55 protein-coding genes, 1 tRNA gene and 3 pseudogenes (1 of these 59 cut by a window edge) are annotated in these 54,089 nt (G+C 60.6%); 14 read left to right on the forward strand and 45 right to left on the reverse strand.

From position 1 onward, the window contains the following. From MHZ97_RS09475 to yfbR, 3 genes are all read left to right on the forward strand, one after another. Positions 1-69 carry the final stretch of a hypothetical protein gene (locus MHZ97_RS09475; protein ID WP_158253380.1) on the forward strand. It extends 108 nt beyond the left edge of the window, so only the last 69 of its 177 coding nucleotides appear in the window; its start codon lies beyond the left edge, outside the window; its stop codon occupies positions 67-69. Positions 70-98: 29 nt separating this feature from the next. Continuing rightward, the gene (locus MHZ97_RS09480; protein ID WP_103794158.1) at positions 99-1,316 is read left to right on the forward strand and encodes a pyridoxal phosphate-dependent aminotransferase; all 1,218 of its coding nucleotides are present in this window, start codon (positions 99-101) and stop codon (positions 1,314-1,316) included. Positions 1,317-1,384: 68 nt separating this feature from the next. Beyond that, positions 1,385-1,984 carry a 5'-deoxynucleotidase gene (yfbR, locus tag MHZ97_RS09485; protein ID WP_103794159.1) on the forward strand — a complete coding sequence of 200 codons (600 nt, stop codon included), beginning with the start codon at positions 1,385-1,387 and terminating at the stop codon, positions 1,982-1,984. Positions 1,985-1,996: 12 nt separating this feature from the next. On the opposite strand, the gene MHZ97_RS09490 is transcribed toward yfbR, so the two are convergent. The 3 genes from MHZ97_RS09490 to yfbV all read right to left on the reverse strand — a co-directional run bounded on the left by MHZ97_RS09490 (position 1,997) and on the right by yfbV (position 3,760). Continuing rightward, entirely contained in the window at positions 1,997-2,656 is a 660-nt protein-coding gene (locus MHZ97_RS09490; protein WP_239314395.1) for a sugar phosphatase, read from the reverse strand. Between the two features lie 11 nt (positions 2,657-2,667). Beyond that, entirely contained in the window at positions 2,668-3,162 is a 495-nt protein-coding gene (locus MHZ97_RS09495; protein ID WP_239314394.1) for a YfbU family protein, read from the reverse strand. 145 nt (positions 3,163-3,307) lie between these two features. Next, a complete protein-coding gene (gene yfbV, locus MHZ97_RS09500; RefSeq protein ID WP_033750506.1) occupies positions 3,308-3,760 on the reverse strand; it encodes a terminus macrodomain insulation protein YfbV in 453 nt (150 codons plus the stop codon). Between the two features lie 341 nt (positions 3,761-4,101). Between yfbV and ackA the strand changes: the two genes are divergently transcribed. Then, positions 4,102-5,304 (forward strand): acetate kinase, encoded by a 1,203-nt coding sequence (gene ackA, locus MHZ97_RS09505; protein ID WP_048780908.1) that lies wholly within the window; start codon positions 4,102-4,104, stop codon positions 5,302-5,304. Between the two features lie 66 nt (positions 5,305-5,370). Continuing rightward, on the forward strand, positions 5,371-7,515 hold the full coding sequence (gene pta / locus MHZ97_RS09510; RefSeq protein ID WP_103794162.1) for a phosphate acetyltransferase: 2,145 nt from the start codon (positions 5,371-5,373) through the stop codon (positions 7,513-7,515). A gap of 287 nt (positions 7,516-7,802) precedes the next feature. Here pta and yfcD read toward each other — a convergent pair whose 3' ends face one another. Next, a complete protein-coding gene (yfcD, locus tag MHZ97_RS09515) occupies positions 7,803-8,321 on the reverse strand; it encodes an NUDIX hydrolase YfcD (RefSeq protein WP_033750514.1) in 519 nt (172 codons plus the stop codon). A 113-nt stretch (positions 8,322-8,434) separates the two neighbouring features. Then, a complete protein-coding gene (gene yfcF / locus MHZ97_RS09520; RefSeq protein ID WP_239314393.1) occupies positions 8,435-9,076 on the reverse strand; it encodes a glutathione transferase in 642 nt (213 codons plus the stop codon). Positions 9,077-9,248: 172 nt separating this feature from the next. Here yfcF and MHZ97_RS09525 point away from each other — a divergent pair, with 172 nt between their 5' ends. Then, positions 9,249-10,169 carry a TIGR01777 family oxidoreductase gene (locus tag MHZ97_RS09525; RefSeq protein WP_103794164.1) on the forward strand — a complete coding sequence of 307 codons (921 nt, stop codon included), beginning with the start codon at positions 9,249-9,251 and terminating at the stop codon, positions 10,167-10,169. Positions 10,170-10,215: 46 nt separating this feature from the next. On the opposite strand, the gene hisP is transcribed toward MHZ97_RS09525, so the two are convergent. The 15 genes and pseudogenes from hisP to MHZ97_RS09600 form a co-directional block, all read right to left on the reverse strand. After that, positions 10,216-10,989, reverse strand: a complete 774-nt coding sequence (gene hisP, locus MHZ97_RS09530) for a histidine ABC transporter ATP-binding protein HisP (RefSeq protein WP_103794165.1) — start codon at positions 10,987-10,989, stop codon at positions 10,216-10,218. Positions 10,990-10,997: 8 nt separating this feature from the next. Beyond that, positions 10,998-11,714, reverse strand: coding sequence for an ABC transporter permease (locus MHZ97_RS09535; protein ID WP_103794166.1), 717 nt, complete (start codon positions 11,712-11,714; stop codon positions 10,998-11,000). Continuing rightward, the gene (locus tag MHZ97_RS09540; protein WP_033750538.1) at positions 11,711-12,397 is read right to left on the reverse strand and encodes a histidine ABC transporter permease HisQ; all 687 of its coding nucleotides are present in this window, start codon (positions 12,395-12,397) and stop codon (positions 11,711-11,713) included. Before MHZ97_RS09540 ends, MHZ97_RS09535 begins: the two co-directional genes overlap by 4 nt. Positions 12,398-12,524: 127 nt before the next feature. After that, positions 12,525-13,307, reverse strand: a complete 783-nt coding sequence (gene argT, locus MHZ97_RS09545; RefSeq protein WP_103794167.1) for a lysine/arginine/ornithine ABC transporter substrate-binding protein ArgT — start codon at positions 13,305-13,307, stop codon at positions 12,525-12,527. Positions 13,308-13,575: 268 nt separating this feature from the next. After that, positions 13,576-14,145, reverse strand: a complete 570-nt coding sequence (locus MHZ97_RS09550) for a UbiX family flavin prenyltransferase (RefSeq protein WP_103794168.1) — start codon at positions 14,143-14,145, stop codon at positions 13,576-13,578. Between the two features lie 112 nt (positions 14,146-14,257). After that, positions 14,258-15,775 (reverse strand): amidophosphoribosyltransferase, encoded by a 1,518-nt coding sequence (purF, locus tag MHZ97_RS09555; protein ID WP_103794169.1) that lies wholly within the window; start codon positions 15,773-15,775, stop codon positions 14,258-14,260. A gap of 36 nt (positions 15,776-15,811) precedes the next feature. Continuing rightward, the gene (gene cvpA, locus MHZ97_RS09560; RefSeq protein WP_103794170.1) at positions 15,812-16,297 is read right to left on the reverse strand and encodes a colicin V production protein; all 486 of its coding nucleotides are present in this window, start codon (positions 16,295-16,297) and stop codon (positions 15,812-15,814) included. A gap of 252 nt (positions 16,298-16,549) precedes the next feature. Then, entirely contained in the window at positions 16,550-17,329 is a 780-nt protein-coding gene (gene dedD, locus MHZ97_RS09565) for a cell division protein DedD (protein ID WP_239314392.1), read from the reverse strand. Next, positions 17,319-18,593: a bifunctional tetrahydrofolate synthase/dihydrofolate synthase gene (gene folC / locus MHZ97_RS09570; protein ID WP_239314391.1), complete on the reverse strand. Its 1,275-nt coding sequence runs from the start codon at positions 18,591-18,593 to the stop codon at positions 17,319-17,321. Before folC ends, dedD begins: the two co-directional genes overlap by 11 nt. Before the next feature lie 86 nt (positions 18,594-18,679). Continuing rightward, on the reverse strand, positions 18,680-19,591 hold the full coding sequence (accD, locus tag MHZ97_RS09575) for an acetyl-CoA carboxylase, carboxyltransferase subunit beta (RefSeq protein WP_103794173.1): 912 nt from the start codon (positions 19,589-19,591) through the stop codon (positions 18,680-18,682). 150 nt (positions 19,592-19,741) lie between these two features. Further along, a complete protein-coding gene (locus tag MHZ97_RS09580; protein ID WP_239314390.1) occupies positions 19,742-20,404 on the reverse strand; it encodes a DedA family protein in 663 nt (220 codons plus the stop codon). Between the two features lie 27 nt (positions 20,405-20,431). Then, positions 20,432-21,238: a tRNA pseudouridine(38-40) synthase TruA gene (gene truA, locus MHZ97_RS09585; protein ID WP_103794175.1), complete on the reverse strand. Its 807-nt coding sequence runs from the start codon at positions 21,236-21,238 to the stop codon at positions 20,432-20,434. Next, positions 21,238-22,248, reverse strand: a complete 1,011-nt coding sequence (locus tag MHZ97_RS09590) for an aspartate-semialdehyde dehydrogenase (protein WP_103794176.1) — start codon at positions 22,246-22,248, stop codon at positions 21,238-21,240. Before MHZ97_RS09590 ends, truA begins: the two co-directional genes overlap by 1 nt. Positions 22,249-22,352: 104 nt before the next feature. Then, entirely contained in the window at positions 22,353-23,486 is a 1,134-nt protein-coding gene (gene pdxB / locus MHZ97_RS09595) for a 4-phosphoerythronate dehydrogenase PdxB (RefSeq protein WP_239314389.1), read from the reverse strand. A 58-nt stretch (positions 23,487-23,544) separates the two neighbouring features. Continuing rightward, positions 23,545-24,324 (reverse strand): annotated as a pseudogene (locus MHZ97_RS09600) (helix-turn-helix transcriptional regulator). A 94-nt stretch (positions 24,325-24,418) separates the two neighbouring features. Here MHZ97_RS09600 and MHZ97_RS09605 point away from each other — a divergent pair. Both MHZ97_RS09605 and flk read left to right on the forward strand, forming a co-directional pair. Continuing rightward, a complete protein-coding gene (locus tag MHZ97_RS09605) occupies positions 24,419-25,315 on the forward strand; it encodes a DMT family transporter (RefSeq protein ID WP_239314388.1) in 897 nt (298 codons plus the stop codon). Between the two features lie 100 nt (positions 25,316-25,415). Then, complete coding sequence (gene flk / locus MHZ97_RS09610; RefSeq protein WP_239314387.1) at positions 25,416-26,447, forward strand: flagella biosynthesis regulator Flk; 1,032 nt, start codon at positions 25,416-25,418, stop codon at positions 26,445-26,447. 17 nt (positions 26,448-26,464) lie between these two features. Here flk and MHZ97_RS09615 read toward each other — a convergent pair whose 3' ends face one another. Both MHZ97_RS09615 and fabB read right to left on the reverse strand, forming a co-directional pair. Next, positions 26,465-27,649, reverse strand: a complete 1,185-nt coding sequence (locus MHZ97_RS09615; protein ID WP_375337767.1) for an MFS transporter — start codon at positions 27,647-27,649, stop codon at positions 26,465-26,467. An 87-nt stretch (positions 27,650-27,736) separates the two neighbouring features. Then, positions 27,737-28,957, reverse strand: a complete 1,221-nt coding sequence (gene fabB / locus MHZ97_RS09620) for a beta-ketoacyl-ACP synthase I (RefSeq protein WP_103794181.1) — start codon at positions 28,955-28,957, stop codon at positions 27,737-27,739. Between the two features lie 155 nt (positions 28,958-29,112). Here fabB and mnmC point away from each other — a divergent pair, with 155 nt between their 5' ends. Beyond that, positions 29,113-31,125 (forward strand): bifunctional tRNA (5-methylaminomethyl-2-thiouridine)(34)-methyltransferase MnmD/FAD-dependent 5-carboxymethylaminomethyl-2-thiouridine(34) oxidoreductase MnmC, encoded by a 2,013-nt coding sequence (gene mnmC, locus MHZ97_RS09625; RefSeq protein ID WP_239314385.1) that lies wholly within the window; start codon positions 29,113-29,115, stop codon positions 31,123-31,125. Between the two features lie 30 nt (positions 31,126-31,155). Here mnmC and MHZ97_RS09630 read toward each other — a convergent pair whose 3' ends face one another. Genes MHZ97_RS09630 through prmB form a run of 6 tightly spaced genes read right to left on the reverse strand, consistent with a single transcriptional unit; the run spans position 31,156 to position 35,746 of the window. Then, complete coding sequence (locus MHZ97_RS09630; RefSeq protein WP_033750596.1) at positions 31,156-31,437, reverse strand: YfcL family protein; 282 nt, start codon at positions 31,435-31,437, stop codon at positions 31,156-31,158. Positions 31,438-31,468: 31 nt separating this feature from the next. After that, positions 31,469-32,014: an elongation factor P hydroxylase gene (locus MHZ97_RS09635; RefSeq protein ID WP_103794183.1), complete on the reverse strand. Its 546-nt coding sequence runs from the start codon at positions 32,012-32,014 to the stop codon at positions 31,469-31,471. Between the two features lie 50 nt (positions 32,015-32,064). After that, positions 32,065-32,862: a sulfite exporter TauE/SafE family protein gene (locus MHZ97_RS09640; RefSeq protein ID WP_239314384.1), complete on the reverse strand. Its 798-nt coding sequence runs from the start codon at positions 32,860-32,862 to the stop codon at positions 32,065-32,067. A gap of 9 nt (positions 32,863-32,871) precedes the next feature. Next, entirely contained in the window at positions 32,872-33,696 is an 825-nt protein-coding gene (mepA, locus tag MHZ97_RS09645; protein ID WP_103794185.1) for a penicillin-insensitive murein endopeptidase, read from the reverse strand. A 4-nt stretch (positions 33,697-33,700) separates the two neighbouring features. Then, positions 33,701-34,786 carry a chorismate synthase gene (gene aroC / locus MHZ97_RS09650; RefSeq protein ID WP_103794186.1) on the reverse strand — a complete coding sequence of 362 codons (1,086 nt, stop codon included), beginning with the start codon at positions 34,784-34,786 and terminating at the stop codon, positions 33,701-33,703. 27 nt (positions 34,787-34,813) lie between these two features. Then, a complete protein-coding gene (gene prmB, locus MHZ97_RS09655) occupies positions 34,814-35,746 on the reverse strand; it encodes a 50S ribosomal protein L3 N(5)-glutamine methyltransferase (protein WP_103794187.1) in 933 nt (310 codons plus the stop codon). Positions 35,747-35,906: 160 nt separating this feature from the next. Between prmB and smrB the strand changes: the two genes are divergently transcribed. After that, positions 35,907-36,455 carry an endonuclease SmrB gene (smrB, locus tag MHZ97_RS09660; protein WP_103794188.1) on the forward strand — a complete coding sequence of 183 codons (549 nt, stop codon included), beginning with the start codon at positions 35,907-35,909 and terminating at the stop codon, positions 36,453-36,455. Positions 36,456-36,487: 32 nt separating this feature from the next. Here the strand turns inward: smrB and sixA are convergent, their stop codons facing one another. From sixA to MHZ97_RS09680, 4 genes are all read right to left on the reverse strand, one after another. Further along, the gene (sixA, locus tag MHZ97_RS09665; protein ID WP_103794189.1) at positions 36,488-36,970 is read right to left on the reverse strand and encodes a phosphohistidine phosphatase SixA; all 483 of its coding nucleotides are present in this window, start codon (positions 36,968-36,970) and stop codon (positions 36,488-36,490) included. 204 nt (positions 36,971-37,174) lie between these two features. Continuing rightward, on the reverse strand, positions 37,175-39,292 hold the full coding sequence (gene fadJ / locus MHZ97_RS09670; RefSeq protein WP_239314383.1) for a fatty acid oxidation complex subunit alpha FadJ: 2,118 nt from the start codon (positions 39,290-39,292) through the stop codon (positions 37,175-37,177). Next, positions 39,292-40,602, reverse strand: a complete 1,311-nt coding sequence (gene fadI / locus MHZ97_RS09675; protein WP_103794191.1) for an acetyl-CoA C-acyltransferase FadI — start codon at positions 40,600-40,602, stop codon at positions 39,292-39,294. Before fadI ends, fadJ begins: the two co-directional genes overlap by 1 nt. Positions 40,603-40,763: 161 nt before the next feature. Further along, the gene (locus tag MHZ97_RS09680; protein ID WP_103794192.1) at positions 40,764-41,060 is read right to left on the reverse strand and encodes a YfcZ/YiiS family protein; all 297 of its coding nucleotides are present in this window, start codon (positions 41,058-41,060) and stop codon (positions 40,764-40,766) included. Between the two features lie 361 nt (positions 41,061-41,421). Here MHZ97_RS09680 and fadL point away from each other — a divergent pair, with 361 nt between their 5' ends. Further along, on the forward strand, positions 41,422-42,705 hold the full coding sequence (gene fadL, locus MHZ97_RS09685; protein WP_239314382.1) for a long-chain fatty acid transporter FadL: 1,284 nt from the start codon (positions 41,422-41,424) through the stop codon (positions 42,703-42,705). Between the two features lie 236 nt (positions 42,706-42,941). Here fadL and mlaA read toward each other — a convergent pair whose 3' ends face one another. From mlaA to ccmA, 10 genes are read right to left on the reverse strand one after another with little or no spacing between them, the layout of a single operon-like run. Continuing rightward, on the reverse strand, positions 42,942-43,706 hold the full coding sequence (mlaA, locus tag MHZ97_RS09690; RefSeq protein WP_239314381.1) for a phospholipid-binding lipoprotein MlaA: 765 nt from the start codon (positions 43,704-43,706) through the stop codon (positions 42,942-42,944). 35 nt (positions 43,707-43,741) lie between these two features. Next, a complete protein-coding gene (gene ccmI, locus MHZ97_RS09695; RefSeq protein WP_239314380.1) occupies positions 43,742-44,953 on the reverse strand; it encodes a c-type cytochrome biogenesis protein CcmI in 1,212 nt (403 codons plus the stop codon). Next, a complete protein-coding gene (locus MHZ97_RS09700) occupies positions 44,950-45,408 on the reverse strand; it encodes a cytochrome c-type biogenesis protein (RefSeq protein ID WP_239314379.1) in 459 nt (152 codons plus the stop codon). Before MHZ97_RS09700 ends, ccmI begins: the two co-directional genes overlap by 4 nt. Beyond that, positions 45,405-45,959, reverse strand: coding sequence for a DsbE family thiol:disulfide interchange protein (locus MHZ97_RS09705; protein ID WP_103794197.1), 555 nt, complete (start codon positions 45,957-45,959; stop codon positions 45,405-45,407). Before MHZ97_RS09705 ends, MHZ97_RS09700 begins: the two co-directional genes overlap by 4 nt. Further along, positions 45,956-47,914 carry a heme lyase CcmF/NrfE family subunit gene (locus tag MHZ97_RS09710; protein ID WP_239314378.1) on the reverse strand — a complete coding sequence of 653 codons (1,959 nt, stop codon included), beginning with the start codon at positions 47,912-47,914 and terminating at the stop codon, positions 45,956-45,958. The genes MHZ97_RS09705 and MHZ97_RS09710 overlap by 4 nt, the downstream gene beginning before the upstream one ends. After that, positions 47,911-48,396 (reverse strand): cytochrome c maturation protein CcmE, encoded by a 486-nt coding sequence (gene ccmE / locus MHZ97_RS09715; protein ID WP_239314377.1) that lies wholly within the window; start codon positions 48,394-48,396, stop codon positions 47,911-47,913. The genes MHZ97_RS09710 and ccmE overlap by 4 nt, the downstream gene beginning before the upstream one ends. After that, complete coding sequence (gene ccmD / locus MHZ97_RS09720) at positions 48,393-48,626, reverse strand: heme exporter protein CcmD (RefSeq protein ID WP_103794200.1); 234 nt, start codon at positions 48,624-48,626, stop codon at positions 48,393-48,395. The genes ccmE and ccmD overlap by 4 nt, the downstream gene beginning before the upstream one ends. Continuing rightward, a complete protein-coding gene (locus MHZ97_RS09725; RefSeq protein ID WP_239314376.1) occupies positions 48,623-49,363 on the reverse strand; it encodes a heme ABC transporter permease in 741 nt (246 codons plus the stop codon). The genes ccmD and MHZ97_RS09725 overlap by 4 nt, the downstream gene beginning before the upstream one ends. A 56-nt stretch (positions 49,364-49,419) precedes the next feature. Beyond that, positions 49,420-50,079, reverse strand: a complete 660-nt coding sequence (ccmB, locus tag MHZ97_RS09730) for a heme exporter protein CcmB (protein ID WP_103794202.1) — start codon at positions 50,077-50,079, stop codon at positions 49,420-49,422. Further along, the gene (gene ccmA, locus MHZ97_RS09735) at positions 50,079-50,696 is read right to left on the reverse strand and encodes a cytochrome c biogenesis heme-transporting ATPase CcmA (protein WP_239314375.1); all 618 of its coding nucleotides are present in this window, start codon (positions 50,694-50,696) and stop codon (positions 50,079-50,081) included. Before ccmA ends, ccmB begins: the two co-directional genes overlap by 1 nt. A gap of 244 nt (positions 50,697-50,940) precedes the next feature. Here ccmA and MHZ97_RS09740 point away from each other — a divergent pair, with 244 nt between their 5' ends. Together MHZ97_RS09740 and MHZ97_RS09745 are read left to right on the forward strand one after the other, a co-directional pair. Continuing rightward, positions 50,941-51,858 carry a formate/nitrite transporter family protein gene (locus MHZ97_RS09740; RefSeq protein WP_103794204.1) on the forward strand — a complete coding sequence of 306 codons (918 nt, stop codon included), beginning with the start codon at positions 50,941-50,943 and terminating at the stop codon, positions 51,856-51,858. Positions 51,859-51,933: 75 nt separating this feature from the next. After that, positions 51,934-52,008, forward strand: a tRNA-Arg gene (locus tag MHZ97_RS09745). A 155-nt stretch (positions 52,009-52,163) separates the two neighbouring features. Here the strand turns inward: MHZ97_RS09745 and MHZ97_RS09750 are convergent. Further along, positions 52,164-52,528: pseudogene (locus MHZ97_RS09750) on the reverse strand (phage terminase large subunit family protein); the annotation flags it as partial. After that, complete coding sequence (locus MHZ97_RS09755) at positions 52,506-53,036, reverse strand: DUF1441 family protein (RefSeq protein WP_239314374.1); 531 nt, start codon at positions 53,034-53,036, stop codon at positions 52,506-52,508. The pseudogene MHZ97_RS09750 and the gene MHZ97_RS09755, both read right to left, overlap by 23 nt. A gap of 382 nt (positions 53,037-53,418) precedes the next feature. Between MHZ97_RS09755 and MHZ97_RS09760 the strand changes: the two genes are divergently transcribed. Beyond that, positions 53,419-53,865: a hypothetical protein gene (locus MHZ97_RS09760; RefSeq protein WP_239314373.1), complete on the forward strand. Its 447-nt coding sequence runs from the start codon at positions 53,419-53,421 to the stop codon at positions 53,863-53,865. Between the two features lie 96 nt (positions 53,866-53,961). Here MHZ97_RS09760 and MHZ97_RS09765 read toward each other — a convergent pair. Next, positions 53,962-54,089: pseudogene (locus MHZ97_RS09765) on the reverse strand (IS3 family transposase); the annotation flags it as partial.

Here is a 54,089-nt window from a genome sequence, read left to right on the forward strand (position 1 = left end):
ACCTGCCGCTGCCCTTCTTTTGTCGCATTGAGGAGAGTACATTGTGCTGGTTTGATTCTGCGGCAGTAAAAGGATTCTGCCCATAAAGGCGATTAATAATGACTTTTCAAATTGATAAATCCGGCAAGCTGGAAAACGTCTGTTACGACATTCGCGGGCCGGTACTTAAAGAGGCTAAACGTCTCGAAGAAGAAGGCAACAAAGTTCTCAAGCTCAATATCGGCAACCCGGCGCCTTTCGGTTTTGAAGCGCCTGACGAGATTCTGGTCGATGTAATCCGTAACCTGCCGAGCGCGCAGGGCTACTGCGACTCCAAAGGGCTCTACTCGGCGCGTAAAGCCATTATGCAGCACTACCAGGCGCGCGATATGCGCGACGTCACGGTGGAAGATATCTATATCGGCAACGGCGTTTCCGAGCTGATCGTGCAGGCGATGCAGGCGCTGCTGAACAGCGGCGACGAAATGCTGGTGCCCGCGCCCGACTATCCGCTCTGGACGGCGGCGGTGTCGCTTTCCAGCGGCAAGGCGGTGCACTATCTGTGCGACGAGTCGTCTGACTGGTTCCCGGATCTTGACGATATTCGCAGCAAAATCACGCCGCGCACCCGCGGCATCGTGATCATTAACCCGAACAATCCCACCGGTGCGGTCTACAGTAAAGCGCTGCTGCTGGAGATCGTCGAGATCGCGCGTCAGCATAACCTGATCATTTTCGCCGACGAAATCTACGACAAGATCCTTTATGACGCGTCGCAGCACCACTCGATCGCCGCGCTGGCGCCCGATCTGCTGACCGTTACCTTTAACGGCCTCTCCAAAACCTACCGCGTGGCGGGCTTCCGTCAGGGCTGGATGGTGCTTAACGGGCCGAAGAAACACGCGAAAGGCTATATCGAAGGGCTGGAGATGCTGGCCTCGATGCGTCTGTGCGCCAACGTGCCGGCGCAGCACGCTATTCAGACCGCGCTGGGTGGCTATCAGAGCATCAGCGAATTTATCGCGCCGGGCGGCCGTCTCTATGAGCAGCGCCAGCGCGCATGGGAGCTGATCAACGATATTCCCGGCGTCAGCTGCGTGAAGCCGAACGGCGCGCTCTATATGTTCCCGCGTATCGACGCGAAGAAGTTCAACATTCACGACGACCAGAAGATGGTGCTGGACTTTCTGCTGCAGGAGAAGGTGCTGCTGGTTCAGGGCTCCGCCTTTAACTGGCCGTGGCCGGACCATGTGCGCATCGTAACGCTGCCGCGCGTCGACGATCTGGAGATGGCGATCGGCAAGTTCGACCGTTTCCTGCAAGGCTATCGTCAGTAAAACCTGCCGCGTATACTGACAGCATTTGGGGAGGCGTGACGCTTCCCCCGTTGCTGACAGGATAACGCATGACCCGAAGCCACTTTTTCGCCCATCTCTCCCGTCTTAAACTGATCAACCGCTGGCCGCTGATGCGTAACGTGCGGACCGAAAACGTGTCGGAGCATAGCCTGCAGGTCGCAATGGTGGCGCATGCGCTCGCCGTAATTAAAAACAAAAAATTCAGCGGCACGCTCAACGCCGATCGCATTGCGATGCTGGCGCTCTACCATGACGCCAGCGAAGTCCTCACCGGCGATCTACCGACGCCGGTGAAGTATTACAATGCGCAAATTGCCCACGAGTATAAAAAGATCGAAAAAATCGCCCAGCAGAAGCTGATCGAGATGCTGCCGGAGGAGCTGCAGGAGGTTTACCGCCCGCTGCTTGACGAACATCAGCACAGCGAAGAGGAGCAGTCGGTGGTGAAGCAGGCGGACGCGCTCTGCGCCTACCTGAAATGCCTTGAAGAGTTATCTGCAGGCAACAATGAGTTCCTGCTGGCCAAGGCGCGTCTGGAGAAAACCCTGCAGCAGCGCCGTTCGCCGGAGATGGACTACTTCGTCGAGGTATTTATTCCCAGCTTTAGCCTGTCGCTGGATGAGATCTCACAGGAGTCGCCGCTGTAACGCGGCGGCGCCTCACTCTTCCCGCTGCAGAGAAAAGCCGCCTTCAGCCTGCGGCGTCACCCGCAGCGACGCCAGCGAGCGAAGCTGCATCAGGGTTTCCCCCAGACGCGGCGTATCGGCGGGCGCGTTAAGCGCAATGACCGCGCAGCGGGCGTTCAGGCCAGAGAGAATGCCGGCAGGCGCGTCCTCGACCACCACGCAGCTTTCCGCCGCCAGCCCCAGTTTCTCCGCGCCAAGGAGATAGGGATCGGGCGCCGGCTTGCCCTGCTCTACCTGTTCAGCGGTGATAAAGACCGACGGCAGCGGCAGTCCGGCGGCCTTGTGACGCGCGTGCGCCACCGGCACCGAGCCGGAGGTCACGATAGCCCAGGGGATCTGCAGCGCGTCCAGCCGCGTCAGCAGCGCGTGCGCGCCCGGCAGCGCCCGTACGCCGTCGGTATCCTGCGCTTCATTTTGCTCCAGCGCGCGAAACTCCGCCTGAATGTCCGCTTCCGGCTGACCCGCCATAAAATGGCGCAGCGAGGCGATCGCCTGCTTGCCGTGAATAAAACTCAGGATCTCTTCAGCGGCGATGCCGTGCCGCGCTCCCCAGTTGCTCCACGCGCGCTCTACCGCAGGCAGCGAATCCACCAGCGTGCCATCCAGATCAAATAAAAAACCGCTATAGGTCACAGGCACTCCCGTCAGGCATTGATAATCTGCGCGATTTCCGTCGCGCTAAGGTGATATTGACGTGGACAAGTGTGCCACACCGCCAGCATGCGTCGATACTTTTCCCACATTGGCGTCTGCGCATTAAAGCCGTGCGTGCCGGAGTCGAAGTGAGTATAGCGACCTTCGGTATTGACCATAAAGCGCACGTAGCCGAGGAAGCGCGCTTCGGTGGCCGCATCAAAGCCGAGAAAAGCGAGGCGACGCTCGTCCAGCGAGCCTTTGTCGCCAAGATTCGACCAGGAGACATGCAGCGCATGGTGCATCTCCATAATGTCGATAATGGTGCGGCAGGTCTCTTCCGTCAGTTCGCCAAACTCTTTATCCAGCTCGCGCATCTGCAGCCCATAGCCGCGCTCGATAATGGTCTGGTAACGGCGATAGCGTTCGGCGTTGTCAGGCTCCAGCATAGCCATCATTTTGTACTGGTTAGAGAGAATCAGACGCTGTGCGTGGGTCATTTCCATCATAGGCTCCTGGGCCGACAGGCCGCTCAAGTATTAGACGGAAAATAGTGGCATAAGGCGAATGATGCGGGTATGCCCGCACCACTTTTCTTTGATTTAGACCCGGTTGAGCAACAAATTCTCTCTGCGGGAAAAGGGTGGTCGATCAAAGATCGTCGAGGAAGGTGCGATCCAGCTGTTTAAATGCCCGCTTCAGCAGGTCAGCCAGCGCCTGATAGGTCGGCTTGCCCTCAACCGGCGCAATGGCCTGGCCCGCCTCTTCCAGACGGGCGCGCACCTCGTGAAACCAGTGCAGCAGCGTCGGCGGCAGCGGCGTCACCGAGCGTTTGCCCAGCCACCATAACCCCTGCATCGGCAGACTGCAGGCAAAGAGCGCGGTGGCGACCGCCGGACCCAGCTGTCCGCCCAGGGCGATTTGCCAGCTCAGCGTGAACACCGCCAGCGGCGGCATAAAGCGGATGGCGAACCGGGTCACGCTCGATACGCGATTTTCAGGAAAGATCGGCGCGAGGCGTTTGTCATTCGGCCAGGTCTTCATATAGTGCTGGCCGTTTTGAAAAATACGGAACCAGCCAGTATTGCCAGAATCATTCGCCATGGCGGACCTCAACTAAACCTGCAAAAAATAAAATTAATTTATAACTACACAACTTTACGTGACGTCCTTCAAAACTTTTTGTCTTTAAAGGGCACTCTCGCTATCCTGACCCAGCCTCTCAATAACCTACTGGAAGCGGGCAAAAACGTAAATCACAAACGTAGCGGCTAGCTTCCGCTAAGCAAATTTCAAAAATTTTTGTAAAATTACCGAAATTTTTTTGCGGAGAAGCAACATTTTGACTACCGCAACGGCGTTATGATTAAGCATCCCGCTTTCATGGGCTACGCTGATAGTCTGATTGCCTTTTTTTTAGCCACTTTTAACAAATAGGTACTTCCATGTCGAGTAAGTTAGTACTGGTTCTGAACTGCGGCAGCTCTTCACTGAAGTTCGCCATCCTGAATGCCGCCAGCGGAGAGGAATATCTGTCCGGCCTGGCTGAATGTTTCCACCTGCCGGAAGCGCGCATTAAGTGGAAACTTGACGGAGAAAAACATGAAGCCCCTCTGGGCGCTGGCGCCGCACACAGCGAAGCGCTAAATTTCATTGTTAAAACTATTCTGGCACAAAAACCAGAGCTGTCGGCACAAATTGCTGCAATTGGTCATCGCATTGTGCATGGCGGTGAGCAGCTGACGGAATCGGTCATTATTACCGACGCCGTGGTGCAGGGGATCAAAGACAACGCCTCTTTCGCGCCGCTGCATAACCCGGCGCATCTGATCGGCATTGAAGAGGCAATGAAAAACTTCCCGCATCTCTCCGACAAGAATGTGGCAGTTTTCGACACGGCGTTCCATCAGACGATGCCGGAAGAGTCCTATCTCTACGCCCTGCCCTACCGCCTCTATAAAGAGCACGGCGTTCGCCGCTACGGCGCGCACGGCACCAGCCACTACTATGTGACGCACGAAGCGGCAAAAATCCTTAACAAACCGGTCGACGAGCTGAACATCATTACCTGCCACCTCGGCAACGGCGCCTCGGTGGCGGCGGTGCGTAACGGCAAGTGCGTCGATACCTCAATGGGTCTGACGCCGCTGGAAGGTCTGGTCATGGGCACCCGCAGCGGTGACATCGATCCGGCGATTATCTTCTATCTGCACGATACGCTGGGCATGAGCGTCGACGCCATCAACAAGCTGCTGACCAAAGAGTCTGGCCTGCTGGGCCTGACCGACGTCACCAGCGACTGCCGCTACGTCGAAGACAACTACGAAACCAAAGAGGACGCGAAACGCGCCATGGATGTTTTCTGCCATCGTCTGGCAAAATACATCGGCAGCTATAGCGCTATGATGGATGGCCGCCTGGACGCGGTGATCTTTACCGGCGGCATCGGCGAAAACGCGGCGATGGTGCGCGAACTGTCGCTGAAAAAGCTGGGCCTGCTCGGCTTTGAGGTCGATCATGAGCGCAACCTGGCGGCGCGCTTCGGCAAATCCGGCTTTATTAATAAAGAGGGCACCCGCCCGGCAATTGTCATCCCGACCAATGAAGAGCTGGTGATTGCCCAGGATGCGGCGCGTCTGACCGCCTGATGTTCCCTCCCCGTCAGCCTCGGCTGACGGTGTTGTTTTTGACACTACCTAAAGCGAGGTTCAAACGTGTCGCGTACAATTATGCTTATTCCTACTGGCACCAGCGTCGGCCTGACCAGCGTCAGCCTCGGCGTTATTCGTGCCATGGAGCGTAAAGGCGTTCGTCTCAGCGTCTTTAAACCTATCGCGCAGCCGCGCGCTGGCGGCGACAAGCCCGACCAGACCACCATGATCATCCGCAAGAACTCGTCAATTCCCGCCGCCGACCCGCTGAAAATGTCGCGCGTGGAGTCGCTGCTGGGCGCTAACCAGCAGGACGTGCTGATGGAAGAGATCATTGCGCGCTACCATGAAAACACCAAAGATGCGGAAGTGGTGCTGGTTGAAGGCCTGGTGCCGACGCGTAAGCATCAGTTCGCCAATGCGCTCAACTATGAGATCGCCAGGACGCTTAACGCCGAGATCGTGTTTGTTATGGCGCTGGGCAACGACTCTCCCGCCCAGCTGAAAGAGCGTATCGAACTGACGCAAAGCAGCTTTGGCGGCAGCAAGAACAAAAATATCACCGGCGTTATCATCAACAAGCTGAACGCCCCGGTGGATGAACAGGGCCGCACGCGCCCGGATCTGTCAGAGATTTTCGACGACTCCACCAAAGCAAGCGTCGCTAACATCGATCCGAAACAGCTGTTCGCCGACAGCCCGCTGCCGGTGCTGGGCTGCGTGCCCTGGAGTTTCGATCTTATTGCCACGCGCGCCATCGATATGTGCCGCCACCTCAATGCCGACGTGATCAACGAAGGCGAGATCGCTACGCGCCGCGTCAAGTCTGTTACCTTCTGCGCGCGCAGCCTGCCGCATATGCTGGAGCATTTCCGTCCCGGCTCACTGCTGGTGACCTCAGCGGACCGTCCCGACGTGCTGGTGGCCGCCTGCCTCGCCGCGATGAACGGCGTAGAGATTGGTGCCATCCTGCTGACCGGCGGCTACGAGATCGACAGCCGCATCGCGAAGCTGTGCGAACGCGCCTTCCAGACCGGCCTGCCGGTCTTTATGGTGAAAACCAACACCTGGCAGACGTCGCTCAGCCTGCAGAGCTTCAATCTGGAAGTACCGAGCGACGATACTCAGCGCGTGGAGAAAGTGCAGGAGTATGTCGCCAACTATATCAACGCCGACTGGATCGAATCGCTGACCGCGACCTCCGAGCGCAGCCGCCGCCTGTCACCGCCGGCCTTCCGCTATCAGCTCACCGAGCTGGCGCGCAAAGCGGGCAAACGCATCGTGCTGCCGGAAGGCGATGAGCCGCGCACCGTCAAGGCTGCCGCCATCTGCGCCGATCGCGGCATCGCAACCTGCGTGCTGCTGGGCAACCCGGATGAGATCCAGCGCGTCGCCGCAGCACAGGGCGTCGAACTGGGCAAAGGCATCGAAATCGTCGATCCTGAAGTGGTTCGCAACAACTATGTGCCACGCCTGGTGGAGCTGCGTAAGAACAAAGGCATGACCGAAGTGGTGGCGCAGGAGCAGCTGGAAGATAACGTCGTGCTCGGCACCATGATGCTGGAGAGCGGCGAAGTAGACGGTCTGGTGTCAGGCGCGGTACACACCACCGCCAACACCATTCGTCCGCCGCTGCAGCTGATTAAAACCGCGCCGAACAGCTCGCTGGTCTCCTCGGTGTTCTTTATGCTGCTGCCGGAACAGGTGCTGGTCTATGGCGACTGCGCCATCAACCCGGATCCAACCGCAGAACAGCTGGCGGAAATCGCTATTCAGTCTGCCGACTCCGCCCATGCTTTCGGCATCGAACCGCGCGTGGCGATGATCTCCTACTCAACCGGCACCTCCGGTGCGGGCAGCGACGTGGAAAAAGTGCGAGAAGCGACGCGTATCGCCCAGGAGAAACGCCCGGATCTGGTGATCGACGGTCCGCTGCAGTATGACGCGGCAATTATGGAAGATGTGGCCAAATCCAAAGCGCCGAACTCGGCGGTTGCAGGTCGCGCCACGGTGTTTATCTTCCCGGATCTCAACACCGGCAATACCACCTACAAAGCGGTGCAGCGCTCAGCGGATCTGATCTCTATCGGGCCGATGCTGCAGGGCATGCGCAAGCCGGTTAACGATCTGTCGCGCGGCGCGCTGGTGGACGATATCGTCTACACCATCGCCCTGACCGCGATTCAGTCGCAGCAGGCGGAAGGCTAAGCCTTCCGGGTTCACATCCTGACGAACAAGAGCATGCCCACGCATGCTCTTTTTTTTATCGCATCGCCTGGTGCCGAATCTTGCTCGCTACGCCACGTTCGGAGACAACCAGGGACGCGAACAGACTGACTTTGCTGCGGCATCCTGGTGCATCCCGGCGGCGCATTAACAGAGCTCGCACAATGCCCCATAAAGGCGCGGGCAACAGCCGGTGAAGGGAAGCGGCGGCCTCACAGGCCGCAAAAACAAAAAAACGCCCAGACGGGCGTTTTTTCAATCACCTGTTTTTAAGCGTCGCCGTTACGCGTCAGCCATAGCGACAGCGCCTTGAGCGAATCATCGGTGAACTCGTCGCAGCGCGCGGTAATCTCATCCGGGGTCATCCAGAACACCTCGTCCACCTCCTCTTCCTGCATGGCGAACGGGCCGTGATAGACGCAGCTGAACAGCCCGCCCCAGACGCGGACATGCTCATCTTCGAAGTAGAACTTGCCGTGCTCGGCGAAAGGCACATCGGCGATGCCCAGCTCCTCTTCAGCCTCGCGGCGTGCCGACTCCAGCAGATCTTCGCCGCTCTGCACCACGCCGCCCGCCGTGGCGTCCAGCATGCCGGGCATGAAGTCTTTGGTCTCGGTGCGGCGCTGCACCAGAATCTTGCCTGCGCCGTCATGCACCACGATATAGGTGGCGCGATGGCGCATACGCTGCGCACGCATCTGTGCGCGCGTCGCCTGCGCAATCACTTCATTCTCTTCATTAACGATATCGACCCACTCGATAGCGTCGCCCGCGGTTTGATCCACCATCCGGTAACCCTTTTCTGTTCTGGCGTGCCGTGCGACACGCACCTGATTGCCACGTCGTTGTTATAGTGTGCTGTAAGGTAATCACTTCCGCTCGCCTGAGCAAGCGGCGCAATCTATCGTTGTTTGCCGCTTTCAGCCAGCCAGAGCTGTACCGAGGCGCGCTGCCACTGAAATTCAGCATATTCCCTGAGTTTATCCGGCAGCGCGTCGCCGTGCAGCGCCAGACGATTCAGCATCACCGCCAGATCGGTATCGGCCACGGACCACTCGCCAAACAGGTTCTGCTGCCGATCCGGCAGCAGGCGCAAACTCGCCGCAATCAGCTTTTCTGCCGCCTGAGCCGCCGCCGCGCTCAACGGCGGAAAACGCTCGCCGGCGAATAACACCTCTGTCGGCCGCTCCTGACGGATAGGTAAAAAGTCGCTGCGCAGCCACGCCTGCACTTCACGCGCTCGCGCGCGCTTCTCGCGATCGCGCGGATAGAGGCGCTCGAACGCCGGCGCGGGAAAACGCTCTTCCAGATATTCAGCGATAGCGGAGGATTCGCTCAGCACAAACTCGTCGATCTGCAGCGTTGGCACGCGGCAGGTCAGCGACAGCGCGCGATAGTCATTAGTGAACTGCTGATTTTGTGCAAGATCGATACGTTTCAGCGAAAAAGGGACGCCTTTTTCGGTAAGCGCGACGTAAACAGACATGGCGTAAGGACTAAAAAACGATGAATCAGACCACAGGGTGATGGAGGGGTAATTCATCTGTTACCTCAACTGTCTTATCCGGGTAGCCTGATATTTACCCATTTTCTTTCCGCAAAGCAATGTCCTGCTGGTCCGATGTTCTTAAAGCGCGACGCAGCGCTGCAGCGTGCGGCCACGCTTCTTCTATGCTGAAACTGTGCGTATCAGAAAAATGATAAGGAGACGCGAGATGCACATACTTGTAACCGGCGGAACCGGGCTAATCGGCCGCCATCTTATTCCCCGCCTGCTGACGCTGGGACATCAGGTTAGCGTCGTCACGCGCGATGTCGCCGCCGCGCGCGAAAAGCTCGACGCGCGCGTCGCGCTCTGGTCAGGCCTGGCGCAGCAGCAAAACCTTGACGGAGTTGACGCGGTCATCAATCTTGCTGGCGAACCCATCGCCGACAAGCGCTGGACCGAGCAGCAGAAGCAGCGGCTGTGCGAAAGCCGCTGGCAAATCACCGAACGCATCGCCTCGCTGATCAACGCCAGCCATACGCCGCCGCGCGTGCTGCTCTCCGGCTCGGCGACCGGCTACTACGGCGATACCGGCGAGCTGGTGATGACGGAGGAGGATCAGGGTCAGGAGGAGTTTACCCACAGCCTCTGCGCGCGCTGGGAGCAGCTGGCGCTGAGCGCCCAGAGCGAGCGCACCCGCGTCTGCCTGCTGCGCACCGGCGTGGTGCTGGCCAGCGAAGGCGGCGCGTTAAGCAAAATGAAGCTGCCGTTTAAGCTCGGCGTTGGTGGCCCTATCGGCAGCGGCAAACAGTATCTGCCCTGGATCCATATCGACGATATGGTCAACGCCATTCTCTGGCTGCTGGATCGCGACGACCTCAGCGGCCCGTTCAATATGGTGGCGCCCTACGCGGTGCGCAACGAGCAGTTCGCCGCCACGCTTGGTCACGTTATGCACCGCCCGGCCTTTATGCGCACTCCCGCCAGCGCCATCAAAATGATGATGGGCGAATCGGCGGTGCTGGTGCTGGGCGGGCAGCATGTGCTGCCGAAGCGGCTGGAGGCCTCCGGCTTCGGCTTTCGCTGGTACGATCTGCAGGAAGCGCTGCAGGATGTGGCGGGAAAACACGCCGGCAAAGGCGCGGCGTAGAGTCAGGCTGTTTTCCGCCTCCTCCCCTGGACGGAGGAGGCGGCCTTTACTTCAGCGACCCCTTAAGAAACTGCTGCAGGCGCGGGCTTTTCGGGTTACCGAACAGCACGTCCGGCGGCCCTTCCTCTTCAATCTTGCCCTGGTGCAGAAAGATGACGTGGCTGGAGACGTGGCGCGCAAACTCCATCTCATGGGTCACCACCACCATGGTTTTACCCTCTTCCGCCAGCTTCTGCATAATACGCAGCACTTCGCCCACCAGCTCTGGATCGAGGGCCGAGGTCGGTTCGTCGAACAGCAGCACTTCCGGCTCCATCGCCAGCGCGCGCGCAATAGAGACGCGCTGCTGCTGACCGCCGGAAAGATGCACCGGATATTTCGCCTGCGCGCGCTCGTCGATGCCAACCTTGTTGAGATAGTTAATGGCGCGGGCGCGGGCATCCGCCTTGCTGAGCCCCAGCACCTGAATCGGCGCCTCCATCACATTCTCCAGCACCGTCATGTGGCTCCACAGGTTAAAGTGCTGAAACACCATGGTGAGACGGGTACGCAGCGAACGCAGCTGCTCTTTATTGGCCACCTTCAGCTGACCGTCGGTGTCGCGCACCAGGTTGATCGGCTCGTTGGTAACGGAAATGGTGCCCTCGCTCGGCTTCTCCAGGAAATTGATGCAGCGCAGAAAGGTGCTTTTCCCCGATCCCGACGATCCGATGATGCTGATGACATCGCCCGCATCGGCCTGTAAAGAGACCCCCTTTAATACTTCATGGTCACCGTAACGCTTATGCAGTTCGGTCACGCTTAATTTGTTATCAGCCATAGTTCTACTCAATGCGATGACGAAGGTTTGATGTGTGCGAGGAAGCGGCGCTCCGCCAGACGGAACAGGCTAATCAACACCCAGGAGATAATCAGATAGAGCACTGCCGCGATGCCGAATGCGGTAAAGGGCTGATAGGTCGCCGAGTTGATATCGCGCGCAATTTTCAGCAGATCCGGCACCGTCGCGGTAAAGGCGAGCGCCGTGGAGTGCAGCATCAGGATCACCTCATTGCTGTAGGCGGGCAGCGCGGTGCGCAGCGCAGACGGCAGAATAATGCAGCGGTAGAGCTTAAAGGTAGAGAAGCCATAGGCGCGCGCCGCCTCGATCTCGCCGTGCGGCACGGCACGGATCGCCCCGGCGAAGATCTCCGTGGTATAGGCGCAGGTATTCAGGGTAAACGCCAGCAGGGTGCAGTTCAGCCCGCTGCGAAAAAAGGCGTTAAGCAGCTCCGAGCCTTTTACCACTTCCAGCGTATACATGCCCGAATAGAACACCAGCAGCTGAACGTAGAGCGGCGTGCCGCGAAACACATAGGTAAAGAGCCAGACTGGGGTGCTGACGAAACGGTTTGGGGAGACGCGCGCAATGGCGAGCAGCACCGCCAGGCAGCCGCCGATCACCACCGACAAAATCAGCAGCCACAGCGTAATAGCGACGCCGGTAAAGCGATATCCGTCGGTCCAGAGCAGGGATTTCCAGTACTCCTGAATAATATCGATCATAACTCCGCCCTTTTTACGCCGACCGAGTAGCGGCGATTCAGCCACCACAGCACGCCGTTAGACAGCGTGGTAAAGATTAAATAGATCGCGCCAGCGACAATGGCGAAGTAGAACGGCTGCCAGGTGCTTTTACCCGCCAGCTGCGTCGCTTTCACCACATCCTCCAGCCCCAGCAGCGACACCAGCGCCGTGGCTTTCAGGATAACCTGCCAGTTATTGCCGATGCCGGGCAGCGCGTAGCGCATCATGCCGGGAAACAGGATGCGGCGAAATACCTGGGAACCGGTAAAGCCGAAGGCGGTGGCGGCTTCGATCTGGCCTTTCGGCACGGCAAGAAAGGCGCCGCGAAAGGTTTCGGTAAAGTAGGCGCCGTAGATAAAGCCGAGCGTAATAATACCGGCCACCATCGGATCGATATCGAACTGGGCCAGGCCCATGGCGTCGGTCAGCGCGTTAAGGGCGATCTGCAGGCCGTAGAAAATCAGCAGCATCAGCACCAGGTCGGGCACGCCGCGAATCAGCGTGGTGTAGCCTTCAAACAGCATCGCCAGCGGGCGACTGCGGGAGAGCTTTGCGCCCGCGCCGATCAGGCCGAGCACAACAGCCAGCACCACTGAGCTGAGCGCCAGCTCCAGCGTGACCAGGGTGCCTTTGAGAATAACCTCGGAATAGCCGTACAACATTTAATCGATCCCGTCGTGGAGAAAACATCAATGTCCTGCCCGCGGGCGCGCCAGCGGGCAGTCCTGATCGGATGGTGCGTTGCGCCGTGCGGCTCAACGCAGAAGGATCAGATAAGGGTCGACAGGATTAGTCACCGTACACATTGAAATTAAAATACTTTTTCGCGATCTTGTCGTAGGTGCCATCTTTGCGCATCGCCTCAAACGCTTTGTCGATGGCCGCCTTCAGCTCGCTATCGTCTTTACGCAGTCCCATACCGGTGCCAACGCCGAAAATCTTGTCGTCTTTCACCGCCGGACCGGCGAAGGCGTAGTTCTTGCCCACCGGCTGCTTCAGGAAGCCTTCACTCGCCTGCACTTCATCCTGAAACGCCGCGTCGATACGACCCGCGTTCAGATCCTGATAAACCAGGTCCTGATTAGCATAAGGCGTCACGTTAACGCCTTTAGGACGCCAGTTCTGGTTGGCGTAGGTCTCCTGCGTGGTGCCCTGCAGCAGGCCGATGTTTTTGCCCTTCAGCGACTCGATGGTCGGCTGAATCGGCGAACCTTTCGGCGCCACCAGGCGGGCGTTGGCCGCATAGAGTTTGTCAGAGAAGGCGATCTCTTCCTGACGTTTGGCGGTGATAGAGAGCGAGGAGATGATGGCGTCGATCTTCTTCGCCTTGAGCGAAGGGATCAGCGCGTCAAAATCGCTTTCTACATAGGTGCACTTCGCATTAATACGTTTACAGATTTCGTTAGCAAGATCGATATCGAAGCCGACAAGCTCTCCTTGCGCGTTTTTCGATTCAAACGGCGGGTAAGTCGGGTCAGTCCCAATGCGAATCGACGACGGCACCGCGGCGAAAACGCTGGCGGCGCTGGTCAGGCCCAGCATGAGAGAAAGAGCCAGAACTCGCTTTTTCATAGATTACCCTCAGTGAAGTGCTTTTTGTTATGGGTGCGTGATGTGTTTGCGCTTGTTAAGCCACATATTTCTTGCATATTTCATGCCAGCAATGCAAGCCGTTCGCGCGCCCGGCAGCGCGCCAGCAAGGCGTTGCCGCCGGGTTTGTGAGGGGAATATATCAGTGATGTCAGCGAGAAAAAGCGACCTTGTTAACTTTTGGTGCACCAAATGCACGAAGAGTGATCGGCCGCGCGAATTTGCACATGAACAGTGCAAAACATGCGGGTTATGCACCGTTCCAGCGCGTAAAAAGATCCTGCGGCAGCGTAATATCGAACTGATCGATCACCCGGTTAACCGTCTGATCCACCAGCTCCATAATGGACTGCGGACGATGATAGAAGGCCGGCACCGGCGGCATAATTACCGCGCCCAGCTCGGCGGCGGTGGTCATCATGCGCAGATGGCCGATATGCAGCGGCGTTTCGCGCACCCCCAGCACCAGCTTACGCTGCTCTTTCAGCACCACGTCGGCGGCGCGCGTCAGCAGGCTGTCGCTGTAGCTGTGTACGATGCCGGAGAGGGTTTTCATCGAGCACGGCAGGATCGCCATGCCCAGGGTCTTGAACGATCCCGACGAGATGCTGGCGGCGATATCGCGCACGTCATGCACCACATCCGCCAGCGCCTGCACTTCGCGCAGCGTATAGTCGGTTTCCAGACTCAGCGTCTGCCGCGCCGCCGGACTCACCACCAGATGGGTTTCCACCTCGCTGACCTGCTGCAGCACCTGCAAAAGCCGCACGCCGTAGATCGCGCCGCTTGCGCCAGAGATGCCAATGATGAGTCGTTTCATGGGTGTTCCTTGCCGGTTCAGTGAGGCGCTATGATAGCGCGGGCCAGAACAGGAAAACAAACGGGGCGGATTTCTCCGCCCCGTGCTCTACTGGTTAGCGCTGAAAACGCGCTTAGCCTTCGTTATGCAGCTCAAGGTTCTCAACTTCATTCTGACGCTGCAGCGCTTTGGCGTCATCGTTGCGCAGCGACTGGAGATACTCCAGATACTGCTGATCGACATCCTTAGTCACGTAAACGCCGTTAAACACCGAACATTCAAACTGGGCGATATCGGGGTTCTCTTCGCGCACCGCTTCGATCAGGTCGTTGAGATCCTGGAAGATCAGCGCGTCGGCCTTGATCAGCTGACAGATTTCATCCACTTCGCGGCCGTGTGCGATCAGCTCGGTGGCGCTCGGCATATCGATGCCGTAGACGTTCGGGAAGCGAATTTCCGGCGCGGCGGAGGCCAGGTAGACGCGTTTCGCCCCCGCTTCACGCGCCATCTCGATAATCTGCTCAGAGGTGGTGCCGCGCACGATAGAGTCATCTACCAGCAGCACGTTCTTGTCGCGGAACTCGGCGCGGTTGGCGTTGAGCTTGCGGCGAACGGCGCTGCGACGCAGCTGCTGTCCCGGCATAATAAAGGTGCGGCCGACGTAGCGGTTTTTCACAAAGCCCTGACGATAGGGCTTATCGAGAATACGCGCGATCTCCAGCGCGATATCGGTAGAGGTTTCCGGAATGGGAATCACCACGTCGATATCGAGATCTTCCCACTCGCGGGCAATCTTCTCGCCCAGCTTGGTGCCCATGCGCACGCGCGCGCTATAGACGGAGATCTTGTCGAGGAAGGAGTCGGGACGCGCAAAGTAGACATACTCGAACAGGCAGGGGTTGCTCTTCGGGTTTTCTGCGCACTGGCGCGTAAAGAGCTGGCCCTGCTCGGTGATATAGACGCCTTCGCCCGGCGCGACGTCGCGCAGAAACTCGAAGCCCAGCGTATCGAGCGCCACGCTCTCAGAGGCGACCATATACTCGACGCGGCTGTCAGGCAGCACGCGCTTGCCCAGCACCAGCGGACGAATGCCGTTTGGATCGCGGAAGGCGACCATGCCGTGGCCGATGATCATCGCAACAACGGCGTAAGCGCCGCGCACCTGCTGATGCACCGCCGCCACCGCAGCGAAAATATTGTCCGCTTCCAGCGGGTCGTTCTGAAAACGGTCCAGCTCCTGCGCGAAGATATTCAGCAGGATTTCAGAATCTGAAGTGGTGTTGACGTGACGGCGGCCCTTTTCGAACAGGTGCTTGCGCAGGTCGTGCGCGTTAGTCAGGTTGCCGTTATGGGCCAGCGTAATACCGTACGGCGAGTTAACGTAGAACGGCTGCGCTTCAGAGGCGCTGGAGCTGCCTGCGGTCGGGTAGCGAACGTGGCCGATCCCCATATTGCCCTGCAGACGCTGCATGTGGCGAGCTTCAAAGACATCGCTGACGAGGCCGTTCGCCTTACGCAGACGGAAGCAGTTCAGCGCATCGATAGTACAAATGCCTGCGGCGTCCTGCCCGCGGTGCTGAAGCACCGTTAACGCATCATAGATCGACTGGTTGACCGGCATAAACCCGGTGATACCAACAATACCGCACATGTTGTCATTTCCTCATTAGCCGCACTCCCGGTGGCGTCACCGGGGCAAAAAACTCGACGTGCTTTTCAGGTAGTCAAAAAACCATCTGATTATATAACTGAACTGGGGAATGAGCTGGGACTGCTGCCAGTCCGGACTTTTGGAAAAGCCGGTGAATGTATCGAGGAAGAAAAGAATCGCGCTTACGATCAGCACGCCGCGTAACGCCCCGAAACAGACCCCCAACACCCTGTCGGTTCCCGACAGGCCGGTCTTCTCAACCAGCGAGCCGATCACATAGTTGACTATCGCGCCGACAATCAGCGTCGCGACGAACAGCACCGCGATGGCGATGCCGTTACGCACCAGTTCGTCGTCAAAACCTGTAAACCAGACTGCAAGGTAGGCGTAGTAATGACTGGCGACAAAAAACGCGCATCCCCAGGTAACGAGAGATAAGGCTTCGCGGACAAACCCTCGAATCAGGCTGACCAGAGCCGAAAAACCAACTACCGCAATAATGACGTAATCAATCCAGACCATGAACTCTTCCAGCGCCAGTGCGTTTGCACCCCTGCATCCAGTTCGGGGCGCATTCTAACAGAAAAAGAAAACGTTTGCGTAGCGCTTTTCCTTTTCACCTTCCATAAAAAGGGCGATGAAAAAAACTTTCCTCGCCCTGTGGAGATTCAGCTATTCAAGCCGTTGAATCTCAATCAGTTATATTAAGCTGCGCAGCTTTAACACTGCGTGCGGCGCCGCCTTTTTATGCTATCGGCGGCACCAATCAATGCCTTAACGGGCGCTATAGGGCTTCACCACGCCGCCGAGGCCAGAGACGCTCTGCAGCTCCGACAGCGAGCCCTGCAGTTTGGCTTTCGAGGCGTCCGGGCCGACATAAATGCGGGTGATTTGTCCCTGTACAGGCGTAGAGGGCACGGTAAAGGCGCGATAGCCCGACAGACGCAGCTTCGCCACGATTTCGCTGACCTTCGCCGCATTTTTCAGCGCGCCGAGCTGCACCACATAAGCCTGACCGGCTGGCGCGCTCTGCTCGGCAGCCTTCGGCGTTTCCGCTGGCTTCGCCGGTTCACTCTGCTTCGTTTCCATCGGCTTAGACTCGACCGGCTTCGCCTGCTCTACCGGTTTCGGCTGCGCTTTCGGCTGCTCGACCGGTTTCGCCTTTGGCTGTTCCGCCGGGCGGGTTTTCGGCTGTTCCACCTGACGCGGTTTCGCCGGTGTATTCTGGTGCACCGGCGGCGGCGTCACCACGCTGGGCTCGCTTTCGCTCTGCGGCGTGGCGTTGCCCTGCTCGGCGACCGGATTGTGGGCGGTGCTGCTGTTGCTGTTTACCGCGCTGCCCGCCCCCTGCGGTGGCTGTGACGGCAGCGGCTGCGTCACCGGCGGCACCATCTCGCTATCCTGCTGGTCATCCGGCTTCGGCACCAGCGGGATCGCCGCGAACTCCTCTTTATAATGCTTCTTTTTGCCGTCCAGCAGGCCCGGCAGCACAATCACGCCGACCGCCACCAGAATAATGGTGCCGACCAGGCGGTTCTGAAACTTACTTGCCACGACCTTTCTCCGTCTCTGTCGATTCCATGACCTGCGCCACGGTATGGAAAGATCCACATACCAGCACAATGTCCTGCGTCCCGGCCTGCGCGCTCGCCGCCTGCCAGGCGCTCTCCACGTCGGCAAAGGCGGTCGCCGCGTCGCGAGGCAGATGCGTCATCAGCTCATCGGCGGTGGCACCGCGCGGCCCCTCAAGCGGCGCGCAGTACCAGCGGTCGATTTGCGGCGCCAGCGCCGCCAGGGTGCCGGCGATATCTTTATCATGCAGCATCCCCACCACCGCGTGTACCCGGCCGCTTTTTGGCAGCTGCGCCAGACGCGACGCCAGATAGCTCGCCGCGTGGGGGTTGTGCGCCACGTCGAGGATCACGCGCGGCGATTCGCTTACCGTCTGGAAACGGCCAGGGAGAACTGCCAGCGGCAGATTATTGCGGATAATCGTCTCGCTGACGTTCAGGCCGGAAGCGCGCAGCGCCGCCAGCGCCGTGGCGGCGTTAGGCAGCGGCACCTGCGGCAGCGGCAGATCGTTCAGCTCTCCCTGCGCGTCGCGCCAGGCCCAGCTCTCCGGCTGCTGGCTGTAGTGCCACTCCTGGCCGCGACGCAGCAGCAGCGCGCCCTTCTCCGCCGCAACGGCGGCGATGCTGGCGGGCATATCTGGCTCGCCGACCACGGCGGGCTTGCCGCCGCGAAAGACGCCCGCTTTCTCGCGGCCGATGCTTTCACGATCCGGGCCAAGCCAGTCGGTGTGATCCAGCGCGATGCTGGTCACCACCGCCACGTCGGCGTCGACAATATTAGTGGCATCCAGCCGGCCGCCCAGCCCCACTTCAAGGATCACGACGTCCAGCTGCGCCTGTTGAAACAGGTTCAGGGCGGAGAGCGTGCCGAATTCAAAATAGGTCAGCGAGACGTCGCCGCGTCCGGCTTCGATTTTCGCGAAGCTGGCGCTGTGCTGCGCCTCGTCAAGCTCCTGACCCTGCACGCGCACGCGTTCGGTATAGCGCACCAGATGCGGCGAACTGTAGACCCCGACGCGATAGCCCGCCGCCATCAGCAGCGTCTCGAGCGTACGGCAGGTGGTGCCTTTGCCGTTGGTGCCGGCGACGGTGAAAACAAAAGGCGCGGGTTTTAGCAGGTCGAGGCGCTGCGCGACGCAGCGAATGCGATCGAGCCCCAGCTCGATGGTCTGCGAGTGCAGATGCTCAAGATAGTAAAGCCACGTGGCCAAAGGCGACGTGGCTTGAGGAAGGTGAAGAGTATCCATATGTCCCGTTTAACAGATTTTGACCCGGTTCAGCCGGTTCGACGGTGCATTGGTGAAAGGCGCGCCGCGCGCGCCTCTCTCTCCTGTCAGGCCTCGTTGCTTTCCGGCGCTTCCGCAGGCGCGGTCGGTTCGCCATCGTGCAGCGGCGCGGGAAGATTCATCATCTTCGCCAGCAGGCTCGCCAGTTTATAACGCATTTCCGGGCGGCGAATGATCATATCGATCGCGCCCTTCTCAATCAGGAATTCGCTGCGCTGGAAGCCCGGCGGCAGTTTTTCACGTACGGTCTGCTCGATGACGCGCGGACCGGCAAAGCCGATAAGCGCCTTCGGCTCGGCGACGTTAAGATCGCCCAGCATCGCGAAGCTGGCGGAAACGCCGCCCATGGTCGGGTCGGTCAGCACCGAAATATAGGGCAGACCGCGCTCCTGCATTTTAGCCAGCGCGGCGCTGGTTTTTGCCATCTGCATCAGCGACATCAGCGCTTCCTGCATACGCGCACCGCCGCTGGCGGAGAAGCAGATCAGCGGACAGTTGTCTTCCAGCGCCTGCTCAACCGCGCGCACGAAGCGTGCGCCGACCACCGAGCCCATTGAGCCGCCCATAAAGGCAAACTCAAACGCGGCGGCCACAACCGGCATGCCGTGCAGCTGACCTTTCATCACGATCAGCGCGTCTTTCTCTTCTGTCTCTTTCTGCGCGGCGGCAAGGCGATCCTTATACTTCTTGGAGTCGCGGAATTTCAGGATATCCTTCGGCTCCAGCTCGCTGCCCAGCTCGGTCAGCGTGCCCTGGTCGAGCAGGCTGTTGAGGCGCTCGCGGGCGTGCATGCGCATGTGATGGTCGCACTTCGGGCAGACCTCAAGATTACGCTCCAGCTCGGCGCGGTACAGAACCTGACCGCAGCTGTCGCACTTGGTCCAGACCCCTTCCGGGATGCTGGCACGACGTGCAGGCGTAACGTTGCTTTTATTAAGAATGCGTTCAATCCAGCTCATTGAAGACCTTTTTGTTTAAAACTGACCTGGTCCAGTCATCTTATTTGCTGCTGAAAACCGCTTCAGCAGACATGAAATGTCGCTCATTAAACCACAACCCATTCCGACTGTGGATAAAAATCTGGTCTAACCGCAACGCGACCGAACCCGTTACGACTGTTTGCCCTGCTTCCCCTGGCGGCGGTGACGCCACACCTCAATGACGCCGGGCAGCACCGAGACCACAATGATGGCGACGATCAGCAGCTTCAGGTTCTCCTGCACCACCGGCAGGTCGCCGAACAGATAGCCCGCGTAGGAGAAGAGCAGCACCCACGCCAGCGCGCCAGCGACGTTAAACAGCGCAAAGTGGCGATAGGACATATGCCCCATACCAGCGACGAAAGGCGCAAAGGTGCGCACAATCGGCACGAAACGCGCCAGGATAATGGTTTTGCCGCCGTGACGATCGTAAAACGCATGGGTTTTATCGAGATAGCTGCGGCGGAAGATGCGCGAATTCGGGTTGCTGAACAGCCGCTCGCCGAACAGACGACCAATAGTGTAGTTCACCGCATCGCCCAGTACAGCGGCCACCACCAGCAGCGCCGCCATCAGGTGGACGTTGAGGTCGTTGCCCGGCAGCGCCGCCAGCGCGCCTGCCACGAACAGCAGCGAGTCGCCCGGCAGGAAGGGGGTGACCACCAGGCCGGTTTCGCAAAACAGGATCAGGAACAGAATGGCGTAAATCCAGATGCCGTACTGCGCAACCAGCTCGGCCAGATGCACATCAATATGCAGAATAAAATCAACCAAAAAATGGACGAACTCCATAACGCCTCTCTGAAATGACCTGCTAAATTAGTCCGCCAGGAACAACGGCCCCATCGGCGGTTCGGGTAACGCAAAATGCGACGGATAGTCCACCGCCACTAAATAGAGTCCTTCCGCTCTGGCCGTCGCCGCCGCCAGGGTGCGATCTTTCGCCGCCAGCAGCGTCGCCATCCACTCCTCCGGCTGGTTGCCGCAGCCGATCTCCATCAGGCTGCCGACGATATTGCGCACCATGTGATGCACAAAGGCGTTGGCTTTAATATCGACGATAACAAAGGCGCCCTGGCGCGTGACGTTCAGATGCATCACATTACGCCACGGCGTGCGCGACTGACACTGCACGGCGCGAAACGAAGTAAAGTCATTCTCGCCCAGCAGACACTGTCCGGCGCGGTGCATCTTCTCTGCATCCAGCGGGTGATAAAAATGGGTGACGCCGCGACCCAGGATCGCCGGACGCAGCCGCTGGTTGTAGATCACATAGCGATAGCGGCGCGCCGTCGCGCTGAAGCGCGCGTGAAACTCGTCCGGCACCGCTTTTACCCAGCGTACCGCGATATCTTCCGGCAGATTGGCGTTAACGCCCAGCGTCCAGGCGCCGTCGGCGCGCTGCGACGTGGTTTCGAAATGCACCACCTGGCCGGTGCCGTGTACGCCGGCGTCGGTACGCCCGGCGCAGAAGACGCTTACCGGATGATTTGCCACTTTCGACAGCGCTTTTTCCAGCTTCTCCTGCACGCTGCGTACTTCCTGCTGGCGCTGCCAGCCGTAGTAACGGCTGCCGTCATACTCAATACCGAGCGCCAGTTTATGCGTCTGACCTTCAGCCAACATTAATAGAGATACTCCTGCACCAGCTTCTCAGCCGTCTTCACCGCCATCAGCGCGCCGCCGAAGCGAATGTTGTCCGCCACCGACCAGAACTGCAGCAGTTCAGGAATGCCGTAGTCGTTGCGCACGCAGCCGATGCTGAGCTGTTCATTGCCGGAGGCGTCGCCGACCTGCGTCGGATAGTCATCCTCGTCGCTCAGGCTGATATCAGCCGCCTGCGCCAGCTCGGCGCGCGCCTCATCCGCCGACAGCGGGCGCAGGCTCTCCAGGTGGACAATCTGCGCGCTGCCGTAAAAGACCGGCGCCTGCACGCTGCTGACCGCAATCGGCAGCCCGTCGTCCTGCAGCACCTTACGCACCTGATCGACCAGACGACGCTCGCTGGCGACGCTGCCCTCCGCGTCGGCCAGCTGCGGCAGCAGGTTGAACGCCAGCTGGCGGCCGAAGAAGTGATCTTCAGCCGGCACACCGTTAAGCAGTCGCGCGCTCTCGCCCGCCAGGCCGTCAACCGCGCTTTTGCCGTGGCTGGAGACGGAGATCAGGTTGGTGACCTGCAAACGGCCCAGACCTGCCGCGTCTACCAGCGGTTTGATGGCGCTGAGCAGCTGACTGGTCAGGCTGTCGGCGACGCTGACCAGGTTGCGGTTGCGGTAGTCCGCCAGCACCTGCGGGTTGACGTCCGGCACCACCAGCGGCACATCCGGCGACAGCGCGAAGCAGTCGCTGCTGTCGATCACCAGACAACCGGCGCTGGCGGCCTCATCGGCATAGCGCGCCGAGGCGTCGCGACCGGCGACGAAAAAGGCCAGCTGCGCCTGCGACCAGTCGAAGTCCGCCGCGTTCTCAACGCGCAGCGAGCGCCCCTCGAAGCGCAGCGTTTCGCCGGCGCTGTTTTCACTCGCCAGCAGATATAACTCACCAACCGGGAACTGGCGTTCCGCCAGCAGCTCCAGTACAGCGTTCCCTACTGCGCCTGTCGCGCCAAGTAGCGCAATATTCCAGCCGTCAGACATGTTGGTTTACTCCAGACAATGACATAAAAACAGAAGGCGGTGATATTCACCGCCCAGGTTTCGGAATTATCCCCCGCTATGTCCGCCACAGCGAGAGGAAAAATTTAGCAGTTATTGAGACGCGCGCTAAAACCGAGGGCGTTCAGTAAGCTGGCGGTCTCTGCGTCGTTGCAGATCACCTCCAGCGATGACCACTCGCGCCGCTCCTGATACTCCTTGCGCAGGCGGTCAAATTCGCCAGGTTTTGCCGCCGCTTTACGCAGCGGCGCGTCGTCGCGGCGCACATCATACACCAGATGCGCCAGACGTTTCAGCGTTGCCTGATCGAGCGGGCCGTTAAGGGTGACGCTGCTGAATTCCGGCGTCGGCAGCAGCTCGCTGAGCGGCACCTGCTGCGGCTGGCCGAGGAAGTCGCACCAGGCTTCAAACACCTGGGTGGTGCCGCGCGCCTTGCCCTCTAGCGTATAGCCAGCGATATGGGCGGTGCCGATATCCACGCGATCCAGCAGATCGAGCGACAGCGCCGGCTCCGGCTCCCAGACGTCGAGCACCACGCTGAGATCGGGGCGCATCTTCAGTACCTCCAGCAGCGCGGCGTTATCCACCACCGGTCCGCGGCAGGCGTTGATCAGAATAGCGTTGGGCTTCAGCGCCATCAGCAGCGCCGTATCGGCGAGATGCCAGCTTTTATAGGGCCCCTCTTTAAACAGCGGCGTATGAAAGGTCAGGATATCCGCCTCCGCCACCAGCGCGTCGAGCGAGCGGAAGTCGCCCGCGTCGCCGCGATCGGCGCGCGGCGGATCGCACAGCAGGGTTTTTACGCCCCAGGCTTCCAGCCGTTTTTGCAGTCGGCCGCCGACGTTGCCGACGCCGACGATGCCAACGGTGCGGTCGCGCAGCGCGAAACCGTCGCGCTCTGCCAGCAGCAGCAGCGCGGAGAAGACATACTCCACGACCGCGATAGCGTTGCAGCCCGGCGCGGCGGAGAAAGCGATGCCTGCCTGTTGCAGCCAGGCTTCATCAATATGGTCGGTGCCCGCCGTGGCGGTGCCGACGAATTTTACCGGCTTGCCCGCCAGCAGCGCTTCGTTCACCTGAGTGACCGAGCGCACCATCAGGCCGTCAGCATCCTCCAGCTCCTGCTGCGGCAGCGGACGACCCGGCACCGCCTGTACCCTGCCGGTACGGCTGAACAGTTCACGCGCATAAGGCATATTTTCATCGACAAGAATCTTCACCACGGCTTTCCTGCTGGTTGCATTGTTGAGGTGAACTATTGTGGCACAAACGCGCCTGTTAACCCAGGCGCGCGCGGTAGCGATCCGGCGTGGTGCCCGCCTGCTGTTGGAACATCACGATCAGCGCCGACGCCGAGCTGTAGCCGAGATCGTGCGCAATCGCCTGCACGCTTTTGCCCTGCCCCAGCTGCGCGACGGCGTGCAGAAAACGCAGCCGCTGCCGCCACTCGCCAAAGGACATATGCAGCTCCTGACGGCAGCGCCGCGCCAGCGTGCGCTCCGTGGTAAAAACGCGCGCCGCCCATTCCGCCAGCGTGGTGTTATCGCCGGGATTCGCCTCCAGCGCGTGCAGCACCGGCGCGAGAAACTTATCCTGCGAGCCAGGCAAATAGCTCTCCTGCACCGGCGCCAGCCGCAGCCGATCGCGCAGCACCTCACACAGCCGCCACTGTTCGGCGCGCTATGGCTGTTCAAGGCCGAGACGCGCGAACTCATCCATAATCGCATGGACGATGGCGTCGACGTTCAGCAGGCACGCCTGCTGCGGCAGCCCCTCGCAGAGCGCGGCGGCGAGATTGAAGGTGCGGAACTGCGCCTGCTGATGGTTGTAGCTGGCGTGGCGCTGTCGCGGTGGGATCCAGATGGGAATGCTGGCGGGCGTCAGCAGCCGTTCACCCTCTACGCTCATCTCCAGTACGTGGCGCGTCACAAAGATCAGCTGCCCCCATTCATGGGCGTGCGGCAGATATTCGGTTTTGGCGTTGGCTTGTTCATAGCGCATAAAATAGCGAAGCTGCAGCGCATCTTCGGGCGGCTGGTATTCAACCTGTACACTCATTCTGTCCGGTCAGCCCCTTTTTTTGTCTGTTTTTCACTATCTCCTTAAAAGCGGTCAAAAGTAAACTGGCGCCCTACATCCGCAGGAGAAGATCATGAATTTACTTTTTCCGCTGCTGGCGGTGCTGATCTGGTCGGTGAATACCATCGTCAGTAAGCTCTCCGCCGGCAGCATCGATCCCGCCGCCATATCGTTTTACCGCTGGCTGCTGGCGCTGGTGGTGCTTACGCCCTTCGCGCTGCCGGGCGCGTGGCGACATCGCCGCGCCATCCGCGCCAGCCTGGGACGCCTGCTGATCCTCGGCCTGCTTGGCATGGTGCTCTATCAGAGCCTGGCCTACTACGCGGCGCACAGCGTTTCGGCGGTGATGATGGGCATTCTCGGCGCCACCATTCCGCTGCTGACCATTCTGCTTAGCCTGGTGGTGCTGCGGCTGGCGCCGACGCGCGGCATACTTATCGGCGGGCTGCTGTCGTTTGCGGGTCTGGTGTGGCTGGTGAGCGATGGCCATCCCGCCCAGCTGCTGCACCAGCGTCTCGGCAGCGGCGAGCTGATGATGCTGGCCGCCTCTACCTCCTACGCGCTCTACGGCGTGCTGACCAAACGCTGGGCGATCCCGCTGCCGACATGGCAGAGCCTCTACGTACAGGTTTTTTTCGGCGTGCTGCTGCTGCTGCCTGGCTTTCTGCATGCGCCCGAGGTCGCGCTTAACGCACGCAATATCCCGCTGGTGCTGTTTGCCGGACTCTTCGCCTCGATTATCGCCCCCTTTCTGTGGATCCTGGGCGTGCAGCGTCTGGGTGCCAGCACCACCAGCATTTTTATGAATTTCGTTCCGGTTTTTACCGCCGTTATCGCGGTGCTGTTTCTGCATGAGCAGCTGCACGCCTGGCACTGGATCGGCGGTGCCATGACGCTGCTGGGGGTGATCCTCGCCCAGCGGCTGAAAACTCCCCTCAGGCGTTCCAGGGCGGAGGCGACGCCCGGCTGAATAAACCGCGGCCCCCGTGGGATTTCCCGGGGGCTTTTGCTATCATGGCGCATCTTTTTTCCGGCGCACCCCACGCTGTTCTGTTTTCAAGGATTTCGCCATGCAACCTCTTAGCGGCCCCGGTGCGCCGATGGGCGATCGTTCTGCTGTCCCGCCGTCAACCGGCGCGTCCCGTCCCGGCGTGACGCCGGGCGATCAGCCCCTCTCTCCGGCCCAGCGCACCACGCTGGAACGCCTGATCGTGCGCATTATGTCATTCAGCACCTTAAAAGCGCCTGAACTCTGGGCGGGCGTGCAGCGCGAAGTCGGGGTAAAAAGCGAGGCGGAGCTGCAGTCGCGTCATTTCCCGGCGGCAGAGCAGTATCTGAATAGCCGTCTGACGCAGGCGGAAAACGGACGCGCCACGCGCCAGCTGCTTACCCAGCTTACCGATCTGCTGCCGCAGGGTAATAACCGCCAGGCGGTAAGCGACTTTATTCGCCAACAGTTCGGCCAGACGGTGCTGAGCTCGCTGTCACAGGATCAGCTGCGTCAGGTGCTGACCATGCTGCAGAACGGCCAGATGGCGATCCCGCAGCCGCAGCAGTCGCGCACCACCGACCGCACGCTGCTGCCCGCCGAGCATCAGACGCTGAATCAGCAGATCGCCCGACTGGCCGCCGCCACCGGCGAGTCCACCGGCAAGATCTGGGCCTCGGCGCTGAAGCTGGCCAATCTCACCAGCGGCGATCCCATCCCGTCGCGCCTCTTTCCGCTTTTGACGCAATATTTGCAGGTGCGCCAGACGCTGAGTCAACACGCCGCCCCCACACTGCTGGTGCTGGAAGCGTCGCTGAAGCAGCCGCTCGACAGCAACGAGCGCCAGCAGCTGGAGGATTACAGCCTGCAGCGCTTTCAGGCGACGCCGCAGACGATTCTGACGCCTGCGCAGACCCAGGATCTGCTCAACCAGCTTTTCGCGCGCCGCGCCGAACGGCATCAGGAGCAGCCGCTGGCCGATAGCGCGCTGCGCCCGCAGCCGATCTGGGCACCCTTTATTGCCGCGCTGCCGCAGCCGCTGGCGCAGCGCCCGCTGCTGGGCGTCGCCGCGGTGCTGATTGTGCTGTTCCTGCTGCTGTGGCTGGTGATCTGAGTAAGTCGCCGCGCGCTTCAGGCGCGGCGGGCAAAGCGACAGGTCACAACGATACCCAGCAGCGCGCAGCAGGCACCGGCCAGGTAGACCGAGCCGTAGCCGAGCGCGGTCGCCAGCAGTCCGGCGAGCGGCCCGCTGGCGCCGTAGGCGACATCCTGAAACGCAGAGAAACCACCCAGCGCCGTGCCGCGCACCTGCGGCGAGACGCGCTTCACTACCTCTACGCCGAGCGCCGGAAAGATCAGCGAACAGCCGCAGCCGGTCAGGGCCGCGCCGATAAGCGCCATCCAGCCCTCCGCGGCGAACGCCAGCAGCAGCAGCCCCGCCGCCTCTACCAGCAGTGAAATCAGCGCGACGCGGATGCCGCCGTGCCGATCCGGCGTGCCGCCGAACGCCAGCCGCACCAACACAAAAGCGACGCCAAACGCCGTCAGGGTAAAGCCGGCGTTGCCCCACTGCTGCGCGGCGAAGTAGAGCGAGGTGAAGGCGCCGATCACCGCAAAGCCGACGCCCTGCAGCGCCAGCGCGAGGCCCGGCTGGAAAATAGTGCGAATCACGCGCCACAGCGCAGGTCGCTCGCCCCCCATCACCGGCACCGGCCGGATGGCGCTGTTAAGCAACAGCGCCACCAGCGGCAGCGCTGTCGCTACCGCGCCCAGCAGCGCGAAGCCGCCGTGCTGGTGCAGCAGCAGCCCGAGCGGCGCGCCAGCCGCCAGCGCGCCGTAGATCGCCATACCGTTCCACGACATCACCAGCCCGGAGCGTTTCGCCCCGACCAGCCCCAGCCCCCACGTCAGGTTCCCGGTAAGCAGCAGGCTTTCGCCGAAGCCGAGCAGCAGACGCCCCAGCGCCAGCAGCGCAAACCTGATGAGCGCCGGAACCGGCAGCAGCGCGGCGGCCAGGTAGGCGATGCCCACCAGCATAATCGCCAGCATCCCCTGCTGGGTGGTGCGCTTTGCGCCGTGCCGATCGGCGCGGCGGCCGGCAAAGCCGCGCGTCAGCAGCGTGGCGAAAAACTGAATGCCGACCGCGACGCCGACCATCACGTTATTCATGCCCAGTTCCTGATGGACGTAGAGCGGAATAACCGGCAGCGCCAGTCCGGCGGTAAGGTAGGTAATAAAGACGGCAAGCGAGGAGCAGGCGAGCGGCAAAGTAGAGGCGGCCTGCGGTTCTGTTGCGGTGGTGGTCATAACGGACATAGCTCCCTGATGTCAAACGCGTCTGCACCCGGGCCACAAAAGAAAAAGGGCCGGTCAGACCGGCCCTTTATAAAACATTTTTAGCGATTACGCCTGAAACTTACGCATCGTTAGCGTCGCGTTGGTGCCGCCGAAGCCGAAGCTGTTGGACATAACGGTGGTCAGCGCTTTCTCCGTCGGTTTAGTGACGATATTCATGCCTTCCGCCGCCGGGTCTGGCGTTTCGATGTTGATGCTCGGCGCGATAAAGCCGTGCTCCAGCATCAGCAGGGTGTAGATCGCTTCCTGCACGCCCGCCGCACCCAGCGAGTGGCCGGTCATCGCTTTAGTGGCGGAGATGGCCGGGGTGTTGTCGCCAAACACTTCACGGATGGCACCCAGCTCTTTCACGTCGCCAACCGGCGTGGAGGTGCCGTGGCTGTTCAGGTAGTCGATTGGCGTATCCACGCCCTGCATCGCCATCTTCATGCAGCGCACCGCGCCTTCGCCCGATGGTGCAACCATGTCCGCGCCATCAGAGGTCGCGCCGTAGCCGACGATCTCTGCATAGATATGCGCGCCGCGCGCCAGCGCGTGCTCCAGCTCTTCCACCACAACCATGCCGCCGCCGCCGGCGATAACAAAGCCGTCGCGCTCGCTGTCATAGGTACGGGACGCTTTTTCCGGCGCGTCGTTATATTTGGTAGAGAGTGCGCCCATGGCGTCGAACTCGCACGCCATTTCCCAGCACAGCTCTTCGCCGCCGCCGGCAAAAACGATGTCCTGCTTGCCCAGCTGGATCTGCTCAACCGCGTTACCGATACAGTGCGCCGAGGTCGCACAGGCGGAGCTGATGGAGTAGTTTACGCCGTGGATCTTAAACGGCGTGGCGAGACAGGCGGAGACGCCGGACGCCATCGCTTTGGTGACCACATAGGGGCCGACCGCTTTCAGGCCGCGCGGGCTGCGCATCGCGTCAGCGCCGAATACCTGGAAACGCGGCGAACCGCCGCCTGAGCCAGCAATCAGACCCACGCGCGGGTTGCTCTGATACTGCTCGTCGGTCAGACCGGAATCTTTGATCGCTTCTTCCATGGAGAGGTAAGCATAGATGGACGCATCACTCATAAAACGCACAATCTTGCGATCGATAAGGCCGGTGGTATCCAGTTTGACATTACCCCAGACGTGGCTACGCATACCGGAATCCTTCATCTCTTGAGAGAAGGTAATGCCGGAACGGCCTTCACGCAGAGATGCGAGTACTTCCTGCTGGTTATTACCAATGCTGGAAACAATCCCCAGGCCAGTAATCACTGCACGTTTCATTCAGTTGTCCTCATTCCACTTCTTTTGGATTGACACGCACTCTAGCTTACACTTGTACGCCGAACAAGTCCGATCAGCCATTTCCTTTTGTAAATTTGCGTCATGTGACCCTGGTCGCTAAAATCGCGCCACTGCCTGAAAGATGAGCCTTTACCGTGAAATTATCCCCGGTTGAACATGCCCAGCTAAGCTGGAATGAACAGGGTACACCTGTTTCCCGAGCCTTTGACGACGTCTATTTTTCCAATGACAACGGTCTGGAAGAGACGCGCTACGTGTTTCTCGGCGGCAACGATCTGCCCGGCCGCTTTGCGTACCATCCGCGCGATCTCTTTATCGCCGCAGAGAGCGGGTTCGGCACCGGGCTTAATTTTCTCACGCTATGGCAGGCGTTCGACGCCTTCCGGCTGGCACATCCTGACGCGGCGCTGCAGCGACTGCACTTTATCAGCGTTGAAAAGTTCCCCCTGACGCAGGCGGATTTGGTCGCGGCGCATCAGCGCTGGCCGGCGCTTCAGCCCTGGGCCGAGCAGCTGCAGCTGCAGTGGCCGGTCGCCCTGCCCGGCTGCCAGCGCCTGCTGTTTGACGGCGGCCGCGTGACGCTCGATCTCTGGCTCGGCGATATTAATACCCTGATAGAGACGTTTGATGACAGCCTGCATCGCCAGGTTGACGCCTGGTTCCTCGATGGCTTCGCCCCGGCGAAGAACCCCGATATGTGGACGCCGCGCCTCTTCAATGCCATGGCGAAGCTGGCCCGGCCCGGCGGGACCTTCGCCACCTTCACCGCCGCCGGTTTTGTGCGTCGCGGACTGCAGGAGGCGGGTTTTGAGGTCACCCGCCGCAAAGGGTTTGGCCCCAAGCGCGAAATGCTGTGCGGCGTCCTGACGCAGGCGCCGGATCTGCCCGTCGCCCAGCCCTGGTTTGCGCGCCCCGCCGCGCGGGAAAAAGAGACGGCGATTGTCGGCGGCGGCGTGGCGAGCGCGGTGCTGGCACTCGCTCTGCTGCGCCGCGGCTGGCGCGTCACGCTCTACTGCGCCGACGAAGCGGCCGCGCTGGGCGCGTCGGGCAATCGCCAGGGCGCGCTCTATCCGCTGCTGAATCAGCATGACCCGGCGCTGGCGCGCTTCTTCCCCGCCGCCTTTAGCTTCGCCCGCCGGCTTTATGACGCGCTGCCGGTGAGCTTTGAGCACAGCTGGAGCGGCGTGCTGCAGCTCGGCTGGGATGAGAAAAGCGCCGACAAAATCGCGCAGATGCTGACGATGGCGCTGCCGAAAGAGATTGCGCGCGGCGTCAGCCCGGAAGAAGCGGCGGCGCTGGCCCAGGTCGAACTCGACGTCGGCGGCATTTTCTATCCGCTCGGCGGCTGGCTCTCGCCCGCCGAGCTTACCGCCGGCCTGCTGGCGCATGGCGAAACCCAGGGGCTGCGCATCCACTGGCTGCATCGTCTGACGCAGCTCTCTCCGGCGGAGCCGGGCTGGACGCTGCGCTTCGCCGACGGCAAAACCGCAACGCATCAAAACGTGACGCTGGCGACCGGCCACGCCCTCAGCGCCCTGCCGGAAACCGCGCAGCTGCCGACCTACCCGGTTTCCGGCCAGGTGAGCCACGTGCCCAGCACGCCCGGCCTCGATGCGCTGCAAACCGTGCTCTGCTACGACGGCTATCTGACGCCGGTCAGCCCGCAGTTTGGCACCCACTGCATCGGTGCCAGCTACCATCGCGGCGATACCTCGACCGCCTGGCGCGAAGATGACCAGCAGCAAAACCGGGCGCGGCTGCTGCACTCTCTGCCGGGCTGCGGCTGGGCGGAAAAAGTGGACGTCAGCGCCGGCGAGGCGCGCGTCGGCGTGCGCTGCGCCACGCGCGACCATCTGCCGATAGCGGGCGCGGTGCCTGACTATGACGCAACGCTGGCGCGCTATCAGGATCTGCCCGCCCGACGCGCACGCGGCGAAGCTATCGCCGAGGCGCCGCATCACGCGGGTCTGTTCCTGCTGGGGGCGCTCGGCTCGCGCGGACTCTGCAGCGCCCCGCTCGCTGCCGAAGCGCTGGCGGCGCAGATGAGCGGCGAACCGCAGCCGCTGGATAGCGCGACGCTGGCCGCGCTCAGCCCGAATCGCTACTGGGTGAGAAAGCTGCTGAAAGGAAAAAAAGCGGGGAAATAGCACCGGGGCGGCAGACGCCGCCCCGATGGATCAGGCGGTCTGACGCGCCTGCAGGAACAGGTTGTCCCACATGCCGACCACCAGCACCTGGTCGCGCGGCGAAAGCTCACCGGCGGCGATGGCGTTTTGCAGGCTGTTGGCCACCTGGATCTGCAACGCTTCCGGCGTGTGCTCGCCCGACTGTTCGATTTCCGCAACCGCGAGGGTCAGGTGACCGCGCAGATAGCCGCTGGCGAACAGCTCGTCATCGCTGGCGTGATCGACCATATCGTCGATCAGGGCCAGAATACGCGCTTCAAATTCTGCGATCATCTCAATTCCTCTTTAAAAATGCCTGCACTCATCACAGATCGTCTGGCCAGGGAAAATGTGCTGACGTCAGTGCAGGCGTGCCATAAAAGTCCGCCAGAGCGGCGATAAAACGCGCGGGCCGCGCAGGTATGCCGTTCTCCAGATAAGACATCACCTGAGCATGGACCTTACGCTGAAACGCGACGCGATCCGGCTCACACTCTCCGTCGAGATTGTCACAGCTGACGTTGAACGGAAAGCCTGCCGCCACGCAGAACATCCACTCCAGCGCCTGCGGCTTAATCTCCACCGACTCAAACTGATTCTGCGTCTGAGCGTCGCGTCCATCGGGACAGTACCAGTAGCCGAAATCCACCAGCTTGCGCCGCGCCTCGCCGGCGATGCACCAGTGAGAGATCTCGTGCAGCGCGCTGGCGTAAAAGCCGTGGGCGAACACCACGCGGTTCCACGGCGAACTCTCATCTGCCGGAAGGTAGATGGGTTCGTCGTCGCCTTTAATTAGACGGGTCTGAAACTCGTCGCGAAAGCAGCTATCGAAAATCGTAATCAGTTGTTCGTAATGGTGCGTCGTGTTCATGGTGTCATCGTAAAAACGGCGTCATTATCGCGGCGCCGAGAATGAATGTATTACAGCGCGGCGATCCACGCCAGCAGCGCGCTGCCGTGAGCGTCCCACAGCAGCTTCGCGCTCATTACCGCAGAAACGATAACCACCATCGGGCGGATCAGTTTCTGCCCACGGCTCAGCACCAGCCGCGCCCCGAGCCGCGCGCCGCAGAAGGCGCCCAGCAGCATAATAAAGCCGGTTCCCCAGATCACCTTGCCGCCGAACATAAAGAACAGCAGGCTGGCGAAATTGGAGGTGAAATTCAGAATTTTGGCATGCGCGGTGGCTTTGGCGAGGTTGAAGCCGCAAAGCGTGACAAAGGCGAGCGCGTAGAACGAGCCGGCGCCAGGGCCGAAGAAGCCGTCGTAAAAGCCGACGCAGCCGCCGCCCACCAGCGCATAGGGCAAACCGTAAAGGCGGCGCGCACGATCCTCTTCGCCAGGTCGCGGCATCAGCAGAAACCACAGGCCGATGGCGATCAGCAGCAGCGGCAGCACCTGTCGCAGCGCATCGGCGTTCATATGCTGGATCAGGATAGTCCCCAGCACTGCGCCAACAAACGTCATGGCGATATTGAGCCGCTGCTCGCGCAAATTCACCGCGCCGCGGCGGATAAAGTAGAGGCTGGCGGAGAAAGAGCCGCCCACCGACTGCAGCTTATTGGTGGCCAGCGCCTGCGCAGGGGAGAAACCGGCCGCCAGCAGCGCGGGCACGGTGAGCAGCCCGCCGCCGCCGGCGATGGAGTCGATAAAAGCCGCCAGCATCGCGACCAGAAACAGCACCCCGACCTCTATCGGGCTGACGACAAACCACTCCATGGAGCTCCCTTATAAAAGATGTTTATCCAGCAGCGCCTGGCACGCCTGCGGCAGCGGCGGCGGCTCGCGCTTCACCGGCGCTCCGCTGCCCGGTTTCTTCGGCAGGAACCAGCTCTCCAGCTCGGCGCCGCACCCGTCGCCCGGCGGCGGCGCAGGCTGATCTTCACAGCCGATGCTGTTGGCGGGACAGCGCAGCCGCACATGCATATGCGCGCGATGTGCGAACCATGGGCGCACCTTGCGCAGCCAGTCGCGGTCGGCGCCAGCGTCGGCGCAAAGCTGCTTTTTAATCGCCGGATTGACGAAGATGCGCGTGACATCGTTATCTTTCGCCGCCAGTTTGATCAGGCTGTCGATCTCCGGTCGCCAGTGGCGCGCCACCACGCTCTTGTCATCTGCGGTCACCAGATCGAGCGGCTGCGGCTTCAGCAGCTGCTGTGCGCTCCAGCGGGTTTTCGGCAGCTGCAGCCAGATATCGACGTCGAGGCCGGTCTGATGGCTGGCGTGGCCGCTGCTGAAGCGCCCGCCCGCCGCCATGCCCATATCACCAATCAGCACGTTGCCCAGCTGCAGGTTATGCACCTGCGTGCTGAGACGCTGAATAAACTGGATCAGATCGGGATGGCCGAAGTAGCGCCGCTGATCCTGGCGCATCACCTGATATTCCGGCGCGTTAAGCGGCAGCGCCTGCGCGCCGACGATGCAGCCGTTAGCGAAGGAGCCGATAGACTGCGCGCTGCCCGGGATCGGCTGCTGAATGCGCTGCCACGGCGTCGCGGCCAGGGCGGAGGCGCTGAACAGCAGCGCCGAGGCAAGAATAAGCAGAGATTTCATGGCGTCACCAGCGCGGCACGGTGCTGTTAACATCTGCGTTCTGCGCGCGCTGGCGCAGCAGATGATCCATCAGCACGATCGCCATCATCGCTTCGGCGATCGGCACGGCGCGAATGCCCACGCAGGGATCGTGTCGTCCTTTGGTGATCATCTCCACCTCTTCGCCGCTGCGGGTGATGGTCTGCCCCGGGACGGTAATGCTGGAGGTCGGCTTCATCGCCAGGTTGGCGCTGATGGTCTGGCCGCTGCTGATGCCGCCGAGGATGCCGCCAGCATGGTTGCTCTGGAACCCGCTGGCGCGGATCTCGTCGCGATGCTGGCTGCCGCGCTGGTTCACCACCGCAAAGCCGTCGCCAATCTCTACCCCTTTTACCGCGTTGATGCTCATCAGCGCGTGCGCCAGGTCGGCGTCGAGGCGATCAAACACCGGCTCACCAAGGCCCGGCGGGACATTTTCCGCCATCACCGTAACTTTGGCGCCGATAGAGTCGCCCTCTTTTTTCAGGGCGCGCATCAGTTCATCCAGCGCCTCCAGCTTGCTGGCATCCGGGCAAAAAAACGGGTTCTCTTCAACGATGCTCCAGTCTTTCAGCTCGCACGCCACGTCGCCGATCTGCGCCAGATAGCCGCGCACCACGACGCCATGCTTCATCTGCAGATATTTTTTGGCAATCGCGCCCGCCGCAACGCGCATGGCGGTTTCCCGCGCCGACGAGCGGCCGCCGCCGCGATAGTCGCGCAGGCCGTACTTCTGCTCATAGGTGTAGTCGGCGTGGCCGGGACGGAAGAGATCTTTAATCGCGCCGTAGTCCTGCGAACGCTGGTCGGTATTTTCAATCAGCAGGCCGATCGAGGTGCCGGTAGTGACCCCTTCGAAAACGCCAGACAAAATTTTCACCTGATCCGGCTCGCGTCGCTGGGTGGTATAGCGCGAGGTGCCGGGACGGCGGCGGTCGAGATCGTGCTGGATATCCGCTTCGGTCAGCGGGATGCCCGGCGGCACGCCGTCGACGATACAGCCCAGCGCGAGGCCGTGCGACTCGCCAAAAGTGGTTACGCGAAAGAATTGTCCGATGCTGTTTCCGGCCATGGGGATTCCTTGTTACGAAGCGTTCGCTCAGTCTTTATAAATAGAGAAGTGATGTTGTGCGTCGACGATCTGCTGGCGCGTCAGCATAAAGACGCCGTCGCCGCCGTTGTCGAACTCCAGCCAGGTAAAGGGCACGTCGGGATACTGCTCGATCATATGCACCATGCTGTTGCCGACTTCGCAGATCAGGACGCCGTTTTCGCTCAGGTAATTCGGCGCGCAGGCGAGGATGCGGCGCACCAGCTTCAGGCCGTCGCTGCCCGCCGCCAGGCCAAGCTCCGGCTCGTGGCGATATTCGTTCGGCAGATCGTCCATATCTTCCGCGTCCACATAGGGCGGATTGGTTACGATCAGATCATATTTCACCGGCGCCAGCTCGCGGAACAGATCGGCGCGGATCGGCGTCACCTGATGGATTAAACCGTGCTCTTCGATATTCTGCTCGGCGACCGCCAGCGCATCATAAGAGATATCCACCGCGTCCACCTCCGCTTCCGGGAAGGCGTAGGCGCAGGCGATAGCGATACAGCCGCTGCCGGTACACATATCGAGGATATGGCGCGGCGCCTCGGCGACCAGGCCGGCGAAGCGGTTTTCAATCAGTTCGCCGATCGGCGAGCGCGGCACCAGCACGCGTTCGTCAACGTAGAATTCGTGGCCGCAGAACCAGGCTTTGTTGGTAAGGTAGGCAACCGGAATGCGCTCGTTAACGCGGCGGATCACCCGCTCAACGATGCGGTGACGCTCGCTGGCGGTCAGGCGCGCGCTGCGCATATCTTCCGGAATATCCAGCGGCAGCCAGAGCGTGGGCAGGACCAGTTGTACCGCTTCGTCCCACGGATTGTCGGTGCCGTGACCGTACCAGATCCCGGCGGCGGAAAAACGGCTGACCGCCCAGCGCAACATATCCTGAATGGTGTGCAGTTCGTTGACTGCCTCATCGACGAAAATTTTGTCCACGTAGCCCTCCGCAGGCCCAATTGCTAAATCGGCCGATAGTGTGCCATGAAGCCGGAGAGAATTCAGCGCAGCAAGGTGAAAAAGCTGACAATTAGCGGATCGGGCGGTAAGGTAACGCCATTCGCTGTTTTCCAGCCTTATCAGACAAGATTCGCCTGAAATGAGTAAAAAAACATCTCTTAATGACGACGACAAGGCGTTGTTTCGCCAGCTAATGAGCGGCACGCGCAAAATAAAGCAGGATACCGTGGTGCATAAGCCCGTGGTAAAAAGCCGCGAGCTGCCGCTGAAGCGGTTGATTTCCGAACAGGTGGACAACAGCCACTATTTTTCCGACGAATTTCAGCCGCTGCTGGCGACCGAAGGCGCTATGCGCTACGTGCGCGCCGACGTCAGCCACTACGAGCTGAAAAAGCTGCGCCGCGGCGACTATACGCCGGAGATTTTCCTCGACCTGCACGGCTTGACGCAGCAGCAGGCTAAACAGGAGCTGGGCGCGCTGATCGCCGCCTGTCGTCGCGAGCACCTGTTCTGCGCCAGCGTGATGACCGGCCACGGCAAGCATATTCTCAAGCAGCAGACGCCGCTCTGGCTGGCGCAGCATCCTTACGTAATGGCGTTTCATCAGGCGCCAAAAATGTTCGGCGGCGACGCGGCGCTGCTGGTATTGATTGAGGTAGAGGAGTGGCAACCGCCCGAGCTGCCTTAAGAGGGGTGGGCCGTCTGCGCGGCCCGCGGGCGTTATATGGCTTTCGCCAGTTTAGAGGGGCTGACCTGCCACAGCAGCTTGCCTTCGCAGCTGACGGGATCGAAATCGATGCAGGCGATGGCGGAGGTGGCGAACATCGGTGGCGCTTCCTGCGGGCAGAGCTCTGAAACCAGATAGCCCACCAGCGGCAGATGTGAAATCACAATGGCCGATTTTACCCCCTGATTTCCCAGCGCCTGCAGGTAGCAGGCCACAAGGCCGGGATCGCCGCCTGGCGTCAGCTCGGGTAAAACCTCCTGCCCTTCCGGCAGTTTTAACGCTTCGCGTACCGTCGCCAGCGTCTGCTGGGCACGAAGATAGGGACTGACCAGCACACGTTCTACATCCACCGTCTGGCTGTTGAGCCAGCTCGCCATCTGGCGTGATTCATCACAGCCGCAATGGGTGAGAGGTCGGACCGAATCACTGGCGGCTTCAAGAGCAGCATCGCCGTGACGCATGATAAAAACTTGCATAAAGCACCGCTGTTGTTTGTCGATATCGCCCGGCGCGGAGGCGCCTGACTCTTCACTCTGCGAATGAACGCTGTGTTGTACCCCAATGACTTGAGTATAGTCAACCGGTTGTTTATTAAATAAGCGCTTCTCAGAATCGTGCCGCGCCGCCTGCCCTGGCGGCGCATTTCTAACCCGCTGAATCGGTGCGGATATTCCATTCGGTCAGGAAATGTAAAATTTCCTCTCCTGCTGTTCCGCCGCCAGCAGCGCTTCGCATGGGGCAAAGCGCTCGCCATGCTGGCGCATTAATGCGCGTAATGTTTGCGCGATATCCGCCGCGCCGCGCCGATCCATATAACGGAACGGCCCGCCGAGAAAAGGGGGAAAGCCGATGCCGAATACTGCCCCGATGTCGCCGTCGCGCGGGCTGCGGATCACCCCTTCGTCAAGGCAGCGCGCCGCCTCGTTCAGCATCATCATGATGCAGCGCTCGGCGATCTGCGCTTCGCTTTGCCTGGCCGCCGGCTGCACGCCGAGCAGCGGATAGATTGCGGGATCGGGCTTTTTGCCGCCGCGCCGACCGCCGCCGTAGAGATAGAAGCCTTTGCCGTTTTTACGCCCTTTGCGATCGTCCTTCAGTACCGCGTCAAAGGCGGCGGGCGCGGCGAAGCGTTCGCCCCAGGCCTGCTGCAGCACCGGCGCGATCTTGCTGCCGACGTCAATGCCCACCTCGTCCAGCAGCTGTATCGGGCCAACGGGAAAGCCCGCCCTCACCAGCGCGCGATCGATATGCTCAACCGGCTCGCCCTCCAGCAGGCAGCGCATCGCTTCATTTATATAGGGCGTAAGAATGCGATTCACATAGAAGCCGGCGCGGTCCGCCACAACGATGGGCGTTTTGCCCTGCTTTTTCGCCAGCGCCACGGTAGTGGCCAGCGTCTGCTGCGAGGTGCCGGCGTGCGGGATCACCTCCACCAGCGGCATCTTTTCCACCGGACTAAAGTAGTGCAGGCCAATAACGTTTTCCGGGCGCTGCGCCTGCGCGGCGATATCCGCGATCGGTAGCGATGAGGTATTCGAGGCGAAAATGGTGTGCGGCGCGCAGTGGGCTTCAACCTCGCGCACCATCTGCTGTTTCAGCGACAGCTCTTCAAACACCGCCTCAATCACCAGGTCGCGCCCGGCGAAGCCCTGATAATCGGTGCCGCCGGTTATGCGCGCCATCTGCTGCTGGCGCTGCGCCGCGCTGATATGGCGTCGTCTGACCTTTTTGCTCAGCCCTTCCCAGCTCGCTTTCAGCGCATGGTTGACTCCCTGCAGGTGGATATCCTTGATGCGCACCGGCAGCCCGGCGTTAATCGCCGTTACGCTGGCGATCCCCCCGCCCATCAGCCCGCCGCCCAGCACGCCGACCTGATGCAGCGCGCGCGGCTCAGCCTCGGCACCGCGCTCTTTTTTCATCGCCGTGCTGGCGAAAAACAGGCTGCGCAGCGCGGCGGATTGCGGCGTCATCGCCAGCTCGCCGAAGGCGCGCGCCTCCGCCAGATACCCCGCCTCGTTACCCTGTTCAATGCCGGTGCGCACCGCGTCGATAATGCGCTGCGCCGCCGGATAGTTGCCGTGGGTTTTACGCGCGGTTTCCCGCTGCGCCAGGGCGAAAAAGGCATGGCGCGCCAGCGGCGCCTCTATTACGCGATCGCGCAGCGGCAGCGTCCGTGCGGCATGCTTGCCCTTCAGCGCGCGCGCCGCCGCGGTTTCCAGCAGGATCGCCTGCGGCACCGCGTCATCCACCAGCCCCAGCCTGCGCGCCTGCTTCGCCCGCAGGGTTTTGCCGGTAAGTATCAGCGGCAGCGCCTGGCGCAGCCCGATAAGGCGCGGCAGACGCTGGGTGCCGCCCGATCCCGGCAGCAGCCCCAGCTGCACCTCGGGCAGGCCAAGCCGGGTTTTGTCATCTAGCGAGCAGATGCGCGCGTCGCAGGCGAGCGCCAGCTCCAGCCCGCCGCCCAGGCAGGCGCCTTGGATCGCCGCCACCACCGGAAAGGGCAGCGCCGCGATCGCCGCCATCGCCTGCTGGCCTTGCCGCGCCAGCGACTCCGCCTCCTGCGCGCTGCCGCAGTCGGCGATCATGCCGATATCGGCGCCGGCGATAAAATTGTCAGGCTTGCCGGAGATCAGCACCAGGCCAGCCAGCTGCGTATCGCGCCGCGCCTCGTCAATCACCGCCGCCAGCTGCTGCGCAAAGGCGGCGCGCAGCGTATTCATCTTTTCACCCGGCACGTCGATTACGATGACGCCAACGTGATCCGGTCGCATCTGTAAAGAGAAAGCGCTCTGTTCCATTATTCCGCCTCCAGAACCATCGCCGCGCCTAAGCCGCCCGCCGCGCAGGCGGTGACCAGCGCCAGCCCGCCGCCGCGACGCCGCAGCTCATGCAGTGTCTGGGTAATCATACGCGCGCCGGTGGCGGCGAAAGGATGGCCGTAGGCGATTGAGCCGCCGAGCACGTTGAAACGCGCCTCATCGACCTCGCCCAGCGCGTGAGAACGGTTGAGTTTTTCGCGCGCAAAGCGTTCGTCGTTAAAGCACTGCAGGTTGCAGAGCGTCTGGGCGGCGAACGCCTCGTGCATATCAATTAGCGTCAGATCGGCCAGCCCAACGCCGGCGCGCTCCAGCGCCAGCGGGGAAGCGTAAGCCGGGCCGAGCAGCATGTCCTGCTGCACGTCGATGGCGGTAAAGGCGTAGCTGCGCAGATAGCCCAGCGGCGCAACGCCCAGTTCGCGCGCGCGTCCTTCGCTCATCAGCACCACCGCCGCCGCACCGTCGGTAAGCGGCGTGCTGTTGGCCGCCGTGACGCTGCCGTGCTGGCGGTCGAACGCCGGCCGCAGCCGCGCATAGTCTTCGATTTTCGCCGCCATGCGCACGTTGTTATCCTGCTCGATGGGCGCTTTCCACGGCGGCGCGAAGGCGGGCATCACCTCCTGTCGCAGTACGCCCGACTGCCAGGCGCTGGCGGCGCGCTGGTGCGATCGCAGCGCCAGCGCATCCTGCGCCGCGCGCGTGATGTGATGCGTTTTCGCCATCTGTTCGGCGGTATCGCCCATACGCAGGCCGGTAGAGTACTCGGCGACCGCAGGCGGCACCGGCAGCAGATCGCGCGGCCGCAGGCGACGCACTATCTGCATCTTCTGCCCCAGGCTGCGCGCCTTGCTGAGATCGAGCAGCGCGCGCGCCAGGGTTTTGCTGACGCCGATGGGCAGCACCGACGAGGAGTCCGCGCCGCCCGCGATGCCCGCTTTGATGGTGCCCGCCATCAGGCTTTCCGCGACGCTGGCGACCGCCTGGAAGCTGGTGGCGCAGGCGCGGCTGACGCTGTAGGCGTCGGTATGCACGCCCAGCCCGCTGCTGAGCACTACTTCTCGCGCGATATTGGGCGCTTCCGGCATCTGGATCACCTGTCCAAACACCAGCTGCTCTATCGCCTCGATCGGCAGTTCGCTGCGCGCCATCAGTTCGCTTACGACCATCCGGCCAAGCTCCACGGCGGGGATGCCATGAAAGCCTGTCGCCTGACGCAGGAACGGCGTGCGAAGTCCGTGAGTAATGGCGATGCGATCGCCCGCACGCGTCAGCAACGGCTGCGCTTTGCTCATCTGTTTCACCTGTGAATGTTGACCGGGCGTCATTGCCCTGAGAGGTCTGACCTGATCCACAGTGTTAACGACAAGCGGGCGCGCCGCCAATCAGGAAAGAAAAAAAGTGCGAGGGAAAACACGAAAATAGAAAACGCCGTTGAGCAACGGCGTTCAGAGAGTTAGCGCAGGCCCAGCTGAAAAATCAGGGTTTCAGCCTGGCAGGCGAAGGTGAAATCGATATCCAGCTGCACGCCGTTGTCGCGCGCGTCGAAGCGGGCATCGATCTGGCAGGGGTCCGACTCAATCTGCCGCGCTTTTTCCGTCAGGCTCGCCAGTTTAGCTTCCGCCTCGCTGCGCTGCGCAAACCACTCTGACCAGCTGGCGGTGCAGTCACTGTTATCCATCACGGTGCCGACATCCACGCAACAGCAGGCAGCGGTTTCACTGGCGCTGCATTTATTCATGGTATTGGTCATTGCGTTCTCCTGGGAATAAATCTGTTAGCGATCTGGATTAACGCCCGAAATTCTACGCCTCCGCTTTAAAATGCGCTATGTCAGAGGCGCTAAGTGACGAATATCACAATAAAATTTGATCCAAAACAAATTAGAGCCGGTATGCTACGCTCTGCTCCGCCGGTTTTGTTAAGCGGATCGAAATTTTGAAGATCAATTCAGAAATATTTTAAAAACAATATTGCAACATCGACACAGGTCAGACCTATACTTGCCGCACTGGTCTGATTTGTCAGCTTCTGGTCAGTCCCTACAATCCGCCGACCCTTGTTACGCGATGTAACAATTACAGTTTAATAATAATTCAGATGAGGTTGTGGTCATGAGCCATAAAAACCTGTTCGCAAAGTCAGCCGTGGCGGCTGCAGTGGCGCTTGTCTCTTCACACGTATACGCAGCGGGCTTTCAGCTTAACGAATTCTCCTCTGCTGGTCTGGGCCGCGCCTATTCCGGCGAGGGCGCAATGGGCGATACCGCCGCCTCAGCCAGCCGCAACCCGGCGACCATGGCGCTGATGGATCGTCCGATGTTTTCCGTCGGCGCGGTATTTATCGATCCCGATGTCGATATTACCGGCAACAGCCCGACCGGCCGCAGCCTCGACGCCAGCAATATCGCACCGACGCAGTGGGTGCCCAATATTCACTATGTGCAGCCGATTAACGATCAATGGTGGATCGGCGCGTCCGCTACCTCAAACTATGGTCTGGCGACGGAGTTCAACGACGGCTATACCGCAGGCGGCTTCGGCGGCAAGACCGATCTGATGACCGGCAACCTTAACCTCAGCACCACCTATCGTCTTAACGAGCACTTCAGCTTCGGCGTCGGCTTCGACGCGGTTTACGCGCGCGCCAAGATTGAGCGCTACGCGGGCGAAGCAGGCGCTGCGCTGGGCATTCCTGCCGATACGCAGGTGGCCCACCTGAAGGGTGATGAGTGGGGCTACGGCTGGAACGCCGGTATTTTGTATGAGGTGGATAAAAACAACCGCTTTGGCCTGAGCTATCGCTCGGAGGTGAAGGTTGATTTCGACGGCGACTATAAGAGCAGCCTGCCGACGGCGATCAACCGCATCAATCAGGCAGCCAATTTAGGCCTCCCCTATGCCACCGGCGGCTCGACTATTCCGGGCGCGCTGACGCTGAACCTGCCGGAGATGTGGGAAGTGTCTGGCTGGCATAAAGTGGCGCCGCAGTGGGCGGTACACTACAGCCTGGCCTACACCAGCTGGAGCCAGTTCCAGGAGCTGAAAGCCACCGGCTCCAGCGGTCAGACGCTGTTCTATAAAGATGAGAGCTTCAAGGATGCCTACCGTATCGCGCTGGGCACCACCTACTATTACGACCAGAACTGGACTTTCCGTACCGGTATCGCCTTTGATGACAGCCCGGTTCCGGCGGATAAGCGCTCGATCTCTATCCCCGATCAGGATCGTCTCTGGCTGAGCGCTGGCGCCTCCTACGCCTTTAACGACGACGCCTCTGTCGATGTGGGCGTCTCTTATATGCACGGCCAGCACGTTACGGTTGAAGAAGGGCCTTATACCTTTAACTCCGTGGGTAAAGCCTGGCTGTATGGCGCGAACTTTAACTACAAGTTCTGATGATATAGCTGGATAAATGGCGACCTTTGGGTCGCCATTTTTATTGGGGAAAGGCGCCGACGCGAGTGGCCCGGGCAGAGGAGCAAAGCGTCCCGCGCCATGGACGGCGCGGGCCGAGCAGGCAGGGATGCCGTTTTTGCGTCTTTGCGATCGGCCCGGGCCACTCGCGTTTCGCGTTCGATGCACGCATTAAAAAAATGGCGACCCCAGGGTCGCCATTGCTGTTTTTACCGCCGTTACTCCGCGTCGATATCTTTAAGATCGTCCTGAATCGCGCTGGCGTTCGGGTTCTCTTCCGGCTTGAGACGGCCGCCGTTCGCCAGGAAATCATGACGCTGGAAATAGGCGTTGCGAATAAAGGCGTAAGGGTCAGACTGCTGCTTCAGCAGCGCATCGGAGTCAAGCAGCTGCGCGCGCGTCTCTACCCCTTCCAGCGTCCACTTCGCAATGGACATCGGCCAGGTCAGCCAGCCCAGCACCGGATAGAGCGTATCGACGTAGTCGCCGCCATCTTCGCGGATGGTGAAACTGCCGTAGGCGGGCAGCTCCACGTAGGGGCCGTAGCCGACGCCGTAGTGGCCCAGAGTGCTGCCGAAGCGGTGCGGCACTTCACGCGCCAGCTCCGGGTTCGCCTTGCCCGCCACGTCGATAAAACCGCCCAGGCCCAGAATCGAGTTCAGGAAGAAACGGGTAAAGTGAATCCCGGCCTGGCGCGGCTCGCCAACCAGAATAGAGTTCACCATGCTGGCCGGCTCCTCCAGGTTGCCGAGGAAATTGCTTAAGCCAGTACGCGCCGGCACCGGCACGTAGTCGCGCCACGCCACCGCGACAGGACGCAGCACGTATGGATCCAGCACGTTGTAGTTAAAGTTGAACATCGTGCGGTTAAAGCCTTCGAGCGGATCGCTGCGCTGCGCAGGCGCCTCGCTCTCCAGCTTTGAGCTGGCGCATCCAGCCAGAATGACGCTGGCCAAAACCAGGCTGGTCAGGCGGTAAGCCATTGTTATCTCCCTGTGCGGTTTAATGAAGTATCGCTTCAGGGCTGCTGTTGATTAATCTCCACAGCCATGTGCTGATGACCATCCCAGGGCGTTACCGCGCTCAGACCAAACCAGTCGCCGGATTGCGGACTGGCGCTGCCGTCGCGGGAAATACGCACCCGAACCTGCACCTGATGCTGCGCCGAAAGCAGGCGCTCCGGCATCATGGCGTTGCTGTCATCCAGCGTAAGCGATAACGGAAAGTGGCTCAGCGGCAAGCGCTTAACGGCCACGGGCACCGGTGAAACACCGTCAGAAACAGAAATATACATGACTCCGCCCGGCGGTAACATTTTTTCTGCCTCCGGCGTCAGCGTCACCGTTAGCGCCAGCTGCGTATTCTGCTGACCGGCGTCGGTTTTTGCTTGTTCAATGCTGCGCTCAATCATTACGCGGCGGCGATCGTCGGCCGGGATCCGTTTCAGCATAGCCTGCCAGGCGCTAATCGCCTGCTCATACTGCTGCTGTTCATAAGCGTTAAACGCCAGCAGGCCAAGCGTGCGCAGGTTGTCGCCATCCTCTTTCAGCATATCGCGCAGCATCAGCCCCGCCTGGCGGTTATCCTGCGGATCGCTGGAGCGGGTCAGTACTTCAGCATAGTCCTGTTTCAGCGCCAGGTTGTTGGGCGCGAGCTGCAGCGCATGCTCGAACGCCTGGCTGGCGCTGGCGGCGTTGTTAAGCACCATGCCGAGGCGGCCCAGCATGGTCCAGTCGTTCAGGTTATCAGGCTCTGACTGCAGCGCGGTGCGCAGGCCGAGCTGCAGGCGCGCCAGCTCCTCCATGGTGAGCGGCTTCGCCTGCGGATCCATTACCCGCGCGCGCAGCGCCGGATATTCCTGCTGCACCTGTATCCAGCCGGCGACCTGCGCCAGCCCGCCGCTTTTCAGATAGAAGCCGAGCGATACCGCGATCAGCGCCACGACGCCGGGCAGCAGCAGCAGACGGCTGCTGGCGCGTGGCGCTGGGGCATCCTGCTGTGGGACATCGGTCAGCAGCGTCTGCTGCAGTTCGCTTACCATGGTGGCGCGCTCGCCGATCACGCCCTGCGCCTCATCCTCTTCCAGCTCGCGCAGGCGCTGGTGGTAAAAATCGGTATTCAGACGGTCGCGATCGGTGTTGCTCGCCTGGCGCTGACGCCAGCCCGCGCCGAGAAACAGGGCGCTGGCGGCCGTCAGCAGCACAATAATGCTAATCCACAAAGCGCTCATTTCAGCTTCCCGTCGCGTTTAAGTATCGCCGCAAGGCGCTGTTGATCGGTCTCGTCCAGCTCGCTGCGCGTTTTGCGCTGACGGCTGCGCAGGATGATGACCAGGCCGCCCAGCACGGCGAACAGCGCCGGGCCGACCCAGAGGATCAGCGTCGACGGCGTCACCGGCGGTTCATAGGTAACGAAATTGCCGTAGCGCGCCACCATATAGTCGATGATCTGCTGACGGCTCTGCCCCTGCTTCATCAGCTCATAGACCTTGAGGCGCATATCCGCCGCGATCATCGCGTTTGAGTCGGCAATGCTGTTGTTCTGGCATTTCGGGCAGCGCAGCGAGGCGGTCAGATCGCGGTACTGCTCCTCCTGCGCCACGGAGTCGAACGGGTATGTGTCGATCGCCGCACACAGGCTGAAGCTGAGCAGCAGGCCGCAGAGAATTGAAAGTAAGGGTTTCACGCGCCCTCCTTGCTGTATTTCCGCCACAGCGGCAGCACTTCCTGCTGCCAGACGCGCGCGTTGAGATCCCCCGCGTGGCGGTAGCGAATAATGCCGTTGCCGTCGATCAGGAAGGTTTCCGGCGCGCCGTAGACGCCGAGATCGAGCCCCAGCATGCCGTCGCCGTCATAGAGGCTAAGCGCGTAAGGGTTGCCCAGCGTATTGAGCCAGGCGACCGCTTTGGCGCGGTCGTCTTTATAGTTAAGCCCGACTACGCGAATGCCCTGCTCCGCCAGCTGGTTGAGATACTGATGCTCGGCGCGACAGGTCGGGCACCAGGTCGCCCAGACGTTCAGCAGGATCGGTTTGCCGTCGTTAAGGATCTTCTGGTCGTAGAGCTGGCCGGGCCGATCGAGCGCCTCCAGCTTAAACAGCGGCACCGGCTTGCCGATCAGCGCCGATTCGAGCCGGGTGGGATCGTCACCGCTGGCGTTGCGCGACAGCTGCCACAGCAGCGCCGCCGCCAGCAGCAAAAACAGGATCAGCGGAATAAAGAGAATTTTCTTGTTCATGCCCGTTCCTCACGCGCGGCTTTTTTCCGCGAGCGGTAGCGCGGATCGAGCAGGCAGAGCAGGCCGCCAAGCGCCATAAACACGCCGCCGAACCAGATCCAGCGCACAAAGGGTTTGTAATAGATGCGCACCGCCCAGGAGCCATTATCCAGCTCCTCGCCCAGCGCGGCGTAGAGATCGCGCGTAAAGCCGCCGTCGATCGCCGCCTCGGTCATCATGGTGCGCGCCGCGGTGTAGAAGCGTTTTTCCGCGTGCAGCACCGCCTCCGGCTTGCCGTCGCGGCTGACGTCGATAATGCCGACGCCGCCGCTGTAGTTCGGCCCCTGCAGGTTATGCACGTCGCGGAACACAAAGTGATAGCGGTGAATATCGATGCTGTCGCCCGCCTTCATGCGCACGTCGCGCTCGACGCTGTACTGGGTGCTGAAGGCGATGCCGATCACCGTGACGCCGACGCCGATATGGCCCAGCACCATGCCCCAGTGGCTGCGCGACAGATGGCGCAGGCCGCGGAAGAAGGCGTGCCGATGCGTGGCGCGCTCGTGCAGCTCCATCAGCGTCAGCACCAGGATCCACACCGCCATCAGCAGCCCCACCACCGTCATCGCCTCGATGCGATCCTGCATCAGCCAGGGCATCAGGATCGCGCTGGCGAGCGTGACCACCAGCGCCAGCGCCAGACGCTTCCACAGCTTCTGCGGCTCGTCGCGACGCCAGCGCACCAGCGGCCCGATGCCGAGCATCAGCGCGAACGGCGCCATCAGCCAGCTGAACATGGTGTTAAAGAACGGCTCGCCCACGGAGATACTGCCGAGGCCGAGCTGCTTGTGCACCAGCGGCAGCAGCGTGCCCAGCAGTACCACCAGCATGGCGGCGATCAGCAGTACGTTATTGCCGAGCAGGAAAGATTCGCGCGACCAGGTTTCGTTCTGCACGCGGCTGCGCACCTGCCCGCCTTTAATGGCGTAGAGCAGCAGCGAGCTGCCGATGACGATCACCAGGAAGGCGAGGATAAACATGCCGCGCGCCGGATCGGAGGCGAACGAGTGTACCGACACCAGCACGCCGGATCGCACCAGAAAGGTGCCGAGCAGGCTGAGAGAGAAGGCGGTGATCGCCAGCAGCACCGTCCAGGCTTTAAAGGTGCCGCGCTTCTCCGTTACCGCCAGCGAGTGCATCAGCGCGGTTCCCGCCAGCCATGGCATAAAGGAGGCGTTTTCCACCGGATCCCAGAACCACCAGCCGCCCCAGCCGAGTTCGTAATAGGCCCACGCGGAGCCCAGCACGATGCCGATGGTCAGGAACACCCAGGCTGCCGTGGTCCAGGGACGCGACCAGCGCGCCCAGGCGGTATCCAGCCGTCCCGCCATCAGGGAGGCGATGGCGAAGGCGAACGCTACCGAGAAGCCAACGTAGCCCATATAGAGCAGCGGCGGATGGAAGATCAGGCCGATATCCTGCAGCATCGGGTTGAGATCGCGCCCGTCGATGGGAAAATCGGGCAGCGTGCGGGTAAAGGGGTTCGAGGTAAGAATAATAAACAGCAGGAAACCGAGGTTAATCATTCCCATCACCGCCAGCACGCGCGCCAGCGCGTCCTGCGGCATGCCGCGGCTGAAAATCGCCACCAGTAGCGTCCAGCTGCTGAGCAGCAGCACCCAGAGCAGCAGCGAGCCTTCGTGCGCCCCCCAGGTTGCGGCGATGCGGTAATAGACCGGCAGCAGCGTATTGGAGTTAGCGGCAACGTAGCCGACGGTAAAGTCGTTGACCACAAAGGCGTGCACCAGCACGAGGAAGGCGCCAGCGACACAGAGAAACAGCCCGCTGGCGAGCGGACGCGCCAGCCCCATCAGGCGGGCATCCTGGCGCACCGCGCCCCACAGGGGATAGACGCTCAGCAGCAGCGCGAGGCCCAGCGCCAGGCAGAGCAGAAAACTTCCGACTTCCGGCATCATGGCGCTGTTCTCGCCTGTTCCGCCAGCGCCTGCGGGCTCTTGTGATTCTTCTTCATCGCATCCTCAATTTCCGGCGGCGTGTATTTCTCGTCATGCTTCGCCAGCACCTCTTTGGCGTTGATAAGGTTGCCCTCTTCCAGCACGCCCTGCGCCACCACGCCCTGCCCTTCGCGGAACAGGTCCGGCAATATGCCTTCGAAGCTGACGCTGACCACGCCGTTGGCGTCGTAGAGCTTAAAAGAGACGGCAAGCGTATTTGGATCGCGCTTCACGCTGCCCGGCATCACCATGCCTCCGACCCGCAGGCGCTGACCCGCTTCCGGCTTCTGATGATCTTCACCTTTGCCGTAGAGGATTTCGCCTGGGGTATAGAACAGGTCGATATTGGAACGCAGCGCATACATAACCAGTGACGTGGCGAGGCCCAGCCCCACCAGGATCGCCACCACAACATACAGGCGCTGACGACGACGGCTATTCACATTGGATCTCCTGCCGCTTCACCGGCGGCTTGTTTCATTTTCGCCGAACGGATGCGGCGCTCCCTGGACTGGCGCTGGCGGATCTCAGCCAGCAGGCGGCGGCGCTGCAGCAGCGTATGCAGCAGCAGCCCGACAAGCGGCACAAGGGTGCAGATCACCGCCAGCCAGACGTAAAAGGCGTAGCCGCCCATGGCGAAAAAGGCGGACAGGGAAGAGAAAGCGGGCGTCATGCTTTACGGCCTCCGCTGACGAGGTTTGCCACCCAGGGACGGTGACGCTCGGTGTAGAGGATCAGGTTGCGCAGGCGCATCAGCGTCAGGGTAATGAACAGCAGCAGGTAGCCGAGGATCGCCCAGCGCAGCGGCGTGCGCATGCTCGGCGCGATCGCCTGCTGCAGGATGCCCGATGAGCCCTGATGCAGGGTGTTCCACCACTCTACCGAGAAGTGAATGATCGGCAGATTAACCACGCCGACCAGAATCAAAATGCCAGCCGCGCGCCCCGCGGTGCGGCGGTCGTCAAACGACTGATAGAGCGCTATCACGCCCATATAAAGGAAGAGCAGCACCAGCTCCGACGTCAGGCGCGCGTCCCAGATCCACCAGGTGCCCCACATCGGCTTGCCCCAGGCGGAGCCCGTGATCAGCGCGATAAAGGTAAAAACCGCGCCGACCGGGGCCATTGCGGTCGAGACCAGATCGGCCATTTTCATCTGCCACACCAGGCCGGTAAACGCGGCGACCGCCATTGCGGCGTAGACGCCCATCGACCACATCGCCGCCGGAACGTGGATATACATAATGCGGAAACTGTCGCCCTGCTGGTAGTCGGCCGGCGCAAAACCGAAGCCCCAGATCCAGCCGAGCAGCAGCGTTGCCGCGCCCGCCACGGCGAACCAGGGAATTAAACGCCCGCAGAGCTGATAAAGCCGCTCCGGCCTTCCCAGCTGATGTAACCATTTCCACATGTTGCATTGCTCACAGGTTAAAAAATCATTTCCGCCATGGCTGACGCATGTGCGGATCAGTGCAGCGCGATACGCAGCGCGGCGGCGGTGGCGAACGGCGACAGCGTCGCGCTGGCCGCCAGCATGGCGCCGAGGATCGCCAGATAGCCGCCGATCGGCAATCCCTGGCCCGCCGCGTCGATCGCCGCGCTGGCGAAAATCAGCACCGGCACCGCCAGCGGCAGCACCAGCAGGCTCAGCAGCACGCCGCCGCGCCGCAGCCCCACCGTCAGCGCAACGCCGATGGCGCCGAGAAAGCTGAAGGTCGGCGTGCCGAGCAGCAGCGTCAGCGCCATCGCCAGCCAGCTGTTGAAATCGAGGGACAGCAGCAGCGCCGCCAGCGGCGACAGCAGGATCAGCGGCAGCCCCGTTACCAGCCAGTGAGCGATCACTTTGCCCAGCACGGTAACCGGCAGCGGCGTCGGCAGCAGCAACAGCTGCTCCAGCGAGCCGTCAATAAAATCGTCGCGGAACAAGCGCTCCAGCGCCAGCAGCGATGAGAGCAAGGCGGCCACCCAGGCGACGCCCGGTGCGATACGCGCCAGCTGCTGCGGCTCCGGCCCAATGCCGAGCGGGAACAGCGTTATCACGATCAGAAAGAACCAGAGCGGGTTAACCACCTCCGCGCCGCTGCGAAAGGCGATGCGCAGCTCGCGCTGAATCACGCGCAGCGACATCAGAGCAGCTCCGCGCCGGTAAGCGCTATTTTACGCACGCGCCCATCGCTTTCTGGCAGATCCTGATGGGTGGTAAGGATCACCAGACCGCCCTTGTCGGCATGTTGCGTAAAACGCTTCATTAATTTTTCCACACCCGCTTTATCTATCGCCGTCAGCGGCTCATCCAGGATCCACAGCGCGGCGTCGCTGAGCCAGAGCCGGGCCAGCGCCACGCGCCGCTGCTGTCCCGCTGAAAGCTGCGCCACCGGCACCTCCTCGTAGCCCAGCAGATCGACGCACTCAAGGGCGTCGAAGATTTGCGCGTCGTTGCGGTTCGGGTGACAGAAGCGCAGATTTTCCAGCGGCGATAGTACCGCTTTTACGCCGGGCTGATGACCGAGAAAAAGCAGGCTTTGGTGCCACTGTTCGCGCTGTTGGCGTATTGGCTGGCTTTGCCAGCGCACCTCGCCCTCTTCCGGGCGGCTCAGTCCCGCCAGCAGGCGCAGCAGCGACGTTTTACCGGCGCCGTTCGGCCCTTCTATCTGCACGATATTGCCCGCCGCCACGCCGAATGAGAGGCCGTGGAACAGCGTGCGTTCGTCGCGAACGCAAGAGAGATTAATGACTTCGAGCATGCCGGAGGAGTCGCGCCAGGAAAAAAAGTGGGCAGGATAATAGCATAAGGTTGCGGTGGGCCGAAGCTCATGGCGTGCGGCACGGCGCGCCTGAAGCGGTGGTAATGCCCCTTGCAGCGTGAATATGCTTAAAAAAGATACTACGTTAAAATTTTGTAACGCTTCGCTGAAAAGATAGTTACATTTCGCCCTTGCAAAAACAGGCTACGCTTATTACGCGCAGCAATAATAACAAGGAGCAAACATGAAACCTTCCCCATCTGTTCACCAGGATGAAAACGATGTCGACAGCGAAGAAAAAGAGCAAGGAACGGAGATTGAGGTAAACGAAGACGCCCTGCCCTCGCGCGCGGCGGCGATACATGAAGAGATTCGCCAGGATGGCGAAAAGGAGCTGGAGCGCGACGGGATGGCGCTGCTCTGGTCGGCGATTGCCGCCGGCCTGTCAATGGGCGCCTCGCTGATGGCGAAAGGGATTTTTCAGGTACATCTTGACGGTCTGCCCGGCGCCTTTTTGCTGGAGAACCTGGGCTACACCTTCGGCTTCGTTATCGTCATAATGGCGCGCCAGCAGCTCTTCACCGAGAATACGGTGACTGCGGTGCTGCCGGTGATGCACAAACCGACGCTGGGCAATATTGGCCTGCTGCTGCGACTGTGGGGACTGGTGCTGCTCGGCAACCTGATCGGTACCGCCCTCGCCTCGATCGCCTTTGCGGAGATGCCGATTTTCGACGATGCGACGCGCCAGGCCTTTAGCGCCATCAGCCAGAAAGTAATGGAGAACACACCCGGCGAGATGTTCGCCAATGCGGTGATTTCCGGCTGGATTATCGCGACGATGGTCTGGATGATGCCGCAGGCGGGTGCCACCAAGCTGATTGTGATCGTGATGATGACCTGGCTGGTCGGGCTGGGCGATCTGGCCCATATCGTGGTGGGCTCGGTGGAGATCCTCTATCTGGTCTTTACCGGCCAGATCAGCTGGTATGAGTTTATCTGGCCGTTCGCGCTGCCGACCCTGCTGGGCAATATCACCGGCGGTACGCTGATTTTCGCATTAATCAGCCATGCGCAGATCCGCAACGATATGAGCGAGGCGGCGAAAGCAGAGGCGAAAGCGAAACAGCGCGAAGCGAAGCAGCAGGAAAAAGCGCGCTAAGCTGTTGAGGAAATGAGCAAACGCGCCGCAGCTGGGTTATTCTTGCGGCGCATTTGCGCTATACTTCGCGCCACCGTCCCCTTAGTTAAATGGATATAACGAGCCCCTCCTAAGGGCTAGTTGCAGGTTCGATTCCTGCAGGGGACGCCATTCTGGTATGAACCCGCCGCCACCGACACGAACGCGTTTCCTTTCCTGCTTTATTTCAGGCCATGTCCGGGTAATCAGCTTTTCACGCTTATGGCTCTCGCCCTTGAAAAGATAAACACGCTTTCCTTCCCCTACCGACAGCGTTTTCGTCATAAACTGCAGCGAAAAGTACGTTCAAGGCGTTTCTTTGAAGTTCCCGCGCCTTTTCTTTACTCATCTGTATAAGCAGAAAATCTGCCGGATTGCACGCCACAGAATAAGTTATTCAGCCATCAATCAGACCCAGGGTTACCCTTCCGCGCAGAGCCGACAAAAACCACCGCGTCATAACTGCGCGACGTCAGGCTGTTCATGGGTTCAACACTATAGGGTCTCAGTGCCGCATCCCAGGGGAGTGAACTGCCCCACCCAAAGGCACGCGCATGTCGCGTTTAAACGCCTCAGCGGCTGGCATTCGATGCAGAGCCTTGAAGAGTTCAGATACGTCTTGGCGTATCTCAGCAGCTGAGACGTATATAATGACTCACACTCCTCGACGATATCTGTAATACGTATCTCTGTAGCCAGTGCTTCTTGAATTCATCAACAATACTTTGCGCTTCTGAAATCTGATGCGGAGACCACCCACGCTCGCGCTCCAACCTGTCAGGCCATGTATCCAGTACCTGTGAAACAGACTTCGCCAGCATCGCTATCTCGCGATGTTCTTCATTAAGAGGTATGAGCTGGCTGAGCGCAGCTTCAAGCTTTACGCGCTCATTCTCAAACTGAAACCAGTCCTTACGGGATTTAGGATCCATGCGGGAAGGATCATGAAGTGTTTCAGGTGTGGCAGCTTCATCAGGGGTAAAGAGAACAGGACCGATGTCCTTAAGGGCATAGACCGGATTTCCACGAATGTTTCCGGCGGATGCAACCTGAGCGTTCATGATTTTCTTTCTGACTGTCTTACGATCTATGCCGAAAGCTTCAGCAATTTTCGCAATACTCCAGTTATAGGCATCCCCGATTCTGTTGATGTCTGACATTCCTCACCTCAACACACCAGCTCAGTTTCGGATTTCCTTTTTAATATCATGTAATTAACCGCTATCCACCTGTCCCTGCTTTTGGCGAAATGGACACCTCATAAGCCGATTTAACTCTTAGATTCAATTAGTTACGACACGTGGTACTGTCCCTATGAAAATCGCAAAACTAGCCGTTTTCTGCGGGGCCGCCGCCTCGTGGACAGGGTATCCCTCCGGAAGGACCCGCAGGGTCAGAACGTCGCAGGCCAGTAATTTTTTTACTGAAGCATCTTATTCATCTCTGATACAGTTTCTGGCGCAGCTTTTGAAATCAACGGGACACTCAGGAAGAACTTCTCTTGTTTGTCGATGAATGCCATAAACTTACCAAGGATGAGAAATGCCAGAAATTATCAAACGGTCATCTAAAAATGCTGGTGATGCGGGCGAATACTATATTGCTTACATGCTTTCACGCCTTGGCATTAGCGCAGCTCTTACAACAAGCGGTTCTAGCGCTGTTGATATAATCGCTACTATCAATGGCTCAAAAAGTATTAGTATTCAGGTCAAAGGTTCCTGGGCAAGAAGCCAACCGCGACAATGGATGGTTGGAAAACATATGCCAACCATTTCTCCTGATTATTTCTATGTTTTCTGTAATATGTCTGAAGACATTGCTAATAAAAGTGCTCCCGAAGTTTTTGTTGTGCCCAGTGAAATAGTCGCTAGTCAATCAACATGGCAGCATAGTGTTCCACTATTCAAGATTGGGAAAGGTGAGGATTCAAAATACCTCGACCGCTGGGACTTTATCTTGTCAGCACTGGCACACACTCCATCTTGAGCACATCATCCGGCGTAAGACACCTCCACGCACCATCTTCCTGAGCAATGCCGATAAAGCCATTCACGATCTCCGGCTGTGACGGTTCTGAAGTGGTCAACAAAAACTGGCCACCGAGTTAGAGTTTTTCCAGTATCGGTTTTCCGATTCGTTTGGGGGTAACCCACCGTTATACCCATGCGGCCTTAGCGAGCTGTAATACCCGACGATATAGTCCGCGACGA

The organism is Pantoea sp. ACRSC (assembly GCF_022346785.1).
GTDB classification, from domain to species: domain Bacteria; phylum Pseudomonadota; class Gammaproteobacteria; order Enterobacterales; family Enterobacteriaceae; genus Pantoea; species Pantoea alvi.

What these genes read in the sequence shown, in the direction of transcription:
- purF (WP_103794169.1), bottom strand. Translation starts at nt 15,775, where the DNA reads ATGTGCGGTATTGTTGGTATCACCGGGTTTATGCCGGTCAACCAGTCG.
- MHZ97_RS09630 (WP_033750596.1), bottom strand. Translation starts at nt 31,437, where the DNA reads ATGATCGCAGAATTTGAAGCGCGTATTCTGGCCCTGATCGACGATATG.
- MHZ97_RS09760 (WP_239314373.1), top strand. Translation starts at nt 53,419, where the DNA reads ATGCCAGAAATTATCAAACGGTCATCTAAAAATGCTGGTGATGCGGGC.
- fadJ (WP_239314383.1), bottom strand. Translation starts at nt 39,292, where the DNA reads ATGGAACAGAGCGCTTTCTCTTTACAGATGCGACCGGATCACGTTGGC.
- MHZ97_RS09580 (WP_239314390.1), bottom strand. Translation starts at nt 20,404, where the DNA reads ATGGAGTTCGTCCATTTTTTGGTTGATTTTATTCTGCATATTGATGTG.
- MHZ97_RS09590 (WP_103794176.1), bottom strand. Translation starts at nt 22,248, where the DNA reads ATGTCTGACGGCTGGAATATTGCGCTACTTGGCGCGACAGGCGCAGTA.
- MHZ97_RS09680 (WP_103794192.1), bottom strand. Translation starts at nt 41,060, where the DNA reads ATGACCAATACCATGAATAAATGCAGCGCCAGTGAAACCGCTGCCTGC.
- MHZ97_RS09635 (WP_103794183.1), bottom strand. Translation starts at nt 32,014, where the DNA reads ATGAACACGACGCACCATTACGAACAACTGATTACGATTTTCGATAGC.
- MHZ97_RS09615 (WP_375337767.1), bottom strand. Translation starts at nt 27,649, where the DNA reads ATGTCCGTTATGACCACCACCGCAACAGAACCGCAGGCCGCCTCTACT.
- MHZ97_RS09705 (WP_103794197.1), bottom strand. Translation starts at nt 45,959, where the DNA reads ATGAACAAGAAAATTCTCTTTATTCCGCTGATCCTGTTTTTGCTGCTG.
- MHZ97_RS09710 (WP_239314378.1), bottom strand. Translation starts at nt 47,914, where the DNA reads ATGATGCCGGAAGTCGGAAGTTTTCTGCTCTGCCTGGCGCTGGGCCTC.
- yfbV (WP_033750506.1), bottom strand. Translation starts at nt 3,760, where the DNA reads ATGGCGAATGATTCTGGCAATACTGGCTGGTTCCGTATTTTTCAAAAC.
- MHZ97_RS09605 (WP_239314388.1), top strand. Translation starts at nt 24,419, where the DNA reads ATGAATTTACTTTTTCCGCTGCTGGCGGTGCTGATCTGGTCGGTGAAT.
- MHZ97_RS09480 (WP_103794158.1), top strand. Translation starts at nt 99, where the DNA reads ATGACTTTTCAAATTGATAAATCCGGCAAGCTGGAAAACGTCTGTTAC.
- fabB (WP_103794181.1), bottom strand. Translation starts at nt 28,957, where the DNA reads ATGAAACGTGCAGTGATTACTGGCCTGGGGATTGTTTCCAGCATTGGT.
- MHZ97_RS09540 (WP_033750538.1), bottom strand. Translation starts at nt 12,397, where the DNA reads ATGTTGTACGGCTATTCCGAGGTTATTCTCAAAGGCACCCTGGTCACG.
- yfcD (WP_033750514.1), bottom strand. Translation starts at nt 8,321, where the DNA reads ATGGTGGATCAAACCGCGGGCGACGCTATCGAGTGGGTCGATATCGTT.
- mepA (WP_103794185.1), bottom strand. Translation starts at nt 33,696, where the DNA reads ATGAAATCTCTGCTTATTCTTGCCTCGGCGCTGCTGTTCAGCGCCTCC.
- ccmI (WP_239314380.1), bottom strand. Translation starts at nt 44,953, where the DNA reads ATGAGCGCTTTGTGGATTAGCATTATTGTGCTGCTGACGGCCGCCAGC.
- smrB (WP_103794188.1), top strand. Translation starts at nt 35,907, where the DNA reads ATGAGTAAAAAAACATCTCTTAATGACGACGACAAGGCGTTGTTTCGC.
- MHZ97_RS09550 (WP_103794168.1), bottom strand. Translation starts at nt 14,145, where the DNA reads ATGAAACGACTCATCATTGGCATCTCTGGCGCAAGCGGCGCGATCTAC.
- fadL (WP_239314382.1), top strand. Translation starts at nt 41,422, where the DNA reads ATGAGCCATAAAAACCTGTTCGCAAAGTCAGCCGTGGCGGCTGCAGTG.
- folC (WP_239314391.1), bottom strand. Translation starts at nt 18,593, where the DNA reads ATGGATACTCTTCACCTTCCTCAAGCCACGTCGCCTTTGGCCACGTGG.
- MHZ97_RS09525 (WP_103794164.1), top strand. Translation starts at nt 9,249, where the DNA reads ATGCACATACTTGTAACCGGCGGAACCGGGCTAATCGGCCGCCATCTT.
- ccmD (WP_103794200.1), bottom strand. Translation starts at nt 48,626, where the DNA reads ATGACGCCCGCTTTCTCTTCCCTGTCCGCCTTTTTCGCCATGGGCGGC.
- MHZ97_RS09535 (WP_103794166.1), bottom strand. Translation starts at nt 11,714, where the DNA reads ATGATCGATATTATTCAGGAGTACTGGAAATCCCTGCTCTGGACCGAC.
- yfcF (WP_239314393.1), bottom strand. Translation starts at nt 9,076, where the DNA reads ATGAATTACCCCTCCATCACCCTGTGGTCTGATTCATCGTTTTTTAGT.
- accD (WP_103794173.1), bottom strand. Translation starts at nt 19,591, where the DNA reads ATGAGCTGGATTGAACGCATTCTTAATAAAAGCAACGTTACGCCTGCA.
- ccmA (WP_239314375.1), bottom strand. Translation starts at nt 50,696, where the DNA reads ATGCTCGAAGTCATTAATCTCTCTTGCGTTCGCGACGAACGCACGCTG.
- MHZ97_RS09495 (WP_239314394.1), bottom strand. Translation starts at nt 3,162, where the DNA reads ATGGAAATGACCCACGCACAGCGTCTGATTCTCTCTAACCAGTACAAA.
- MHZ97_RS09640 (WP_239314384.1), bottom strand. Translation starts at nt 32,862, where the DNA reads ATGGAGTGGTTTGTCGTCAGCCCGATAGAGGTCGGGGTGCTGTTTCTG.
- flk (WP_239314387.1), top strand. Translation starts at nt 25,416, where the DNA reads ATGCAACCTCTTAGCGGCCCCGGTGCGCCGATGGGCGATCGTTCTGCT.
- MHZ97_RS09755 (WP_239314374.1), bottom strand. Translation starts at nt 53,036, where the DNA reads ATGTCAGACATCAACAGAATCGGGGATGCCTATAACTGGAGTATTGCG.
- cvpA (WP_103794170.1), bottom strand. Translation starts at nt 16,297, where the DNA reads ATGGTCTGGATTGATTACGTCATTATTGCGGTAGTTGGTTTTTCGGCT.
- sixA (WP_103794189.1), bottom strand. Translation starts at nt 36,970, where the DNA reads ATGCAAGTTTTTATCATGCGTCACGGCGATGCTGCTCTTGAAGCCGCC.
- MHZ97_RS09725 (WP_239314376.1), bottom strand. Translation starts at nt 49,363, where the DNA reads ATGTGGAAATGGTTACATCAGCTGGGAAGGCCGGAGCGGCTTTATCAG.
- hisP (WP_103794165.1), bottom strand. Translation starts at nt 10,989, where the DNA reads ATGGCTGATAACAAATTAAGCGTGACCGAACTGCATAAGCGTTACGGT.
- aroC (WP_103794186.1), bottom strand. Translation starts at nt 34,786, where the DNA reads ATGGCCGGAAACAGCATCGGACAATTCTTTCGCGTAACCACTTTTGGC.
- ccmB (WP_103794202.1), bottom strand. Translation starts at nt 50,079, where the DNA reads ATGTCGCTGCGCGTGATTCAGCGCGAGCTGCGCATCGCCTTTCGCAGC.
- ackA (WP_048780908.1), top strand. Translation starts at nt 4,102, where the DNA reads ATGTCGAGTAAGTTAGTACTGGTTCTGAACTGCGGCAGCTCTTCACTG.
- truA (WP_103794175.1), bottom strand. Translation starts at nt 21,238, where the DNA reads ATGTTGGCTGAAGGTCAGACGCATAAACTGGCGCTCGGTATTGAGTAT.
- fadI (WP_103794191.1), bottom strand. Translation starts at nt 40,602, where the DNA reads ATGAGCAAAGCGCAGCCGTTGCTGACGCGTGCGGGCGATCGCATCGCC.
- argT (WP_103794167.1), bottom strand. Translation starts at nt 13,307, where the DNA reads ATGAAAAAGCGAGTTCTGGCTCTTTCTCTCATGCTGGGCCTGACCAGC.
- mlaA (WP_239314381.1), bottom strand. Translation starts at nt 43,706, where the DNA reads ATGGCTTACCGCCTGACCAGCCTGGTTTTGGCCAGCGTCATTCTGGCT.
- yfbR (WP_103794159.1), top strand. Translation starts at nt 1,385, where the DNA reads ATGACCCGAAGCCACTTTTTCGCCCATCTCTCCCGTCTTAAACTGATC.
- MHZ97_RS09740 (WP_103794204.1), top strand. Translation starts at nt 50,941, where the DNA reads ATGAAACCTTCCCCATCTGTTCACCAGGATGAAAACGATGTCGACAGC.